General features: G+C 73.9%; 53 protein-coding genes and 1 pseudogene (2 of these 54 running past the window's edge). 30 read left to right on the top strand and 24 right to left on the bottom strand.

Features of this window, described 5'->3' with window-relative positions; genetic code table 11:
- The 7 genes from ACIQI7_RS02175 to ACIQI7_RS02145 form a co-directional block, all read right to left on the bottom strand.
- Positions 1-812 carry the 5' portion of a methyltransferase gene (locus ACIQI7_RS02175; protein WP_401103987.1) on the bottom strand. Its footprint begins 346 nt before the window's first position, so only the first 812 of its 1,158 coding nucleotides appear in the window; the start codon lies at positions 810-812; its stop codon lies beyond the left edge, outside the window.
- A 285-nt stretch (positions 813-1,097) separates the two neighbouring features.
- Complete coding sequence (locus ACIQI7_RS02170; RefSeq protein WP_401103985.1) at positions 1,098-1,997, bottom strand: STM4011 family radical SAM protein; 900 nt, start codon at positions 1,995-1,997, stop codon at positions 1,098-1,100.
- 11 nt (positions 1,998-2,008) lie between these two features.
- Positions 2,009-3,343: an STM4012 family radical SAM protein gene (locus ACIQI7_RS02165; RefSeq protein WP_401103984.1), complete on the bottom strand. Its 1,335-nt coding sequence runs from the start codon at positions 3,341-3,343 to the stop codon at positions 2,009-2,011.
- Complete coding sequence (locus ACIQI7_RS02160) at positions 3,340-4,185, bottom strand: STM4013/SEN3800 family hydrolase (protein WP_401104543.1); 846 nt, start codon at positions 4,183-4,185, stop codon at positions 3,340-3,342. The genes ACIQI7_RS02165 and ACIQI7_RS02160 overlap by 4 nt, the downstream gene beginning before the upstream one ends.
- Positions 4,186-4,214: 29 nt before the next feature.
- Positions 4,215-5,339, bottom strand: coding sequence for an STM4014 family protein (locus tag ACIQI7_RS02155; protein WP_401103982.1), 1,125 nt, complete (start codon positions 5,337-5,339; stop codon positions 4,215-4,217).
- 16 nt (positions 5,340-5,355) lie between these two features.
- Positions 5,356-6,285 carry an STM4015 family protein gene (locus ACIQI7_RS02150; RefSeq protein ID WP_401103980.1) on the bottom strand — a complete coding sequence of 310 codons (930 nt, stop codon included), beginning with the start codon at positions 6,283-6,285 and terminating at the stop codon, positions 5,356-5,358.
- Positions 6,286-6,359: 74 nt separating this feature from the next.
- Complete coding sequence (locus ACIQI7_RS02145; protein ID WP_401103978.1) at positions 6,360-7,337, bottom strand: STM4015 family protein; 978 nt, start codon at positions 7,335-7,337, stop codon at positions 6,360-6,362.
- 202 nt (positions 7,338-7,539) lie between these two features.
- On the opposite strand from ACIQI7_RS02145, the gene ACIQI7_RS02140 reads away from it, so the two are divergent.
- From ACIQI7_RS02140 to ACIQI7_RS02125, 4 genes are all read left to right on the top strand, one after another.
- Positions 7,540-7,866 carry a hypothetical protein gene (locus tag ACIQI7_RS02140; protein WP_387753247.1) on the top strand — a complete coding sequence of 109 codons (327 nt, stop codon included), beginning with the start codon at positions 7,540-7,542 and terminating at the stop codon, positions 7,864-7,866.
- A gap of 128 nt (positions 7,867-7,994) precedes the next feature.
- Positions 7,995-9,113, top strand: a complete 1,119-nt coding sequence (locus tag ACIQI7_RS02135; RefSeq protein WP_401103976.1) for a DUF6745 domain-containing protein — start codon at positions 7,995-7,997, stop codon at positions 9,111-9,113.
- Between the two features lie 114 nt (positions 9,114-9,227).
- Positions 9,228-10,040, top strand: coding sequence for a MerR family transcriptional regulator (locus ACIQI7_RS02130; protein ID WP_401103974.1), 813 nt, complete (start codon positions 9,228-9,230; stop codon positions 10,038-10,040).
- Positions 10,037-11,254 carry a glycosyltransferase gene (locus ACIQI7_RS02125; protein ID WP_401103972.1) on the top strand — a complete coding sequence of 406 codons (1,218 nt, stop codon included), beginning with the start codon at positions 10,037-10,039 and terminating at the stop codon, positions 11,252-11,254. The genes ACIQI7_RS02130 and ACIQI7_RS02125 overlap by 4 nt, the downstream gene beginning before the upstream one ends.
- A gap of 219 nt (positions 11,255-11,473) precedes the next feature.
- On the opposite strand, the gene ACIQI7_RS02120 is transcribed toward ACIQI7_RS02125, so the two are convergent.
- The 3 genes from ACIQI7_RS02120 to ACIQI7_RS02110 all read right to left on the bottom strand — a co-directional run bounded on the left by ACIQI7_RS02120 (position 11,474) and on the right by ACIQI7_RS02110 (position 13,664).
- Entirely contained in the window at positions 11,474-12,112 is a 639-nt protein-coding gene (locus ACIQI7_RS02120) for a VC0807 family protein (RefSeq protein WP_401103970.1), read from the bottom strand.
- Positions 12,109-12,765 (bottom strand): TetR/AcrR family transcriptional regulator, encoded by a 657-nt coding sequence (locus tag ACIQI7_RS02115; RefSeq protein ID WP_401103968.1) that lies wholly within the window; start codon positions 12,763-12,765, stop codon positions 12,109-12,111. The genes ACIQI7_RS02120 and ACIQI7_RS02115 overlap by 4 nt, the downstream gene beginning before the upstream one ends.
- Before the next feature lie 125 nt (positions 12,766-12,890).
- Entirely contained in the window at positions 12,891-13,664 is a 774-nt protein-coding gene (locus tag ACIQI7_RS02110) for a class I SAM-dependent methyltransferase (RefSeq protein WP_401103966.1), read from the bottom strand.
- 475 nt (positions 13,665-14,139) lie between these two features.
- Between ACIQI7_RS02110 and ACIQI7_RS02105 the strand changes: the two genes are divergently transcribed.
- On the top strand, positions 14,140-14,733 hold the full coding sequence (locus tag ACIQI7_RS02105) for a DinB family protein (RefSeq protein WP_401103964.1): 594 nt from the start codon (positions 14,140-14,142) through the stop codon (positions 14,731-14,733).
- A gap of 387 nt (positions 14,734-15,120) precedes the next feature.
- The gene (locus tag ACIQI7_RS02100) at positions 15,121-16,914 is read left to right on the top strand and encodes a S8 family peptidase (protein ID WP_401104540.1); all 1,794 of its coding nucleotides are present in this window, start codon (positions 15,121-15,123) and stop codon (positions 16,912-16,914) included.
- 305 nt (positions 16,915-17,219) lie between these two features.
- Here the strand turns inward: ACIQI7_RS02100 and ACIQI7_RS02095 are convergent, their stop codons facing one another.
- The gene (locus ACIQI7_RS02095) at positions 17,220-18,821 is read right to left on the bottom strand and encodes an ABC-F family ATP-binding cassette domain-containing protein (RefSeq protein WP_401103962.1); all 1,602 of its coding nucleotides are present in this window, start codon (positions 18,819-18,821) and stop codon (positions 17,220-17,222) included.
- 249 nt (positions 18,822-19,070) lie between these two features.
- Between ACIQI7_RS02095 and ACIQI7_RS02090 the strand changes: the two genes are divergently transcribed.
- Positions 19,071-19,991, top strand: a complete 921-nt coding sequence (locus ACIQI7_RS02090) for a RimK family alpha-L-glutamate ligase (RefSeq protein WP_401103960.1) — start codon at positions 19,071-19,073, stop codon at positions 19,989-19,991.
- 85 nt (positions 19,992-20,076) lie between these two features.
- Here the strand turns inward: ACIQI7_RS02090 and ACIQI7_RS02085 are convergent, their stop codons facing one another.
- On the bottom strand, positions 20,077-21,411 hold the full coding sequence (locus tag ACIQI7_RS02085; RefSeq protein ID WP_401103958.1) for an NAD(P)/FAD-dependent oxidoreductase: 1,335 nt from the start codon (positions 21,409-21,411) through the stop codon (positions 20,077-20,079).
- A 503-nt stretch (positions 21,412-21,914) separates the two neighbouring features.
- Here ACIQI7_RS02085 and ACIQI7_RS02080 point away from each other — a divergent pair.
- Together ACIQI7_RS02080 and ACIQI7_RS02075 are read left to right on the top strand one after the other, a co-directional pair.
- Positions 21,915-23,078: a magnesium and cobalt transport protein CorA gene (locus ACIQI7_RS02080; protein WP_401103956.1), complete on the top strand. Its 1,164-nt coding sequence runs from the start codon at positions 21,915-21,917 to the stop codon at positions 23,076-23,078.
- 179 nt (positions 23,079-23,257) lie between these two features.
- Entirely contained in the window at positions 23,258-23,419 is a 162-nt protein-coding gene (locus ACIQI7_RS02075; protein ID WP_401103955.1) for a hypothetical protein, read from the top strand.
- 57 nt (positions 23,420-23,476) lie between these two features.
- On the opposite strand, the gene ACIQI7_RS02070 is transcribed toward ACIQI7_RS02075, so the two are convergent.
- Positions 23,477-23,833, bottom strand: coding sequence for a hypothetical protein (locus ACIQI7_RS02070; protein WP_401103954.1), 357 nt, complete (start codon positions 23,831-23,833; stop codon positions 23,477-23,479).
- A 117-nt stretch (positions 23,834-23,950) separates the two neighbouring features.
- Here ACIQI7_RS02070 and ACIQI7_RS02065 point away from each other — a divergent pair, with 117 nt between their 5' ends.
- The 3 genes from ACIQI7_RS02065 to ACIQI7_RS02055 all read left to right on the top strand — a co-directional run bounded on the left by ACIQI7_RS02065 (position 23,951) and on the right by ACIQI7_RS02055 (position 26,130).
- Positions 23,951-24,547 carry a helix-turn-helix domain-containing protein gene (locus tag ACIQI7_RS02065; RefSeq protein WP_387757090.1) on the top strand — a complete coding sequence of 199 codons (597 nt, stop codon included), beginning with the start codon at positions 23,951-23,953 and terminating at the stop codon, positions 24,545-24,547.
- 62 nt (positions 24,548-24,609) lie between these two features.
- Complete coding sequence (lepB, locus tag ACIQI7_RS02060) at positions 24,610-25,635, top strand: signal peptidase I (RefSeq protein ID WP_401103951.1); 1,026 nt, start codon at positions 24,610-24,612, stop codon at positions 25,633-25,635.
- Between the two features lie 231 nt (positions 25,636-25,866).
- Positions 25,867-26,130 (top strand): hypothetical protein, encoded by a 264-nt coding sequence (locus tag ACIQI7_RS02055; protein WP_401103950.1) that lies wholly within the window; start codon positions 25,867-25,869, stop codon positions 26,128-26,130.
- Between the two features lie 116 nt (positions 26,131-26,246).
- Here the strand turns inward: ACIQI7_RS02055 and ACIQI7_RS02050 are convergent, their stop codons facing one another.
- Positions 26,247-26,570: a hypothetical protein gene (locus ACIQI7_RS02050; RefSeq protein ID WP_401103948.1), complete on the bottom strand. Its 324-nt coding sequence runs from the start codon at positions 26,568-26,570 to the stop codon at positions 26,247-26,249.
- A gap of 1,253 nt (positions 26,571-27,823) precedes the next feature.
- Here ACIQI7_RS02050 and ACIQI7_RS02045 point away from each other — a divergent pair.
- The 5 genes and pseudogenes from ACIQI7_RS02045 to ACIQI7_RS02025 form a co-directional block, all read left to right on the top strand.
- The gene (locus tag ACIQI7_RS02045; protein ID WP_401103946.1) at positions 27,824-28,216 is read left to right on the top strand and encodes a hypothetical protein; all 393 of its coding nucleotides are present in this window, start codon (positions 27,824-27,826) and stop codon (positions 28,214-28,216) included.
- Positions 28,216-29,949, top strand: a complete 1,734-nt coding sequence (locus ACIQI7_RS02040; protein WP_401103944.1) for an alpha/beta hydrolase — start codon at positions 28,216-28,218, stop codon at positions 29,947-29,949. The genes ACIQI7_RS02045 and ACIQI7_RS02040 overlap by 1 nt, the downstream gene beginning before the upstream one ends.
- On the top strand, positions 29,946-30,560 hold the full coding sequence (locus tag ACIQI7_RS02035) for a hypothetical protein (protein ID WP_401103942.1): 615 nt from the start codon (positions 29,946-29,948) through the stop codon (positions 30,558-30,560). Before ACIQI7_RS02040 ends, ACIQI7_RS02035 begins: the two co-directional genes overlap by 4 nt.
- Positions 30,561-30,669: 109 nt before the next feature.
- Positions 30,670-31,149, top strand: coding sequence for a hypothetical protein (locus tag ACIQI7_RS02030; protein ID WP_401103940.1), 480 nt, complete (start codon positions 30,670-30,672; stop codon positions 31,147-31,149).
- A gap of 89 nt (positions 31,150-31,238) precedes the next feature.
- A pseudogene (locus ACIQI7_RS02025) lies at positions 31,239-31,567 on the top strand (ATP-binding protein); the annotation flags it as partial.
- 376 nt (positions 31,568-31,943) lie between these two features.
- On the opposite strand, the gene ACIQI7_RS02020 reads toward ACIQI7_RS02025, so the two are convergent.
- Complete coding sequence (locus tag ACIQI7_RS02020) at positions 31,944-32,387, bottom strand: hypothetical protein (RefSeq protein ID WP_401103938.1); 444 nt, start codon at positions 32,385-32,387, stop codon at positions 31,944-31,946.
- 455 nt (positions 32,388-32,842) lie between these two features.
- Here ACIQI7_RS02020 and ACIQI7_RS02015 point away from each other — a divergent pair, with 455 nt between their 5' ends.
- Complete coding sequence (locus ACIQI7_RS02015) at positions 32,843-33,235, top strand: hypothetical protein (protein WP_401103936.1); 393 nt, start codon at positions 32,843-32,845, stop codon at positions 33,233-33,235.
- 163 nt (positions 33,236-33,398) lie between these two features.
- Positions 33,399-34,628 (top strand): trans-sulfuration enzyme family protein, encoded by a 1,230-nt coding sequence (locus ACIQI7_RS02010; protein WP_401103934.1) that lies wholly within the window; start codon positions 33,399-33,401, stop codon positions 34,626-34,628.
- A gap of 43 nt (positions 34,629-34,671) precedes the next feature.
- Here the strand turns inward: ACIQI7_RS02010 and ACIQI7_RS02005 are convergent, their stop codons facing one another.
- The gene (locus tag ACIQI7_RS02005) at positions 34,672-36,495 is read right to left on the bottom strand and encodes a SpoIIE family protein phosphatase (protein WP_401103932.1); all 1,824 of its coding nucleotides are present in this window, start codon (positions 36,493-36,495) and stop codon (positions 34,672-34,674) included.
- Between the two features lie 399 nt (positions 36,496-36,894).
- Here ACIQI7_RS02005 and ACIQI7_RS02000 point away from each other — a divergent pair, with 399 nt between their 5' ends.
- Both ACIQI7_RS02000 and ACIQI7_RS01995 read left to right on the top strand, forming a co-directional pair.
- Entirely contained in the window at positions 36,895-38,118 is a 1,224-nt protein-coding gene (locus ACIQI7_RS02000) for an ROK family protein (protein ID WP_401103930.1), read from the top strand.
- Between the two features lie 154 nt (positions 38,119-38,272).
- Positions 38,273-38,815, top strand: coding sequence for a hypothetical protein (locus tag ACIQI7_RS01995; protein WP_401103928.1), 543 nt, complete (start codon positions 38,273-38,275; stop codon positions 38,813-38,815).
- A 32-nt stretch (positions 38,816-38,847) separates the two neighbouring features.
- Here the strand turns inward: ACIQI7_RS01995 and ACIQI7_RS01990 are convergent, their stop codons facing one another.
- From ACIQI7_RS01990 to ACIQI7_RS01980, 3 genes are all read right to left on the bottom strand, one after another.
- Positions 38,848-39,021: a hypothetical protein gene (locus ACIQI7_RS01990; RefSeq protein WP_401103926.1), complete on the bottom strand. Its 174-nt coding sequence runs from the start codon at positions 39,019-39,021 to the stop codon at positions 38,848-38,850.
- Between the two features lie 17 nt (positions 39,022-39,038).
- A complete protein-coding gene (locus tag ACIQI7_RS01985; RefSeq protein ID WP_401103925.1) occupies positions 39,039-39,917 on the bottom strand; it encodes a nuclease in 879 nt (292 codons plus the stop codon).
- 185 nt (positions 39,918-40,102) lie between these two features.
- Entirely contained in the window at positions 40,103-41,338 is a 1,236-nt protein-coding gene (locus ACIQI7_RS01980) for a PucR family transcriptional regulator (RefSeq protein WP_401103923.1), read from the bottom strand.
- A 411-nt stretch (positions 41,339-41,749) separates the two neighbouring features.
- On the opposite strand from ACIQI7_RS01980, the gene ACIQI7_RS01975 reads away from it, so the two are divergent.
- From ACIQI7_RS01975 to ACIQI7_RS01960, 4 genes are read left to right on the top strand one after another with little or no spacing between them, the layout of a single operon-like run.
- On the top strand, positions 41,750-43,285 hold the full coding sequence (locus ACIQI7_RS01975; RefSeq protein ID WP_401103921.1) for a flavin-containing monooxygenase: 1,536 nt from the start codon (positions 41,750-41,752) through the stop codon (positions 43,283-43,285).
- Entirely contained in the window at positions 43,278-44,213 is a 936-nt protein-coding gene (locus tag ACIQI7_RS01970; protein WP_401103919.1) for an alpha/beta fold hydrolase, read from the top strand. The genes ACIQI7_RS01975 and ACIQI7_RS01970 overlap by 8 nt, the downstream gene beginning before the upstream one ends.
- Positions 44,197-45,591: a flavin monoamine oxidase family protein gene (locus ACIQI7_RS01965; protein WP_401103917.1), complete on the top strand. Its 1,395-nt coding sequence runs from the start codon at positions 44,197-44,199 to the stop codon at positions 45,589-45,591. The genes ACIQI7_RS01970 and ACIQI7_RS01965 overlap by 17 nt, the downstream gene beginning before the upstream one ends.
- Positions 45,588-46,292, top strand: a complete 705-nt coding sequence (locus tag ACIQI7_RS01960; RefSeq protein ID WP_401103916.1) for a transporter — start codon at positions 45,588-45,590, stop codon at positions 46,290-46,292. The genes ACIQI7_RS01965 and ACIQI7_RS01960 overlap by 4 nt, the downstream gene beginning before the upstream one ends.
- 439 nt (positions 46,293-46,731) lie before the next feature.
- On the opposite strand, the gene ACIQI7_RS01955 is transcribed toward ACIQI7_RS01960, so the two are convergent.
- The 4 genes from ACIQI7_RS01955 to ACIQI7_RS01940 form a co-directional block, all read right to left on the bottom strand.
- On the bottom strand, positions 46,732-47,127 hold the full coding sequence (locus tag ACIQI7_RS01955) for a hypothetical protein (RefSeq protein WP_401103915.1): 396 nt from the start codon (positions 47,125-47,127) through the stop codon (positions 46,732-46,734).
- A gap of 179 nt (positions 47,128-47,306) precedes the next feature.
- A complete protein-coding gene (locus ACIQI7_RS01950) occupies positions 47,307-48,212 on the bottom strand; it encodes a ketopantoate reductase family protein (RefSeq protein WP_401103913.1) in 906 nt (301 codons plus the stop codon).
- Between the two features lie 52 nt (positions 48,213-48,264).
- Positions 48,265-48,501 (bottom strand): hypothetical protein, encoded by a 237-nt coding sequence (locus ACIQI7_RS01945; RefSeq protein WP_401103911.1) that lies wholly within the window; start codon positions 48,499-48,501, stop codon positions 48,265-48,267.
- Complete coding sequence (locus ACIQI7_RS01940; protein ID WP_401103910.1) at positions 48,498-49,025, bottom strand: hypothetical protein; 528 nt, start codon at positions 49,023-49,025, stop codon at positions 48,498-48,500. Before ACIQI7_RS01940 ends, ACIQI7_RS01945 begins: the two co-directional genes overlap by 4 nt.
- A gap of 219 nt (positions 49,026-49,244) precedes the next feature.
- Between ACIQI7_RS01940 and ACIQI7_RS01935 the strand changes: the two genes are divergently transcribed.
- The 3 genes from ACIQI7_RS01935 (at position 49,245) to ACIQI7_RS01925 (ending at position 52,845) form a co-directional block, all read left to right on the top strand.
- On the top strand, positions 49,245-50,009 hold the full coding sequence (locus ACIQI7_RS01935; protein ID WP_401104537.1) for an ABC transporter ATP-binding protein: 765 nt from the start codon (positions 49,245-49,247) through the stop codon (positions 50,007-50,009).
- 5 nt (positions 50,010-50,014) lie between these two features.
- Positions 50,015-51,406, top strand: a complete 1,392-nt coding sequence (locus ACIQI7_RS01930; protein ID WP_401103908.1) for an FtsX-like permease family protein — start codon at positions 50,015-50,017, stop codon at positions 51,404-51,406.
- 167 nt (positions 51,407-51,573) lie between these two features.
- A complete protein-coding gene (locus ACIQI7_RS01925; RefSeq protein WP_401103906.1) occupies positions 51,574-52,845 on the top strand; it encodes a sensor histidine kinase in 1,272 nt (423 codons plus the stop codon).
- Positions 52,846-52,960: 115 nt separating this feature from the next.
- On the opposite strand, the gene ACIQI7_RS01920 is transcribed toward ACIQI7_RS01925, so the two are convergent.
- Positions 52,961-53,629, bottom strand: coding sequence for a response regulator (locus ACIQI7_RS01920; protein ID WP_401103904.1), 669 nt, complete (start codon positions 53,627-53,629; stop codon positions 52,961-52,963).
- Positions 53,630-53,789: 160 nt separating this feature from the next.
- On the opposite strand from ACIQI7_RS01920, the gene ACIQI7_RS01915 reads away from it, so the two are divergent.
- Together ACIQI7_RS01915 and ACIQI7_RS01910 are read left to right on the top strand one after the other, a co-directional pair.
- Complete coding sequence (locus ACIQI7_RS01915) at positions 53,790-54,233, top strand: MarR family winged helix-turn-helix transcriptional regulator (protein ID WP_401104534.1); 444 nt, start codon at positions 53,790-53,792, stop codon at positions 54,231-54,233.
- Positions 54,233-54,574, top strand: the start of a protein-coding gene (locus ACIQI7_RS01910) for an MFS transporter (protein WP_401103902.1). It continues 1,125 nt past the right edge of the window; only the first 342 of its 1,467 coding nucleotides appear in the window; the start codon lies at positions 54,233-54,235; its stop codon lies off the right edge, out of view. Before ACIQI7_RS01915 ends, ACIQI7_RS01910 begins: the two co-directional genes overlap by 1 nt.

The following is a 54,574-nucleotide window of genomic DNA, read 5'->3' as shown; positions in this document are numbered from 1 at the left end:
ACCAGGGCGGCCCGGTCGTGGCCGGGCGGGTAGAGCCCGGTGCCGGCGGTCTCGATGCGGCGGGCGAGGCCGAGACGGCGGGCGTTGTCGTGGGCGCAGGCGAGGGCGCGCGGGTTGGCGTCGGTGACCAGGACCTTGCGCAGGCCGCGCCGGGCGAGGAGCGCGGCGAGCACGCCCGTGCCGGTGCCGAGGTCGTAGGCGGTGGAGCGGGCCCGGGCGGCCGGCGGCAACGGCGCCCGGGCGACGAGGTCGACGTACTCGCCGCGGACGGGTGAGAAGACCCCGTAGTGCGGGTGGATGCGGGCGCCGAGGGCCGGGACCTCGACGCCCCTGAGGCGCCACTGGTGGGCGCCGATCACCCCGAGGAGTTCGCGCAGGGACACGATTCTGTTGTCAAGGAGCGGTCCGTAGGCCGCCAGGCAGGCCTCTCGGACGTCGGGCGCCCGGTGGAGCCGGACGCGGTGATCCGCACCGAGCGGAACCAGCAGCATGCCCAGGACGCGCGCGAGGCGGGCGCGCTCCCGTCGGTGCCGGCGGAAGGCCTCGGCGGGTGAGGCGGGTGCGGATCGGGGTCGGCGCCGCTCGGCGCGGCGGCGCATGGCGTGTAGGAGGTGGAGCGCGCCGGGGTAGTCGCCCTGCCAGAGCAGGGCGGTGCCCTCGCAGGCCAACCGGTAGGCGGCCTCGGCGCGAAGGGTGTCGTCGGCGGCGATCAGGCGACGCGGCGGAGGCGTGCCGTTCTCGCTGTGCCAGGGTGCGGGCAGGGCGGAGAGGGTGGGCAGGGTGACGGTACTGGGCCGGTGGGTGTCGGACACCGGGGCTCCTCGTGGTCGAACGTGCAAGGGGGCACGAAGAGCACTTCGACGAGGAGTGAGCAGCAGGCGCGTCGGACTACGGCGCCGCAAGGACGGCGGGCGCGGGCGTCAGGCCGGGTGCGGCTCACGCGTCGAAGCGCGAGCCGGGGTGTCACCGAGTACGAGGCCCGGCACGACCGCGAGCCGTATGCCACTGATCATCTGCGGGCCTCCCTTCCGAACGAGCTGGTCCTGCGAGGTTGTTCGTACGCTTTCACACAGCGTGGCCGGTTGGCAACCGATTTATCACCGCCCCGCTGGCCAGCCGTGCGGCACGCGCTCCAGCACTCCCGCCCCGAACAGCTCGTACAGCGGCAGGGTCTCCAGGTGGACGTAGCCGATGTGGCAGTCGCAGACCGGCAACGGGCAGGCGCGCCGCTCGAGTCGGGTGCGGTAGCTGCCGTCGTAGAGGTTGCCGAGGACGTCGCGGACGAAGTGGCAGCGGCGTACGGTGCCGTCGCCGTCCACCGACAGCACGGACTCCCCGGTGCGGCACGGCAGCCCGGCGCTGGGATGGGCGTGCCGGCTGTAGCCGAAGTGCGGGTCGAGGGCCGTCCATTGGGCGGCTTCGGCGTCGGTGTAGTCGAGGCCCTCGGCGGCGTTGACCCACAGGTAGACGTCCCCCGCGAGTTCGGCGCGCAGCCGGCGGGCCTCCGCGAGGTGCTCGGGTTGGCCGACCACGCCGACGCTGTAGCGCACGCCGAGTGCGTCCAGCTCGCGGCACTTGGCGAGGAACCGGTCGCGGGAGACCTGGCCGGGGTGGAAGGTGACCCAGAGGGCGAGGGCGTCGAGGTCCGCGTCGGCGAGCCAGCCCGTGCGGCAGCTGAGGTTGGTCTGGATCGCGACGCGGCGGACGTGCGGCAGGAGGCTCAGCTCGACCAGCGCACGGCGGTACCAGGACCGCACCAGACCCTCGCCCCACGGGGTGAACAGCAGCGCCAGGGAGTCGCCGGTGCCCGCGCGCCCGGCGGCCCAGCCGGTGAAGCGCTCCAAGGCGGCCCGGTCGGCCCGCAACTGCTCGGGGCTGTCGCGGCGCTTGGCGAACGGGCAGTAGGGGCAGTCGTAGTCGCAGGACGCGAGCGGGCCGCGGTAGAGCAGGGTGAGGTCCCGCGCGCCGTCCTCCGGCAGCGGAGGGCCGGAGGGCATGCCGAGGAAGGTCATTTCGCCTCGTACGCCGCCATCAGGGCCCCGACCTCGGGCGAGAAGAGCATCGGCCCGACCGCGTCGGAGTGCGCCAGCCCCTCCGGGCTGAGCCGCAGGAACTCCGCGTCGCCCCCGTCGAGCCAGCCGCGCTCGGCGAACTCGGCCAGCTCCGCCGGGAAGTCCTCGGCCGGTGAAGCGCCGAACCGGGCACGGTAGTCCGCCAGCGGCAGGCCCTCGGCCTGGAGCAGCGACTGCAGCAGGTGGCGCCGGCGCGGCTCCGCGCCGCCCATCCAGTGGCCCACGTCGGCCCGGTGGAAGTCCTCGGTGGCGACGTAGTCGTCGATGATGCCGCGCACCTCGGTGGCGCTCACCGCGTAGTCGAAGGAGTAGTGCAGCCGCGAGGTGTAGGAGCGGGCGCCGCAGCCCAGGCCGACCATGCCGTCGGTCTGGCAGGCGTACTCGCCCGCCCCGGCCTGCGGGGAGGCCGCGCGGCGGAACATCCGCATCGACACCTGCTGGTAGCCGTGGGCGAGCAGGTGGTCGCGGCCGGCCCGGTAGAGCGCGAGCCGGCGCGCGTCCCAGGCGGGCCGGCTCTCCTGCTCGCCGCGCCGGGCCAGACCGGTCAGCGGACGGACGTACAGCGGGTAGAGGTACAGCTCCTCGGGCTGCCAGGCGAGCGCGGTGTCCAGCGAGCGGAGCCAGCTGGGCTCCGTCTGGCCGTCGATGCCGTAGATGAGGTCGATGTTGAGCACCGGGAACCCGGCCGCGCGGATCCGGCCGAGGGCGGCCTCCACTTCGGCCCGCTTCTGCGGGCGCACGGCGGAACGCGCCTCGGCGTCGTCGAAGGACTGCACGCCCAGGCTCAGCCGGGTGGTGCCCCGGGCGGCCAGCACCTCCAGCCGGTCGGCGGTCGCGGTGGCGGGCGAGGCCTCCACCGAGAGCGGTACCGCCTGCAGGTCGGCGCCCATCCGCTGCTCGGCGATGTCGCACAGCCGCTCCAGCTCACCGGCCGTCAGATAGGTGGGCGTGCCGCCGCCGAACGCGGCCAGCGCGAACCGCGCCCCCTCGTCCAGCGCCGAGCGCACCGCCGTGGCCTGCCGGTCCAGGGCGTCCAGGTAGGCCGTGGTCAGGCCCTCGGGGCTGCCGATCCGGGTGAACAGGTTGCAGAAGCCGCAGCGGACCTCGCAGAACGGGACGTGCAGGTAGAGCGAGAGGGCGTGCTGCGCCTCGCCGGCCCACAGGTCGCGCAGCGGTGGGCGCTCGGGCAGCGGGCGGTAGGCCGTCTTGTGCGGGTACGCGTAGACGTACGACTGGTACGGCGAGTCCGGGCGCGGGGGTGCGGTGGTCATGCGCGCTCCTCCTCGGAGGTCGTGGGGGCGTCCGCCGCTCGGGCGGGGAGGGTGAAGTGCGCGTACGGGACCGTCCAGACCACCTCGTGGCCGATCCGGTGCCCGGTGTAGCCGTCCTCGCCGTAGGCGGTGCCGTGGTCGGAGCAGACGACCGCGAAGCACGGACGGCGGGCGCTCATCGCCGCGAACAGCCGGCCGATGTGCGCGTCCACGTACTCCAGGGCGGCGGCGTGGCTGGCCCGGGAGTCCCCGTGCTCGCGGGTGGCGCCCGGCAGGTGGAACCAGTTCGGCTGGTGCAGCGCCGAGACGTTCAGGAAGAGGAACAGCGGCTGGTCGGCGGACTGTTCGGCGGCGACCCGCTCGGCCCGGGCGACCTGCTCCTCGAAGGACGTCGGCGAGGCCACGCCCAGCTCGGGCGCCCAGTGGCTCTCCTGGAAGAGGCCGGGCAGCACCGAGCCCAGCGGGCCCTGCTTGTTGAAGAAGCCGACGCCGCCGACGCACACCGTGCGGTACCCGGCCGCGGCCAGCGCCGTCGGCAGGTCGGGGGCGTCGAACACCCAGGTGCGCGGGGCGGTGCTCTCGGAGCCGGCGAAGCGGGCCGCGAACAGGCGCGGATGCGGACCGTCCGGGGTGGCCGGCGTCGGCAGGAAACCGGCCAGGATCGCCTGGTGGGAGGCGTAGGTGAAGCTGCCGGGTGCGTGGCGGCGCTCCCAGCGGCCGCCAGGGAGGACGGCGGCGAGGTTCGGGATGCGGCCGGCGGCGGCCAGTTCCTCGGCGACGTCGAAGCGGAGGGTGTCGAGGGTGACGAGGAGTAGGTCGTGGGTGCCGACGACGGCGTTCATGTCGGGGGCCGGGAGGGTGGTCCGGTGGTTCATCGAGCGGGTTCCGTGATCTGGTGGTCCGTCGCCGCGGGCGACGACGGGGAATGAGTGGTGAGCGCGGCGAGCTGGGCGCCGTAGGTGTCGAGGCCCTCGGCGGGGCCGCCGGGCAGGCCGGTGAGGTTGGGGAGCAGGTCACCGAAGGCGTTGACCTCGCCGACCAGGGCGCGCCGCCAGCCGGCCGTGGGCAGTACGTCGACCCCGACCATCGGCGAGCCGGGGAAGCAGGCCGCCGCGCGCTCGGCCGTCTCCAGCAGGGCCGGCCAGGCCGGCCCTGCGGCCTGACGGACCTGGTCGACGCTGCCCCGGGCGCCGCCGAGGTGCAGGTTGGTCATCGGCTGGGCGCTGGTGCGCACCACGGCGTGGGTGGCCCGGCCGGCGACCACCACGACCCGCAGGTCCGCGGAGCGTCCGGACTGCGAGGCCTTCGGGATCCACTGCTCGACGTGCAGCCCGTCCGGTGCCAGGCCGTCGACGATCGCGGCGACCTCCTGCTCGCTGCGGTAGCGGCGCACCCGCAGCGAGTTGTGCAGCCGGCCGTCGGCCAGTTCCACCGAGGTGGTGGCCTGCAGCCGGCCGTGCGGCCCGAACTCCAGGGCCATCACCCCGGAGGCGGAGGAGCCGTGCGCGGGCTTGACGAAGACCCGGTGCAGGCCGGCCTCGGCGAGGCGCTCGCGCAGGTGCTCCCAGCCGGTGACCTCGCCGCCGAGCGCCCTGGGCACCGGCACCCCGGCCCCGGCGAGCAGCGCGTGCGCCCGGCGCTTGTCGAACATCACGGCGATCTCCTCCGGATCGCCGAGCAGCCGTACCCCGGGCCGGGCGGCCAGCGCGCGCAGCGCGGCCATGACCCCCGCGTACCAGACGGCCGTGCCCTCGACCCTGGTCGGCGCGTAGCCGGGGCCGAGCGCCGGGCCGCGTAGCAGGCGGTCGACCTCCGGCTCCTCGCCGGGCGACTCGATGCGCAGCAGTCCGCCCTCGGGCAGCCGGTACCGCCCGCGCAGCACGTCCAGCCAGGGCAGCACGGCGGGCTCGGGCAGCCCGGCGGCCCGGGCGGCGGCGGCGAACAGTGTCACCCGCCGGTGCCCGGGGTTGCCGAGGACGGTCAGCCGCAAAGTCATCGCCTCCGCCGCCCGCCTACTCGGCGACCGAGACGTAGCGGTCGTCCTCGTCGTCCATGGCACCCTCGGCCTCGTCGAGGTCGACCTCGACGCCCGGCAGGGCAGCGCTCAGCCGCTCCATCATCGCGTCGCTCAGGTAGTGGTGGTGCAGGTCGAGGGAGCGCAGGTGGGTGAGCGGCTGGCCCTCCAACAGGGCGGTGGCACCCTCGTCGGAGAGCATGCCCATGGAGAGGTCGAGCGACTCCAGCCGGGCCACCACCGGGGCGTGGGCGACGGCGGCGGCGATCTCGTCCTGGAGTTCGCTGTTGGCCAGCCCGAGGTGGCGAAGCTTCGGCAGGCGGGAGCCGTCCAGGAACGGCGCGAGGTCGTCCAGCGACGCGTCACCGCCGTACTCGTCCACACCGAGCCAGAGGCTCAGGCGCTCCAGCGCGGGCAGTTCGGATCCGGCCACCGCGCGCACCACGGTGGCCGGAAGGCCGCCGGACTCGAAGCGCAGGCTCGTCAACCGGTCGTGCCGCACCGGCTCCAGGGCGAGGTCCATGCCGCCGCGCACGGCCAGTGACCTCAGCCCGGGGAAGGCGGTCAGCAACGGCGTGACGTCGTCCATCTCCAGCCAGGAGATCTCGCACTCGTCGAAGGTCACCTCGCCGAGGAACAGTGCCTCCAGCGCGGGCAGGCGCCGCGCTTCGGCGGTGATGGCCTCGACCGCTGGGCGCACGGACGTGTAGCCGTCCTGCCACCAGGCGCCGACCACCACGGCGCGCACCCCGGCCGGGTCGACCTCCTCCAGGAACGACTGCCAGAGCTGGACGAAGTCCTGCTCGGAGCCGTACTCGAGGGACAGCCGCCAGGCGACGGCGCCCGCGGCGGGGCGCGGCCGGTCGTCGGGCGTGAACTCGTGGATCGGCAGCTCGTGGAAGCGTTCCAGGTGGCGGGAGACGGCCATGTCGGATCCTGGTGGGTCGAGTGGTCGGACGGGTGGACGGTGCGGGTCGGTCTACTTGGTGCGGGAGGTGACGGTCACTCGGCCACGGCCACGTAGCGCCACTGGTCGTCGGGCTTGCCGGGCTCGGAGAGGTCGACCTCCACCCCGGCCAGGGCCTGGCGCAGGCGCTGCTGCACCTCCTCGGTGATGTAGTGGTGATGCAGGTCGAGGGAGCGCAGGTGGGTGAGCGGCTGGCCCTCCAACAGGGCGGTGGCGCCCTGGTCGGTCAGCACGCCCATGGAGAGGTTGAGCGACTCCAGCCGGGCGACGACGGGTGCGTGCGCCACGGCGGCCGCGATGTCGTCCTGGAACTCGCTGTTCTGCAGGCCGAGGTGGCGCAGCGCGGGGAAGCGGGTGCCGTCCAGGAAGGGCGCCAAGTCGGCCATCGTCACGTCGCCGCCGTAGTTCTCCACGCCGAGCCAGAGCTCCAGCCGTTCCAGGGCCGGGAAGTCGCAGCGCGCCACCGAGCGCACGACCGAGCCCGGCAGCCCGCCGGCCTCGAAGCGCAGCGCCTTGAGCTCCTCGTGCCGCAGCGGTTCCAGCGCCAGACCGCCGTTGCCGTCCCAGTCCTGGGACGCGCCGCGCACCACCAGCTCGGCCAGCCGCGGGAAGGCCGTCAGCAGCGGTGTGATGTCGCACTGCTGGATCCAGGAGATCTCGCACTCCTCGTAGGTGATGTCGCCGACGAACAGGGCGCGCAGAGCGGGCAGCCGGCCGGCGGCGGCGATGATCGCCTCCATCGGCTCCTGGAAGCCGTCCGGCTCCTCCGGCGCCCACTGGCCGATCACCAGGGCGGTGACCCGCTCGGTGTCGACGGCGTCGAGGAACTGCTCCCAGCGCTCGACGAACGTCGCCTCGGACTCGTAGTCGAGCTTGATCCGCCAGGCGGCCGACGCGGCGTCGGGCAGCCGGACGGCGCCGGATCCACCCTTCTCGTCGGCCTCCTCCAAGGCCTCCACGAAGTCGAAGACGGGAAGACCGTGGAACCGCTCGACGTGGGCGTTGACACTCATGCGCTGCTCCCTCTGGGGTCTGGACCGAACAACTGTCTACCAGCAGGGACTGACAATCCGGTGGCCGGGTCGCCGCCCGGGCGCGTTGTCAGACCCTTGCCCTATGTTCGGGTCCTGGCTCCGGAGAGTGACCGCGGCAGGTGCGGCGGAGCCGCGGGTTCCGGCGTCCGTCGGGGTCCGGCCGTACGGCGAGGGAGGACTGATGTACCGCCAGGGCGATGTACTGATCGTGCCGGTCGAGGAGGACGCGGTCCCGCCGCGGGTGGCCGAGCTGGCCGTGCAGCCCCGGGACGCGCGGGGTCGGATGGTGCTCGCGCTCGGCGAGGTCACCGGGCACGCCCACGCCGTGGTCGGCCCCGGCGAGCTGCGCCGCGAGACCGGGCCGTTCGGCGCGGGCTGGCTGCACCTGCCCGAGGGCGGCCGGGTGGTGCACGAGGAGCACGCCGCGATACCGCTGCCCCGGGGCTGGTACCGGGTGGTCCGCCAGCGCGAGTACGTGCCGGGCGCGGTGCGGGTGGTGGCGGACTGACGACGGCTCCGCCCGCCGCACGGGGGTCGGCGGGCGGGTGCGGACACGACGGCAGGGCGCGGCCGGGGCCGCGGCACGGAACGGGAACGGACGGCCGGGTGGGGAGCCCGGCCGGGAACGGAGCAGGGATGGAGACGGTGTTCCACCACGAGGTCCACGGCGGCCGGACGGAGGCACGGGCGCTGCCCGGGCCGGCCGAGGTCACGGCCCGCTGGCGGGCGGCCGCGGCCGCCACCGGGGCCGGCGACCGGGCGGCGGCCGAGCGCGCCGTCCGGGCCGCGTACCGGGCGGCCGGGCTGCCCGGGCCCGCGGCCGTCCGCTGGTTCGACTCGCCGCTCGCCGCGACCGAGGCGGCGCTGGCACTGCGGGCCGCCGGTGCCGAGAGCGTGCGCGAGGCCGTGCGCACCGGGCCCTGGGAGGAGGCCAGGCGACGGGCCGTCGAACAGGTCGGCACCGTGGGGTGGGCGGGCCACTGGGCGCTGACCGGCGGTGAGCTCGGCCCGGTCACCACCCCGCTCGCCGACCGGCTGCGCAACGCGGTGCTCGACCGGCTCGCCCCCGAGGCCGACCGGGAGGAGGACGCGGCCGTGGCCGAGGACGCCCGGGGCCGGCGCACCACCGTCCGGCTCGCCCTGCTGGACGCCGTGCGCGGTCAGCACGACGCGCCGTGGTTCGCCGCCTTCGAGGCCGCCGGGCCGAGCGCCGGCGCCGTCGCACCGCTCGCCGAGCTGGCCCGGGAGGTCGGCTGGTGGTGGCCGTACCGGGACGTCGCGCTGCTCAGCGAGCGGCCGACCGCCCTGCACCGCGACGAGGCCGGACGGCTCGACCGGGCGGACGGCCCGGCACTGGAGTACGCCGACGGCTTCGCGCTGCACGCCTGGCGCGGCATGCCCGTGCCGGCGGAGTTCCTGGCCGGCCTCGCCGGGGTGACGGTCGAGCGGATCCGCACCGAGGAGAACGCCGAACTGCGCCGCGTCCTGCTGGAGCACTACGGCTACGAGCGCTACTTGACCGACTCCGGCGCCGAGCCCGTCCACCGCGACGAGACCGGGGTGCTGTGGCGGATCGTCCTGCCCGACGACGAGCCGGTGGTGATGGTCGAGGTGGTCAATTCCACCCCCGAGCCGGACGGCACCCACCGCACCTACTGGCTGCGCGTCCCGCCGAGCACCCGCACCGCGCGAGCCGGGGTCGCCTGGACCTTCGGCATACCCGAGAGCGCCTACCACCCGCAGCGCGAGACCTGACCGGGGGTGCCTCCCGGCATCCGGAGCAGGCCCCCGGGCTGCGCGTGTTGACCCTTACCCCACGTCAGGCCGCACGGTGGGGCGCAGTGAACGCACGGATGATCGGAGGGACGCATGAGCTGGTCGGTGGGCCAGGTCTCCGGCTTCGCCGGGGTCACGATCCGGACCCTGCACTACTACGACCGGTCCGGGCTGCTCTCGCCCAGTGAGCGCAGCCCGGCCGGCTACCGGCTCTACAACGGCGCGGACCTCGCCAGGCTCCAGCAGATCCTCTTCTACCGGGAACTCGGCTTCCCGCTCGACGAGATCGCCGACATCCTGGCGGACCCGCAGGCCAACGCGCTCGACCACCTGCTGGCGAGACGACAGGCCCTCACCGAGCAGATCGGCCGCCTGCAGAAGCTGGTCGACGTCGCCGAGCGGGCCATCGAGGTGCAGCGCACCGGGGTCGAGCTGACCCCGGAGGAGCGCTTCGAGGTCTTCGGGGACGTGGTCTTCGACCTCAGCTACGCGGCCGACGCCCACCTCAAGTGGGGCGGTCGGGACAGCCACCAGGAGGCCCTGGCCCGCGCCGCCACCCACTCCAAGGAGGACTGGCAGCAGCTGATGGCGGAGGCGGCGGAGTGGCGGGTCCGGCTGCTGGCGGCCTTCGACGAGGGGCTGCCGGTCGACCACCGGACGGTGCTCGACCTCGCCGAGCAGCACCGGCAGCACATCACCCGGTGGTTCACGCCCTGCCCGCCGGAGATGCACTGCCGGATCGCCGACGACTACGAGGCGGACGCCCGCGCCTTCGCCCTCGTCGTCCCGCCGGCCGAGCAACGCCCCGGCCTGGCCGGCTACCTCCGCGCGGTTATCGGCGCCAACGCCGAGCGGTACGACGCCGAGCGGCACGACCAGAGCGACGTCGACGGGGTGGCCCGATGAGGATCCTCGTCACGGCCGCCGGATCGCACGGCGACGTCGCCCCGTACACGGGCCTCGGGGCGCGGCTGCGCGACGCGGGGCACGAGGTCGCGCTCGGGGCGCCCGAGGCCTTCCGCGGGCTGGTGGCCGACAGCGGCCTCGACTTCCGCCCGCTCCCGGTCGACCCGCGCGGGGCGGGCGCCGGGTCGGCTGGTGGGCGCTCCGAACTGCTCGCACGGGCCGCGGCGTTCATCGGGCAGCTCGGCGACGCGCTCGCGGACGCCGCCGCACCCGGAGCCGATCTGCTCCTGCTCGGCACCACCACCGCGCCGCTGGGCTGGCACCTCGCGGAGGCGATGGAGGTCCCCAGTGCGGGGGTCTACCTCCAACCCACGCTGCCGACGCGGGAGTTCCCGCCGGTCGTCGGGGGCGGCCGCTCGCTGGGGAGCTGGGGCAACCGGGCGGCGGGGGCGCTCGGTCTGCGGGTCGTCGACCGTCTGCACGCGGAGGCCGCACGCCGGTTGCGGTCGCGGCTGGGCCTTCCGGCGCTCTCCCAGACCGCGCGACGGCGGGCCGTGGAGCGGGCGAACTGGCCGGTGCTGCACGGCTTCAGTCCGACCGTCGTGCCGCGCCCGGCCGACTGGCGGGAGGGGCTGCGGGTGGTCGGCAACTGGTGGCCGCACGTGGCGGAGGAGTACTGCCTCCCGGCCGAGGTCGAGGATTTCCTGCGGGCCGGGCCGCCGCCGGTGTTCATCGGCTTCGGCAGCATGGCGGCGGGACAGGGCCGGCGGCTGAGCGCCCTGGCGGTGGAGGCCCTGCGGCGGGCGGGCGTCCGGGGCGTGGTGCAGGCCGGCTGGGCCGGGATCGCCGGCGAGGGCGACGACGTGCTGACGGTCGGCGAACTGCCGCACGCCCGGCTGTTCCCGCACATGGCGGCCGTCGTCCACCACGCGGGCGCGGGCACGGCGGCTGCGGCGCTGCGCGCGGGCGTGCCGAGCGTCCCGGTGCCGGTGACGGCGGACCAGCCGTTCTGGGCCGGGCGACTCACCCGACTCGGTGCCGCCACCGCTCCGATCCCTTTCGCCGGCCTGACCGCCGACCGGCTGGCGGAGGCCGTCCGTCAGGCCGCCGAGGGGCGGCGGCTGCGGGAACGGGCGCAGGAGGCGGCCCGCGCGATGGCGAAGGAGGACGGCGCGGGCCTGGTCGCGGAGGCGGTGATGGCAATGGGCCGGTAGGGGAGGAGGAGAGCGGCCCGCTGAGGCCTTCAGTCAGGGTCCGCTCCAGCCAGTCGGGGCACCGTGGTGCTGCGGAGCTGCCGCGCCATGGGGCGCGGTGGTCGCCGGCGCCTCTGGGCGACGGTGAGGACGGTGTGCTGTTCGAGGGCAGTGGAGAAGGTGGTTTCGGCGGGCTCGGCTGTCCCAGCGGCCCGGTGATCGCGGGTCGGTCCGCTCCGGTCAGGCCCGCAGGTCGCGGCGCTTGGTGTACACGAGGTGGAAGAGGAGCAGCGGCGCGGCGATCACCGGCCAGCTCAGGTTCATGGCGGCCGGGGCGGCGTCGACCGGAAGGAGGTAGGCGAAGGCGAGTTGGGCGACGGCGTTGAGCAGGCTGGCGGCGCCCCAGGCGAGGGTGAGCACCCGGAGGCCGCGGCGGAACGCGGCGTCCTGCTCCCAGCGGGCTTCCCAGGCGCGCAGCCCGTCCTCGCCCGCCTTGGCCCGCACGAAGGAACGGAAGACCACCATCAGGGCCGGGCGGCCGTAGCCGACGGAGGCCAGCAGCCAGATGCCGACGAGTCCGCCGAGCATGCCCGTCCAGGCCTCGCGGATCAGCAGGGTGCGCGGGTCGCCGGTGAGCACGGAGAGCACCAGACCGAGGAGGATCATGCTCAGGACCAGCAGGGCCAGGAAGTCGACCCGACGGGTGCGGACCAGCCGTACGAGCACGGTGACGGCGGGTACGGCGGCGGACCAGAGCAGGCACCACCACTGGTTCAGGCCCGCCGCGCGCAGCCCGTAGTAGACGGCGAGCGGCAGGCCGAGGTCGATCAGCAGGGGTAACAGCACGGCGGTTCGGCGTGGGGTGACGTGGATGGTCACTTCGCCTCCTCGTTCCTGGTCGCGAGCGCGAAGAGGGTGACCAGCTCGCGCCCGTAGGAACGGGCGTCGAAGTCGTCCCCGGTGGACAGCCGGCTGGCGGCCGCGTCGATCGAGGCGCGGATCGCCGTGGCCATCGCCCCGGCGTCGAACGGTCGGAAGTCACCGCTGAGCTGCCCGGCCCGTAGATGCTGCACCAGCAGCGCCACGGGGGTGTCGAAGCCCGCCGTGCTGACCAGCGGGGCGCCGTCCTCCCGGCGCGCGTTGGCGAGGACGTCAACCAGCGCGCGCACCTCGACCGGGTGCTCCGCCAGGAACTCCAGGTTCGCCTCGATGTAGGCGGCCAGTTGTGCGGCCGGTCCGGTACGCGCGTGGATGCGCGGCTGCATGAAGGTCCGGGCCGCCTCCTGGACGGTGTCGACGAGGGCCTGGAAGAGGTCCTCCTTGTCCTGGAAGTGGTACGAGATCAGCCGCACGCTGGAGAGCCTCGCCCGCTTGGCGATCTGGGCGAACGAGGCCCGGCCGTAGCCGAGTTCGGCGACGGTCTCGATCGCGGCGGCGACGATCTGGGTGCGCCGCGCATCGGTGGTGACGCTCCGGCCGGAGCCGTGGCCGGCCGGGGGAGGGGCAGGGGCCGGGTCAGGTTTTACTCGCATGAGTAAAAATTAACATGTGTCGGCAAAACTGCGGGTGTGAAGAGCTGCGCCTGCGGCCGCCAAGACGTCAAGGCGTCAGGACGTCGGGACGCTCGGAGAGGTGAGGGGGAGTAGGGAGCGGGACGTCAGGGAGCCCGGGCGATCAGGACGGGCTGGAAGAAGCCGGTGTCGGCGGGCCGCTCCCAGTGGACACCGGCCAGGCCGGCCTCGGTGGCGAAGGCGTTCAACTGCTCCCGGGTGAGCGCCCAGTAGGTGGAGCGTCGGACGGAGACCTGCCACTGACCGCTCGTGTCCGGCAGGAGCTGGAAGAGTTCCAGGTCGTACCGCTCGCCGTCCTCGTGCCACTGCCAGAGCTGGAAGGCGACCGACCGTCGGCCGCCGTGCTCGGCGGTCTGCGGCGCGGTGGAGGCGGGCCGGGTGCGGCGCAGCTCGTCGTACGGGCGGGTGGTGGCCAGCAGTAGTCCGCCCGGGCGTAGGACCCGCCGCATCTCACCGAGCGCGGCGCGGACGTCCTCGGCCGTGAGCAGGTGGGGCAGCGCGTTGTCGGCGCAGACCACGACGTCGAACCGGCCGTCCGGGAAGGAGAGTTCCCGCATGTCGGCCGCCGCGGCGGGCAGCTGGAGGCCGCGTTCGGCGGCCTCGGCGGCGGCGCGGGCGACGGCGACCGGGCTGAGGTCGGTGCCGGTGACGCGGTGGCCGCGCGCGGCCAGGCCGATCGCCTGGGTGCCGATGCCGCAGGCGCAGTCCAGCAGCTCGGCGGGGCGGTCGCCGAGGCCCGCGCGGATCAGGGCGTCCAGCGCGGCGCCCTGCCGGGCGAGCGCGGCGTTCCAGTCGCCGTAGAGGAGGTGGTAGTCGTCGGCGAAATCGTCGTAGAAGCGACCGAGGGAGGACTGGGTCATGGCGGCGGGGCCTCCACGGGACGTCGGCGGAGCGGGAAGAGGGCGTCAGGGGGACGGCGGACGGCGGACAGCGGAAGTGCCAAGGCTGCGGCACGGCACCGAGTGAAGCGCGATGACCGGGTCCGTCCGCCACGTCGCAATCCTCGCCCGGGCGCACCGGCGCGGAGTACCGGTTTTCGCGGCCACCGAGGAGGCGGGCGCATGCGACGGGTATCGGGCGAGGACCGAAAGGACGCCCCGCCGCCCCGCCTCGCCATCACTCCGACCGACCGAATCCGACCGGCCGACACGGACGGCCGAGCCGGTGGCCGGAGTGATCGAGCTGAGCGGGCTGATCGCCCTCCGTGTGCCTGCCGCACCAGGGCTCCTGGACGGTCGGTCGGCGGTGCCGAGGGCCCCGCGCCGGCCGATGCGTCCTGGCCGGCCCGGTAAACTCACGCGACCGCTGCCGACCGGTGATGGGAGACTCGCTCCCATGAAGCCCAATGATCCCAAGGACGACCTGCACCGCTACCTGAAGGCAGCCCGCGAAGCCATCGTCTGGAAGCTGGAAGGGTTGTCCGAGTACGACATCCGCCGCCCCCTGACGCCGACCGGCACCAACCTCCTCGGTCTCGTCAAGCACCTCGCCAGCGTCGAGTTCGGGTACTTCGGCCCGACCTTCGGGCGCCCGCACAACGAGTCCCTCCCCTGGCACGAGGAGGGCGCCGAGCCCAACTCGGACATGTGGGCAACCGCCGACGAGTCGCGCGAGGACGTTCTCGGCCTCTACCGCCGTGCCTGGGCGCACGCGGACGCGACGATCGAGGCGCTACCGCTCGACGCGATGGGCCACGTCGAGTGGTGGGGTGACAGCGGAGACGTGACGCTCCAGCGGATCATGCTGCACATGACGGCCGAGACGAACCGGCACGCCGGCCACGCCGACATCGTCCGGGAGCTGATCGACGGCAAGGTCGGCATGAAGCAGGAGAACAGCAACATGGACGGCGGCGACGAGGCGTGGTACCAGGCTTACTGGAACCGGCTGGAGGCGTCCGCCAAGGAGGCCCAGGCCAAGCAGGGCTGAGGCCGTTCGGGGAGGCGATCGTCTGGGCGGCCCGGGTTGTCGCCTGCCTCCCCACACCCTCGGACAGGGCCGGCGCCGGTTCCGGACGTTGATGACGCCCGGAACCGAGTCATGACGGCGCCCCCGGCCGGTGTCGAGCGCTGGTGGGTCGACGCCGTGAACAACCGTTGTGGAGCACCTCATCCGGGGTGCAGTCGTGGGCCCCGTGACATCAAAACGTAACGCCTCCGTGAGAAGTCGTCAGGTGTAAAGTCTTCCCCAAGTCCGGTTCAATCTGGCATGTTTCCTTCAATTCCCGTGCGATCCCCCTCACGCATGGGACGAATCGGAGGACACGTGTCACCCCTGATATCCCGGCGGCTCGGCCGCCCGGCCGCAGCCCTCGCCGTGCTCTCGGCCATGGCGCTCGCCACCCCCACCGCGTTCGCGACCGCCGCCACCTCTACCACCACCCCCACCGTCCCCGGCGGTGTCTCCGCGCCCGCCGTCCAGGCCCCCGCCGCCTCCGCCGCCCCCGCCGTCGCGGGCACCGCGGCCGGCTGGGCCGCCGGCACCCGGGCCTACCTGGTGATCAGCGCCCCCGCCGACATCGCCGCTGCCAAGGCCGCCGTCGCCGCGAAGGGCGGTACGGTCTTCGCGAGCTACGACGCGATCGGCGTCATCGTCGCCCACTCCACCAGTACCGGCTTCGCCGCCGCGCTGCGCTCCGTCACCGGCATCCAGCAGGTCGGCGCGACCCGTACCTCCGACGTGCCGGCCGACGCCTACAGCCCGGCCCTGCCCGCCAACCCGGCCCAGTCGGCCACCACGCTCACCGAGTCCAACCGCTGGGACATGACCCAGATCAAGGCGGACCAGGCCTGGAGCGTCAGCACCGGCTCGCCGACCGTCAAGGTCGGCGTGCTCGACACCGGTGTGGACGACCAGCACCAGGACATCGCGCCGAACTTCGACGCCGCCGACTCGGTCTCCTGCGCCTACGGCAAGCCCGACACCCGCAGCGGCGCCTGGCGGGACGTGGACACCCACGGCACCCACGTCGCCGGCACCATCGCGGCCGCGAAGAACGGCAAGGGCGTCATCGGCGTCGCGCCGGGCGTGAAGGTCGCCTCGGTCCGGATCGCCGAGCCGACCAGCACGCTGTTCTTCGCCGAGAACACCGTCTGCGGCTTCGTCTGGGCCGGTGACCACGGCTTCAAGGTCACCAACAACAGCTACTACACCGACCCGTGGCAGTTCAACTGCCCGGACGACCTCGACCAGGCGGCCCTCATCGAGGGCGTCAAGCGCGCCCAGGAGTACGCCGAGGGCAAGGGCTCGCTGCAGGTCGCGGCGGCCGGCAACTCCGACTACGACCTGGCGAACAAGACCACCGACACCGAGAGCCCGAACGACTCGACCCCCACCACCCGGACCATCAGCAACGCCTGCCTCGACATCCCCACCGAACTCCCGGGTGTGGTGACCGTCGCTGCCACGGGCAGCGGCAGCGGCAAGGCCTCCTACTCCAACTTCGGACGGGGCGTCATCGACGTCGCGGCGCCCGGCGGCGACGGTTCCACCGGCGTCTACTCGACCCTGCCCGGCGGCAAGTACGGCACCAAGAGCGGCACCTCGATGGCCTCCCCGCACGTCACCGGCGTCGCCGCGCTGATCGCCAGTGCCGACCCCTCGCTCACCCCGGCCGACATCCGGTCCCGGCTGGCGAGCCAGGCCAACGACCTGGCCTGCCCCGCCTCCGACAGCCGCTGCACCGGCACCACCGCCAACAACGCCTTCTTCGGCGAGGGCCAGGTCGACGCGCTGAAGGCCGTCGGCGGCGGCACCCCGCCCACCGGCAAGTACTTCGAGAACACCGCCGACGTGGCGATCGCCGACAACACCACGGTGGAGAGCCCGCTCACCGTCACCGGCGTCACCGGCAACGCGCCCGCGACGCTCAAGGTCGGCGTGGACATCAAGCACACCTACCGCGGTGACCTGGTCCTCTCGCTCGTCGCCCCGAACGGCACGGTCTACCTCCTGGAGGACTTCCCGAACAGCGACGGCACCGACAACGTGGCCAAGGCCTACACCGTCAACGCCTCGGCGAGTGCGGCGAACGGCACCTGGAAGCTCCGGGTGAAGGACGGCGCCTCCGGCGACACCGGCACGATCGACGCCTGGAACCTAACCTTCTGATCCTGCCGTTCCGCCTGACGCCTGACGCCTGACGCCTGACGCCTGACGCCTGACGCCCGACGCCTGACGCCCGACGCCTGACGCCTGACGCCCGACGCCAGACCCCTGATGCCTGATGCCTGACGCCCGACCGCGTCGGGTGTCAGGCATCAGGCGTCAGACGGCCGGTGCCGCGGGCAGGACGCCGCCCACCGCCAGGGTGGCGGCGCGCCCGGCGTTCTCGCCGCCGGGAGGAAGCCCGCAGGAAGGAATCCCGCCACGAGGAGGCCCGCCCGGCCGCAGCCCCGGCGGGCCGGCGCCGGGCCTCAGGACTGCGCGACCAGGTCCAGGTACGCGTCGTGCCAGAGGTCCTCGTCGCCGTCCGGCAGCAACAGCACGCGGTCCGGCCGGAGCGCCTCGATGGCACCCGGGTCGTGGGTGACCATCACGATCGCGCCGGGGTAGGCGCCGACCGCCGCCAGGACCTCCGTACGGGAGGCCGGATCGAGGTTGTTGGTCGGCTCGTCCAGCAGCAGGACGTTGGCGCCGGAGTGCACCAGGGCGGCCAGGGCGAGCCGGGTCTTCTCGCCGCCGGAGAGCACCGCGGCCGGCTTGTCGGCGTCGTCGCCCCGGAAGAGGAACGCGCCGAGCACGTGCCGCAGTTCGCCGTCGGTCAGACCGGGCGCGGCCGCGGCGAGGTTGTCGCGCACGCTGAGCGCCGGGTCGAGGGTGTCGTGCTCCTGGGCGAAGTAGCCGAGCCGCAGGCCGGTGCCGGGGACGACCCGGCCGGAGTCCGGCGTCTCCCGGCCGGCCAGGATGCGCAGCAGGGTGGTCTTGCCGGCCCCGTTCAGCCCGAGCACGACCAGTCGGCTCCCGCGGTCCACGGCCAGGTCCAGGCCGGTCAGCACGGGCCGCCCGGCGTAGGACTTGGCGAGGCTGACCGCGCCGAGCGGCATCCGGCCGCACGGGGCGGGCTCGGGCAGCCGGATCCGGGCGGTGCGCTCGGCCTGCCGGACGGGTTCCAGCTCGGCGAGCATCCGGTCGGCCCGGCGGGCCATGCTGCGGGCGGTGGTCGCGGTGGCGACGTTGGCCCGCATCCGGTCGGCCTGCGCGTGCAGGGAGGCGGCCTTGCGCTCGGCGTTGGCCCGCTCGCGGGTACGGCGGCGCTCGTCGGCGGCGCGCTGGGTCAGGTAGGCCTGCCAGCCCGTGTTGTGGACGTCGATCACGGCGCGCTGCGGGTCCAGGTGGAAGACCCGGTTGACGGTCTCCGCCAGCAGGCCGAGGTCGTGGCTGATCAGCACCAGCCCGCCCTGGTGGGCGGCGAGGAAGCCGCGCAGCCAGGCGACGGCGTCGGCGTCCAGGTGGATGGTGGGCTCGTCCAGCAGCAGGGTGCCGTGGTCGGCGAAGAGGATGCGGGCCAGTTCGACCCGGCGGCGCTGGCCGCCGGAGAGCGTTCCGACGGGGGAGTCCATCACCCGGGTGGGCAGGCCGAGCCCGGCCGCGACCCGGGCGGCCTCGGCCTCGGCGGCGTAGCCCCCGCGGGACTGAAACCCGGCCTCGGCCCTGACGTACGCGTCCATCGCCCGGCGCTCCTCGGCCGGCGATCCGGCCCGGGCCATCGCCGCCTCGGCGGCGCGCAGGGCCTGGACGGCGGTGTCCAGGCCGCGGGCGGACAGGATGCGGTCGGTGACGGTGGCCGACGGATCGGCGGCGCGGGAGTCCTGCGGGAGGTAGCCGACGGCGCCGGTCCGGGTGACCGTGCCGGCGGCGGGTGCCAGCTGTCCGGCCAGGGTGGCGAGCAGGGTGGTCTTGCCGGCGCCGTTGCGGCCGACCAGGCCGATCCGGTCGCCGGGGGCGATGTGCAGGGTGACGTCGGACAGCAGCAGGCGGGCGCCGACGCGCACGTCGACACCACGGGTGGTGATCATGGGGTAACGCTCCGAAACGGCTAGCGAACAGACGGGTGGCGTGGAAGCGGGCCGTCGGCTAGGAGATTCGGGGCGTAGACATGAGGGTCACGGTAGCGCGTGGAGGGGAATCGGCGCATCCGAATTGACGGACGGACCCGAACCGATGGGTGCACCCGGATCCGGTGGGGCGGTTTCGGCCACGCCGCGCGGCGGATGGCGCACGGAGCCGTCTTGTCGTGGCCACGTCGTCATCGCTTGCATGGCCGCATGGCCCGACGCGATCTCGTACTCCTGACCGACCACAGCTCGACCGAAGGCAGCCGGAAGGTGCTCGCCGCCGCCGCGCGGACGCTGGTCGGCCGGGAACCAGTGCAGCTGGACGCCCGGCACTTCATGACCGGCGGCAACGGCGTGATCGAGGCCGACGACGCGGGCGGGATCCGGCTGACGGGTGGCGGCCGGACGGTGACCGCCGAGACGGTGATCGTCTACGAGATCCCGCCGCACCGGCGCCGGGCGTTCGAGGACTGCCAACGGCGGCTGCGCGGATTCGGCGCCCGCTCGCTCGGCACCGACGCCGCGGCATGGCGGGCGGCCACCGAGAAGGACCTCACCGTCGCCCGTTTCGTCCGGGACGGCGTACCGCACATGCCCAGCATCGCGCTCTCCGGGCCGAGCCCGGAGGACGCCGCCGAGGCGTTCGCGGCCCTCGGCGGCGACGTCTGGGCCCGGCCGTGCGTCGGGATGGGCGGCGACGACGTCTTCCACGTCACCACCGGTGCTCAGCTCGACGCCGCGGCACGGTACTACGCGCAGACCAAGACGGACTGGCTGCTCGCCCGTGACGCCCGGAACTTCCTCCCCGACGGGCGGCGCCACCAGTACCGGGTGGTGGTGCTGAACGGGCGGGTGGTCCGGGCGGTCGAGCACGTCCAGGCGGACCCGGACGCGCCCTGCAACGAGGGCCGGGGAGCCGTCTCCACGCTGCTCGACTACACCGAACTCCCGGACGGGCTCGCGGAATCGGCCGTCGCGGCGGCCGCCTCCCTGGGTCTCGAACTCGCCGGGGTGGACCTCGCCGCCGAGAGCGGCGGCGTGGTCTTCGAGGTCAACGTCCACCCCGCCTTCGGCCTGCGCGGCCTGGAGCAGGTGGCGCTGCCGTACGTCGCCGCGCACCTCGGGGAGTAGCGTCGGCGGCGCTCCGTCCCGACGCGGCCGGCCCCACCGCCCGCCGGCAGTGCCCCCGGCGGCCGCCCTCGGCCCCGCGTCCCCTTCAGCCCCGCAGGACCGACGCGAGCACCGAGGGCCGGAACAGCAGCGACGGCGGCTCCACCAGCGACATCACCTCGTGGAACGCCTTGGTGACCGCCGGGTCCCGGGTGCTGCCCGCCAGCACCTTGTCGAAGAAGCGGTGCTGGAGCTCGATCAGGGCGCCGGAGGGTGCGCCGGTGGTGGTGCGGAAGCGGGCGTCCTCGGCGCAGGAGATCATCCACGGGACCTTGGACGCCGTGGCGACGGCGCGCCGCGCGGCCCGGGCCGTGGTGTGCCCGATGCCGCCGTGCCGCTTGGCGGTGCGGCGCAGCTCCCGGGCGCAGAACAGGGCGACGGTGACGCCCTGCCCGTACACCGGGTTGAAGGTGCTCGCGGCGTCGCCGACCACCACCAGCCCGTCCGGGCAGCTTCGCTCGTAGTGCCGGCGCACGCCCGGGCCGGGGTGGAACCCCCGTACCTCGCCCGCCGGTTCGGCGTCCCGCAGCACCTCGTGCAGCAGGGGGTCGCGCAGCAGGCCCAGGTGCTCGGTGAAGCCCTCCTCGCCGGCCGCCGGCTCGGCGCCGCGCATCCCGGCGAGGCTGACGATCCAGCGGTCGCCCTCGACCGGCAGCAGCACGCCCAGCCGCGGCGCGTCGGGGGCCTTGGTCTGGATGTAGAGCGCCCGGTCGCCGAGGTCGGCCCCGGCCGGGCGGTGGAAGATCCGGGAGGCGTAGGAGACGCCGGCGTCCACCCGCTCCTCGGGCACCGGCGGGCATCCCAGTTCGGTGAGCCACTTCGGCACCGAGGTCGAGCGGCCGGTCGCGTCCACCACCAACTCCGCCGGTATCTCGCGGACTTCGCCGCGCTCCGGGCCGCGCTCGCGGATCTTCACCCCGGTCACGGCGGTCGCCGAGCCGAGCAGTCCGACCGCGTCCGTCCCCTCCAGGAGCTCGATCGCGGGGTGGGCGCGGAGCCGGTCCAGCACGAACGAGTCCAGCAGCGGCCGGGTGCAGGAGAGGAAGCTCATCTGCGCCGGGTACTCGGCCAGCCATCCGGCGGAGCAGAGCCACTTGACGTCCGAGACGGACACCCGGCGCGCGCCGGCGGCCGCCAGCTCCTGCCTGATGCCGGGCATCATCTCCTCGAGCAGCCGGTGCCCGGCCTCCAGCACCAGGTGGGCGTGCCGGCCCTGCGGCACCCCGGCCCGGAACTGCGGCCCTGCCGGGTACCGGTCCCGCTCCACCACGACGATCCGCTCCGCGAACCCGCGCAGCGCCCACGCGGCCGCCATCCCGGCCAGCCCGCCGCCGATCACCACCGCCGTACCCCGCCCCGGGGCCCTCTCCGAAGAAGTCATGACACGTAGCGTAGTGGCGCGGTCGCCTCCGCGTGATCGCTTCGCTCCGGACGAACGTCCCCGCCGGGCAGGGAGGTTGACGCCTGGCCGGCCCGTCCTGGCCACGCCGGACCGGACCGGGCCGACTCGGGCCGGGCGGGGGCGGACGCGGGCGCCGCGAGCGCCGGGCGCGGCCTGCGGCGGGGCCCCGGTCCGAGCCCGGGGCGTGCGGGTACTAGACTCGACGGGGTTGTGCTGGCGCCTTTCCGGTGCGTGAGCGCTCGGCGCCCAGGAGGTGAGAGCTGTGGAGTGCAGTAGTACGGGTCGAAGTCGGCCCCGATCCCGGTTGTCCCGCACCACTCGCGGCCCCCGGCACACCTCCTCCCGTACGGCTCCCGCGCGGCACTGACCTCGTCCTCCCGGCGAGGCGCCGCCGGTCGCGCCGTGCGCGTGGCGGCCGGCCGGGCGCCTCCGGTCCGCCGTGTTCCGTACGGCGGCCGGGCAACTCCCGTGGAGGTCCCGCCATGTCCGACTGGCGTGTGCGCGCCGTGCGCGCGAGCAAGCGTCCGTTCTCCCGTTCCGTCGTCCGGCCTGCGGACACCCAGCCGGCGCCCGAGCACTCGATGGACCCGCGCCCGGACCAGCCGGTCGAGCCGGTGACGCTGGAACGTTCCGTCGTGGACGCGGCCGTCTACCGGGACGGCCACCGGATCGAGGCGCCCACCGACCTCGCGGACATCTACCGCAAGCTGCCCGACCGGCCCGGCACGATGGCCTGGATCGGCCTGTTCCGCCCCGCCGAGACGCAGCTGCTGGAGGCCGCCGACCGGTTCAACCTGCACGAGCTGGCCGTCGAGGACGCCATCGTCGCCCACCAGCGGCCGAAGCTGGAGCGCTACGGCGACACCCTGTTCGTGGTGCTGCGCGCCGCCCGCTACCTGGACGAGGCGGAGGAGGTCGACTTCGGCGAGATCCACCTCTTCGTCGGCCCCGACTTCGTGATCACCGTCCGCCACTCCCAGGCCCCGGACCTGTCCGCGGTGCGCCGCCGCCTGGAGGACGACCCGGAGCTGCTGGCGCTCGGCCCGGAGGCGGTGCTGTACGCGGTGCTGGACGCCGTGGTGGACGGCTACGCGCCGGTGATCGCCGGCCTCCAGCACGACATCGACGAGATCGAGACCGAGGTGTTCGGCGGCGACCCGCAGGTCTCCCGCCGCATCTACGAACTGTCCCGCGAGGTGATCGAGTTCCAGCGCGCCACCCGCCCGCTGCTGGAGATCATGAAGAGCCTGGAGGCGGGCTTCGGCAAGTACGGCACCGACGAGGAGCTCCAGCGCTACCTGCGCGACGTGACCGACCACGCCACCTACGCCGCCGAGCGGGTGGACGGCTTCCGGCAGATGCTCCAGAACATCCTGACCGTCAACGCGACGCTGGTCTCGCAGCGGCAGAACGAGGAGATGAAGCAGCTCGCCGAGGCGGGGCACGCGCAGAACGACGAGATCAAGAAGATCTCCTCCTGGGCGGCCATCCTCTTCGCGCCGACCCTGATCGGCACGGTGTACGGGATGAACTTCGAGGAGATGCCGGAGCTCAAGTGGGCCTTCGGCTACCCGTTCGCGATCGGGTTGATGGCGCTGGTGTGCACCGGGCTGTACCTGGTGTTCAAGAAGCGGGACTGGCTGTAGGGCCCGCGTCCTGGCACGTGCCGGGCGGCGCGCCGTAGGACCCGCGAGTGCCGGCGAGCGGGGCCGCCCGCAGGCCGCCGTTCCTCACCGGACGGTGACAACTCGGCCTCGGTCCAAGGACGTCCGGTACCCGCGCGGGCGCGTCGGGGGACTCTTTCCGGGGACGGGGAGGAGGCCCGATGCGGGCGGTGGCGGGGATGGTGGTGACGGCCGTGGCGATCGGCCTGCTGTTGGGCGGGGCGGCGGCACTGCTGCTGTTCGTCTTCGCGGACTGGTTCGATCCGATCGCGCGGTGGGTGCACGAGTACGGGTTCCTCCCCTGGGGCCGTGAGGCGCCCTGACGCCCGGACCCGCCCCGGGCACCCCGGCGTACCCCCACGCGCCCTGACGCCCCGGGCCTACCCGTGCCGCAGCCGCTCGTACTCGGCCTCCGGGTCCAGCTGCCGCCGGTACTCGACGTGCAGCCGGACGGTGCCGTCCGCTCCGGCCAGGCGGTCGAGCGGGCCCCGGCCGGCCGGGAGCGGGCGGGGTAGCGGCCACTGCTGGGCGAGGACGGCCAGCGGGGAGCCGTCGGCGGCGCGCACCACCCAGGTGGCGCGGCCGCCGCCGATCAGCGGGAGGCGGGGGAGGGGGAGCCCGAGGGCGGTGAGCGCCGCCGGGGCGTCCAGACCGTCGGGGAGGACGACGGTCTCGGCGTGCGGGGCGTCGGCGTCGTCGCCGGCCGCGACGCTGTCCCGGGTGAGGAGGATGCGCATGACGGGAGGATAGGCCGGGCCGGCGGACGCGCTGCGGTGACCCCCAGGGGTGGCGGCCGGGGCCTCACCCGTGTGCCGGATTGACAAGGGGCCTTGCTGTATCGGCAAATTGCAGGCATGGCCGACGAAGAGTTCGAGAACGTCCTCACCACAGTGGGTCCGCGGCTGCGGGCGCTGCGCCGCGAGCGCGGCACCACGCTCGCCAAGCTCGCCGCCGCGACCGGCATCTCGCTCAGCACGCTGTCCCGGCTGGAGTCCGGGCAGCGCAAGCCCACGCTGGAGCTGCTGCTGCCGCTGGCCCGGGAGTACCGGGTGCCGCTGGACGAACTGGTCGGCGCCCCGGCGACCGGCGACCCGCGGATCCACCCGCGCCCCGTGACCAGGAACGGCCAGACCATCGTCCCGCTCACCCGGCACCTGGGCGGGCTGCACGCCTACAAGCACATCGTGCCGCCGGGCCGGAACGCCGGGCCCGAGCTGGAGTTGAAGGTCCACGAGGGGTACGAGTGGCTGTACGTGCTGTCCGGACGGCTGCGGTTGGTGCTCGGCACCCATGACCTGGAGCTGACGGCCGGTGAGGCCGCCGAGTTCGACACCCGCACCCCGCACGCCTTCGGCAACGCGGGCCCGCAGCCGGTGGAGTTCCTCAGCCTGTTCGGCCCGCAGGGCGAGCGCATCCACGTCAGGGCGCGCCCGGGAACCTCTGTTCGGTAGGTTCGTTCCTGACAGGGGGTCTTCGTACCGGCTCCCACCAGGCCGTCGGAGGGGCCGAGGAGATGAGTGTGCAGCAGAGCGCGGAGTCCGGGGAGAGCGGCGGAGCCGGGGAACGCGGGGAGGCCGGGAACGGCCGGCCGGAGGCGGGTCCGGGCACCGCGGAGGCGCAGGACGCGGGCTCGGGCGCGGGCTCGGCCGCCGGTGCTCCCGAGGAGGCCGACGCTCCCGCGAAGACCGGCAAGGAGGCCGAGCGCGCCCGGAAGAAGCGCCCGTTCTGGCAGGAGCTGCCGATCCTGCTGGTGATCGCGCTGCTGCTCTCGCTCGGCATCAAGACCTTCTTCGTGCAGGCCTTCTCCATCCCCTCCGGCTCGATGGAGCAGACCCTCGCGATCGGCGACCGGGTGCTGGTGGACAAGTTCACCCCGTGGTTCGGCGCCGAGCCCGAGCGCGGCGAGGTGGTGGTGTTCCGCGATCCGGGCGGCTGGCTGGAGGGCACGCCGACGACCTCCGGCGACTCCGTGATGGGCACCGTCCAGAAGGCGCTCAGCACCGTCGGCCTGATGCCCTCGGCGGACGAGAAGGACCTGATCAAGCGGGTGATCGCGGTCGGCGGGGACACCCTCGACTGCGAGGTGGGCGCGCCGCTGAAGGTGAACGGCGTCGCGCTGGACGAGCCGTACCTGTTCCCCGGCTCGACGCCCTGCGACAACGACCCGGTCGGCACCATCACCGTGCCCAAGGGCAAGCTCTGGGTGATGGGCGACCACCGCAACAACTCGCGGGACTCCCGCTGGCACCACAACCAGAGCGGCGACGGCTTCGTGCCCGTGGACAACGTGGTCGGCCGGGCCTTCGTGGTCGCCTGGCCGGTGTCCGACTGGTCCACCCTGCCGGTCCCGGACACCTTCGACGAGGTGCCGGCCGGGGCGGCGGGCGCGGCCGGCGTCCCGGCCGGGACGACGCCGTTCGAGGCGCCGCCGGCACCGGAGGCCGCCGCACTGGCCGGGATCGTGCCGCTCGCCCTGTGGCAGCGGCGGCGGTCGGCGCGCCGGGCGTCGGCGCCCACGGAGCCGTCGCGCGGAGCGTAGTCGCACGGACGTACGCGCGAGACGAAGCGGCTGGGGCCTCGGCGCGGCAGGACGGCTGAGGCCGCCTCGCCCGCCGCAGCTCCGGCGGACCAACCCGGATCGATCGTCTTCGACGGAACTCCCCCATCGACATCTACACGCCTGTAGAGTCCGGAGCGTGAGCTGTACCCCGGCTGACGGCCGCTCCGAGGGCGCGTCCGGCGGCCGGGTCCGGGCCGGGGAGGCGGAGCCGTGATGGAGAGTCAGCGCAGTCCCGAGGTCGCCGGAGACCGGGCGGACCCGCAACCGGCGGACCGGGACGTCCGGTGGGTCTACCAGCCGGTCGAGGTGCACCTCGGCGGCGGCACCTGGGCGGTCGGCCGGATCAGCGCGTGGTGGCAGGACGCGGCCGGGCGGCGCTGGTGCCGGCTGCGGGTCGGCCGCAGCGGACAGCCCGCGCTCTGGCAGCCGTTCGACCCGTCGCGGGTACAGCTGCTGCCGGTGTCCGGCCTCTGAGCGGACCGGCCGGGACGTCCCGGCGGCAACGGTCGGAGATCCCCGTCGGCCTTGCGAGCGGCCGAAGTTCATGAGAGCCGCTGGAGCGGCGGCCGCAGCGACGGGGATGTGTGCGGTCAGTCATCAAGCCCGAGAGGGAGGACGGTAGCCCAGTCGCTGGTGAACAACAGCAGGCTGCGCGACCATATGGCGCCCATGCCCATGCCCATGCCCATGCGCGGGCCGTCGACGTCACCGGAGCTTCGGACGGGCCCCGGATGGGCTTCGATGAGGTCGGCGATATCATCGGCGAGTTCGCCTGCCTGCCGGATCTCGGCGGGCGTCCGCGGGTTGGCGTCCTGCCACCTCCGAACGGGCTGCATGATGCCGTCGGTTACCTCTAGGCGGAGAATGTCCCGCCAGGCTCGTGGTGACTCGAACGGCACGACCGACTTTCCCACCTGGTGTCCACTGGTCCCCGCGTCGTACACCGCTTGAGCCAGACCCCTCGTCCAGTCATGACCGGGTGTCGACGCAGCCACTGGGACTGCAGGGACAGCTCTATGGATGACACGAATGGATTGCGGTCATCGAGCAGTTCCTCGAGCAGTTCGGCTGCGGCTGTCACTGCGGCCGGCGCGTCGAGTGGGTTCAGCATGGGCGTCCGGGTCCTCTGTGCGGTTCTTCACATCGGCCTCAGTGTGCAGCTGAGTACGATCATGCTGCGAGGTTTGCGGGGCGTTCGACGAGCTGACCGCGTTCGGGCGGGCCCGATGCCGACCAGCGGGACGAGGTGGGCGCCGGTGATCGCGCGCCATCGGGCCCGGGCGGTCTCGACGTGCTTGGACCATGAACCGCGTCGTCGCACTGGGCGACAACGACGTCGCAGGACGCCAGGCAGTGAAGGCGCTGTCGGGCGCTCCACGTGACCTCCCATCCGGCCGCCGTCAGCATCCTCCTCGCCCAGGCCAACGCCTCCGCGATATCGGCCGGGGCCGCGCCCGAGAGCGCCCGACGCGCGTTGACCGCGGCTGTTCCGGGTTCATGGGGCGGGGAATCGTTCAGGTACTCGTCCACGGACGCGCGAGGGGGCGGGTGTAGAGGGTGGCCTCGATACCGGCCCTCGGCCACCGGGGTCGAGCAACCTCCGGGCCAACCGCAACGCGTCGTGGACCGTCTGCGTCCGCGCGTCCAGTCCCTGCGCGACGGTGACGGGACCGGCGGCCGGGAACAGCTCCGCCCGCCAGGCGTCGGCAACCTTCACCCCGCCGACGGACAACGGCGCCGACCACCAGCAGCCCGGCCGTGACCCGGCTCGCGAACATCCTCGGGTCCGACCGCGCACCCTGTCGCCTCGTCAAGGCACCGATGCTGCCCGGTGCCTACGCCCCGTCGCATGAGTACCCGTAGTCGCCCCGTCCTCCGGGATCGGGAACCGCAACGGCGGTGAACCGGCCGGACGGCGGAGCCGGCGCACCGGCCACCCGATCAGGGACCGGCTCGCCCGGGCTCGCCGGCGCGGCTGACCCGCTGACACCGCAGCCCGGACGAACGGCTGAAGTCGCCTGGGAGGCCGTGGGGGTGCGGCGCATCTGCTACGGTCACCCTGCGCGAATAAACGGTCACACGTACGAGTCGTGCGAACCGCATCGCACTCGCAGTCGAAGCGGTGTGCGGCATCACGCGGCTCGCACGACAGGGGGGACGAACATCCATGAACGCGTACGCGAACTCGGACGGGCCGGGTGGGCCCTACGCCGTTCCGTCCGCCGCACCGACGGCCGGGCCGACGTTCGGGGTGAACCCGGCGGACCTGGACGCGGCGGCGAAGGCCGCGAAGGAGACCGGTGAGGCGATGCCGAACGAGCTCAAGGCCATCCACGAGCCCTCGGACAAGGCCGTCTCCGCTCTGTCGGGTTGGCGTGTCGGGGCGTCGCTGCAGAACTGCACGGCCGCCTGGGAGGAGTGCCTGAAGAGTCTCGCCACGGAGGTCGACCAGGTCAGCCTGAAACTGAGCCAGACAGCGGCCGGCTACCGCAACGCCGACAGCAACGGCGCCGCCGGCCTCAGCCCGTCCGGCGCCGGAGCCTCGCAGGGGGGAAGCTGATGGTCACCCTCGCCCAACTGCGAGACACCAACCTGGCCGGCCTGGGGCCCGCGGCCACCGCCTACGACACCCTCGCCGTCAACTTCGGCAAACACGTCCAGACGATGCAGCACGAGGTCACCAAGCACGTCTTCAACGCGAACTGGGTCGGCAACGCCGCCGGCGCGGCCAACGCCTCGCTGCAGCGCACCAGCACACGTCTGGACGCGGCACACACCGAGATGTCGGCGGTCTCCGGGCTGCTGCGCGAAGCCCTCGACAGCCTCCTGCTGGCCCAGGCCAAGCTCAAGGAGGCGCTGCAGGACGCGAAGAACCTGGGCCTGACCGTCTCGGACGACGGGGCGGTGAGCTGGCCCGCACCGTCCAAGACCGAGCAGAACGACCCGGGTTACAACATCCCCGAGCGGGCGAAGGCGCTGGCGGCCCGGATGTCAGCAGCCGTCGCCGAAGCCGACAACGCGGACCAGAAGATCGCCGCCCTGCTCGACGCCCTGACGGCCCGGGCACGCAACGGCACCGGGCTGGAGATCGAAAAGGCCGCCGCCGACCTGAAGGCCGTCACCCAGCAGGGTGTCGATCTGATGACGGCCGGATTCCCACCCGCCGGGACCCCGGCCACCGACGTGAACTCCTGGTGGAACAGCCTGCCCCCGGACGAGCAGCAGCACCTCATCCAGGCCTACCCGGACCTCCTGGGCATGCGTGACGGCATCCCGGCAGTGGCCCGTGACCAGGCCAACCGCATCCAGCTGTCCCACCTGATCGACGCCTACGAGCACAAGCCCGGCCTGACGGACGACGAGAAGCAGAAACTGGACGGCTTCCGCGCGATCAGGGACAAGCTGAAGGTGCACGGGGAGCAGCCGCCGCCGATGTTCCTGATCGGGGTCAGTGAGGAGGGCCAGGGCCGCGGCATCCTGTCGTACGGCAATCCGGACACCGCGAAGAACGTCAGCGCGTACGTCCCGGGTCTGGGCACCACCCTCGCCGACGTCGCCAACAAGGACGGCGACCGCGCGTACAACGTGTGGAAGGCGACGCAGAACGCCGATCCCACCGCCTCGGCCGCCTCGATGGTCTGGCTCGGCTACGACCCGCCGCCGGGTCTGGGCAACCTCTCCGAGGGCGATACCCGGCCTCTCGAGGTGACGGACACCGACCGCGCCGCCAAGGGCGGTGCCGCCTACGACAAGTTCATGTCGGGCCTTCGCGCCACTCACGAGGGCCAGGCCGCTCACCTGGTCGCCCTCGCCCACAGCTACGGCTCGACCACGGCCGGCATGGGTGCGCAGATGCCCGGGGGGACCGGCGCCGACGACATCATCCTCATCGGTTCACCTGGGACCGGCGCGCAGAACGCCTCGCAGCTGAACATCGATCCCGGCCACGTCTGGGTCGGAGCCGCGGACAGCGACCCCGTGAGCCACCTGCCGTCCCCGGCCCGCGTTGCGTTCGGCAGCCTGTACCCCGCCATGGGGCCTTACGCCGACGACCTGTACACCGCGGCCGGCGGCCCTCCCAACCAACTGTGGTTCGGCCAGGACCCGGCCGGCAAGGAGTTCGGCGCCAACCGGTTCGCCGTCCCGATCGGACTGCCGCAGGATTCCCACTCCACCTACATGGAGAAGCCGAACCCGAACGCCGGCCCGTTCGACAACGCGGTCTCGAGCAACAACATCGGCCAGATCGTGGCCGGCAGGTATGCGAACGTCACCAGGCAGGACCCGCGATGAGCACATCCCCGAACAAGCCGTTGCCGCGACGCCTGGCCGCGTCCGCCGTACCCGGGGCGCTCGTGTTCGTCCTGACGGCCTGCGGTGCCGTCACCGACGTGGCACAGCCCAAGGCGTCCGCCTCCCTGGTGCCGCCTGAGCAGGCCGTGCGGCGCCTCGACGCCCTCCTCGAGGACTCCCTGTCGCAGGTCCAGCCACGTCCGCGGTACTGGGACGCCTGGCCCCGCTCCACCGAGCAGGCGGGTGGGATCAAGGACCGTTCACTGGGCTACGCCACCGCCACACGTGACCGCCACATCATGACGAAGATCGCCCCGGCCAAGTACGCGGCCCTGCTTGACATGGTCGGGCAGGGCTGGAAGGCCAAGGGCTACACCGTCGCCACCCCGGCCGGCTCCGCCCTGCCGACCCTGGCCGCCCGGACGCCGGACGGCAGCAGCATCACCGTCACCGTCTTCGAGTTCGGCAACATCGACATCAGCGCGGCCGTCCCCCACATCCCCGTCATCCGCGACCGCGACCCGTTCGGCACCCCCACGCCCGACCCCGTCGCGGCCAACGGCAACCTCGACGTCCTTCCCCGGTACGACGACCCGTTCTGGTCGCACTGAACCACGGGAAGCGTGGTGCCGACCCGCGTCCTCGGGGCCGCCACGCGCGTGGGCGCGACCGCGCCCTGTCCTGTCCGAGGCCCGCTCCCTCATCGTCAGAAGGCTTCACATGACTCCCGAACAGGCAGTCCAGGCACTCGATGCGCTCCTCGACGAGACGGTGTCGGCACTCCGTCCCCGTCTTCGCTGCTGGGACGGCTGGCCGCGCTCCGTCGAACTGGCCGCCGGTCCCGACGACGGAGCCCCGAGCTACGCCGTCGCCACTCGCGACCGCTATGTCATGACCAGGGTCTCCCCGGCCAAGTACGGCGCTCTGCTGGGCATCACCGAACGCACCTGGCAGGCCCGCGGGTACACGATCACCTCCGTCAACCCCCATCAGCCCGCCATGTTCGCCGCCACCGGCGCCGGGTACGGCCTGTGCGTGCTCTTCGGCGCCGCCGGGAACATCACCTTCCAGGCCACCGTGGGCCCCATCCCGGTCATCCGCGACCGTGACCCCTTCGGCACCTACGTGCCCGAGCCGACCCTGCCCAACGGCAACCTCGACGTCATTCCCCGGTACGACGACCCGTTCTGGTCGTCCTGAGCGCCTGCCGTGCCAGAGCGTCCGCGGACCTCCACCGGCCTACCCGTGTGTGCACGGCCCACTCGCCGTCGCCGTTCCCCGGGACAAACCCCCTCCGGCTCCTCGGCCCGGGCGCTGCTGCCCTCGGAGGCAAGTCCCGCCTGCTGATCGCGCTCGGCACCGAGGTCGCGTGGCCGGTTTCCGGGTCAGGTACATGGTGGCCACCAAGCTCGTCAACGAGCTGGCCGTGGCCGCCGACCAGAAGCAACTGGTCACGTCCATCGCCCGTTACGGCCGCGTCGACCTGCTCCGCATCGATGAGCTGGGCGACGTGGAACTCGACCCCAGGGTCGCCGAGTTGCTCTTCCAGGTGCTGGCCGAACGGGAGGAGAAGAACGGCGTGGCCATCGTCTCAAGCGAGTCGTTCGCCAACTGGACTGCGGCGACCGGTCCTGGGACTGCTCGCGGGCCTGCCGCGGAAGGACTGCTGAACCATCGCCGCATGGGACGGAGAGAAGGTCCCGATGCCGTGCATCACCTGCTGAGCCATGTCGAGCGGGACGCCGAAGCCGTCCGCGACGAACCTGTGCGACTACGTGGTCGAGTACCGACACGAGGACCACGCGGTGCTCACAGCCGACGGGACCTGCGACGTGAACAAGCGCATCCACACCGTCGGCATCCAGCACCCATTCCAGGTACTGCGAACCCCCGGCCAGCACGCGTCCGGGGCCGGGAGGACGTCTGCGACGGCAGCTCTACCGGCCGCGGTCTCGGAGCCCGTCTGACGGGAGCTCGATAGCCGGCCAGCCGCCTCAGAACGGAGGGTCGTCGTGGAAGGGGCCGGTCACCGGTTGAGGCGGCCGGGGACTGTGCTGTCGCAGGAGGGCCACGGCCTCGTCGATCCGGCCGAGGTCGATGAGGTAGCCGGCCAGGACGCCGAGATTGACGGGGGCGTGCTGCTCAAGGACGGCGACGGCCTCCTCGGTGCGTCCGGCGTCGGCCAGGAACTGCGCGATGTGCTCGGCCGCGTACCAGGTGTCCCCCTCGGGGTGAGCCCGGGCCCGTGCGACTGCCGCGTCGACGCCCGCACTGGCGGCTGTCAGCGGCAGCCGCATCCAGAACAGCTCCCACTCCTCCTTGCCGCCGCGGCCGGCCTTGGGCTCGTCCAGGTGGGCCAGGCCGTCCTCGGGGCGGCCGTGGACGGGGCACAGCTCGGACAGGGCGTGGAGAACCCAGCACCGAGCAGCCGCGCCCACTCACGCGCGCAGAACCACTCCCCGCACCCCGCCCACCGGTCCAGCACGTCGGCGCAGCCTCGTTCGAGAAACCGGGAGACCAGATCCGGCGGAATGCAGCCGGACTGCGTCCGGGCCCGATAGTCGAGATCAGCGGCGTCCATGACGGCGAACCGTATCCGCCGTCCCTGACATCGGATCACCACCACCGGCAACCTCGAACCACCGCGCCAGGCCGGTGTGGCGAATTCGGGGCTCCGGGGAACCCGGGCGGCCGGACTCGACGTCATCCTCCGCGGTTGCCATGCGTGCCCGTCGGAGCGGCGGGGGCGGGTGGCCCGCGGCCGGAGGCGATCCGGGCAGGGCCGGCGCTTCGGATTCTTACACTGCTGTAGAAGAGCAGTGGAGCATACTGGGCGCGGATGGGAAGACCAGCTGGTCAGACCATGACTGCCTGGACTCGTATGAGGAGCACGATGACTGATCGGATCGCACGTTCGATAGCCGGCGCCCTGGTGGCCCTGCTGGCCGCCGTCGGCCTCACCGCCGCGGCTTCGGGCGCGGCGGCGGTGGCCGCACCCCGCACCGTCGCGGCCGCCGTCGCGAACCCGGGCGCGGCAGGCACGCAGGGCGCGGGTGCCGAGGCGGTGGACTCCGGCCGGGAGGTCCGCACCGAGGCGCGCGCCGCGGCCGCCGTCGACGCCGCTCACCTCGCGTCCAAGGACGAGAAAAAGAAGAAGAAGAAGGGTTTCTTCGCCAAGCTGGGCAAGTTCCTGCTGGTCGTGGTCATCCTGCTCATCGTGCTCGTCGTGCTGCTGATCATCGGGATCGTCTACGCCGCCAAGCGGATCTTCAGTCGACGCAAGTAGCCGGGGCGGGGCCGCAGGCGAGAGGTCCGCGGCCCGTACGCGGCCGCGACGGTGCGTTCGTCGCCGCCCGCAGGGCGGTGGAGCCGGAACGACCACCCGACCAGGGCCACTTGACGGCGATTGGCCCTGGTCGGGGCGCCGGGGCCGTCCGAGGATGAGCGCCATGAACGACTTCCACCCCGACGGGGCCCCGCACGCCACCTCCGGTACGAACGACGGGCTGCGCCCCGAGAGCCGGGTCGTCCACCCGCCGCTCGCCGAGGTGACCGGCAGCCGTCCGCTCGGCGTCCCGCTGCACCAGGGCCACCTGTTCGCCTTCGACACCAGCGACGCGCTCACCGAGGCCCACGGCGGACCGGACGGCGCGTTCTTCTACAACCGCTTCGGCAACCCCACCGTCCGCTCGCTGGAGCAGGCCGTCGCCGGACTGGAGGGCGGCACCGGCGCCCTGGCCACCGCCTCCGGCATGGGCGCGATCAACACCGCGCTGCTCGCCCTGCTGCGCGCCGGCGACCACGTGATCGCCCAGCGCAGCCTGTACGGTGGCACCGTCAGCGCGCTGACCGACCTCACCGAGCGCTGGGGCGTCGAGGTCACCTACGTGAGCGGCGACGACCCCGCCGGGGTGGATGTCGCGCTGCGGCCCACGACCCGGGTGCTGCTCCTGGAGACCGTCTCCAACCCCACCACCCGGGTCACCGACCTGCCCGGGCTGATCGCCGTCGCCCGGCGGGCCGGGGTGGTGAGCGTGGTGGACAACACCTTCGCGACCCCACTGCTGTGCCGCCCGATCGAGCACGGGGCGGACATCGTGATCCACTCCGTGACCAAGTACCTCGGCGGGCACTCGGACGTCCTCGGCGGGATCGCCGTCTTCGCCGACCCGGAGCTGTACCGCCAGGTCTGGCGGCGTTCGCTCGAACTCGGCGCCTCCGCCGACCCGTTCGCCGCCTGGCTGACCCTGCGCGGCATGCAGACCCTCGCCCTGCGGGTCCGCCGCCACTGCGAGACCGCGCTCGACCTGGCCGGCCGGCTCGCCGCCCACCCCGCGGTCGCCGCGGTCCACTACCCGGGCCTGCCCACCCACCCCGACCACGAGCGCGCCCGCCGCCTGCTGCCCGACGGCCACGGCGGGGTCCTGGCCTTCGACCTGGCCGGCGGGCGCGAGGCGGCCGCGACGTTCACCGAGTCCGTCCGGCTCGCCTCGCTCGCCCCCTCCCTGGGCGACGTGCACACCCTGGTGCTGCACCCGGCCAGCACCTCCCACCGGCAGCTGTCGGACGGGGAGTTGGCGGCGGTGGGCATCGGCCCGGGGACGGTGCGGGTGTCGGTCGGCATCGAGCACCCGGAGGACATCTGGGCGGACCTCCGGCAGTCGCTGGCGCAGGTGTGAGCCCGGAGGGGGAGCCGGCAGGGCCCGGCCGCCCGGTGGTCCGTCAGCGCTGCCGGGGCCGGGCCACCAGGAGCGCGATGTCGTCCTCGACGGCGTGGGCCGGGGTCAGGGCTTGATCCTGAGCCTGAGCCGGGGCGAGCGAGGCGAGGACGGCGTCGAGCAGGTCGTCGAGGTCCCCGGTGGCGGGCAGGCGCAGGGCCGCGAGGCGCCCCAGGGAGACGTCGATGTCCTCGCCCCGGCGCTCGACCAGGCCGTCGGTGTAGAGCAGCAGGGTCTGCTCCGGCAGGAGCGGGTGGGCGGTCTGCTGGTAGCCGCCGAGCCCGGTGCCGAGCGGTGGGCCGGTGGGGACGCGCAGCAGCTCGGTCGGGCGGTCGGGGGCGATCAGGGCGGGCGGCAGGTGGCCCGCGCTGGAGAAGGTCCAACGGCCACGGCCCGGGTCGGCGAGGGCCAGCAGGCAGGTCGCGGGGCGGGCGGAGTCGTCGGCCGAGACGACGTTGTCGAGCTGACGCAGGATCCGGTGCGGGGGCAGGTCCATCCCGGCGAGGTCGCGCAGCGCGGAGCGGTAGTGGCTCATGTCGACGGCGGCCTCCACGCCGTGCCCCATGACGTCGCCCATGGCAAGCAGGGTGCGGCCGAACGGCAGCCGTACCGTCTCGAACCAGTCGCCGCCGACCACCGAGGCGCTTCCGGAGGGCAGGTAGCGGGAGGCGAGGGAGAGGTTCTGGTGCGGGTTGCCGGGCTCGCTGAGCAGCGCCCGCTGGAGTTCCAGGGCGATGCCCTGGGAGCGGGCGAAGCGGCGGGCGTTGTCGAGGGCGGTGGCGGCCCGGGCGGCGAGGTCGCCGAGCAGGGCGGCGTCCTCCGGGGTGAAGGCCGGGGTGGCGGCGGTGCGGCCGAGGGTGAGCAGCCCGATCAGGCGGCCCCGGGCGGCCAGCGGCAGGACCAGCACCGAGGCCGTCCCGGTCGGGCAGATGTCCTCGGGCCCGGGCTCGGTGAGCACGGCGACGCCGCCGGCCAGGCTTCGGGCGGCGGCCGAGCCCTCCCGGTGGCGGATCGATTCGCCGGGCCGGGGCAGCCCGGCGAGGGCGGCGGTCAGCGCGGGTGCGGACCGGGCGCCGACGCGGTGCAGCCGCCGGGGCACGCCGTGGCCCGCCCGGGCGGGTTCGGCCTCCGGCGGCAGGACGTCCACGGTGGCGAGGTCGGCGAGCCGGGGCACGGCGAAGGCGGCGAGCTCGGCGCCGGTGGTGCCGAGTTCGAGGGTGGTGCCGATCCGCTCGGTGGCGGCGTCCAGCAGGGCGAGCCTGGCCCGGGCCCGTTCCAGCTCGCGCAGCCGCTCGCGGGCCGGGTCCGGGTCGTCCAGCACGACGACGACCACTCCGGTGGTCCGCCCGGAGTGCCCCAGCGCCCGGTAGCGCACCCGTAGACCGGGCGGTACGGGCGCGCCCGCGCCGTCCGGGCCGCCGGTGGCGTGCTCGCGGTCGCGCCCGTCGGCGAGCACCCGGCGCAGGATGCCGAGGGCACCGGCGAAGGCGGTGGTTCCGGCGGCCCGGCCGAGCAGGTCCGCGCGGCGCAGCCCGGTGGCGGTGGTGAAGGCCGCGTTCAGGTACCGCCAGCGCAGCCGCTCGTCGAGCAGCGCGACGCCGACCGGGGCGGCGGCGAGGACCTCGCGCAGCCGGTCCGGATCGTCGTCACCGCCGCGACCGCCGCCGCTGTCACCGCCGCTGTCGTCACCGCCGCGATCACCGCTGCTGTCACCACCGGTGATCGCGCCGAGTCGCGCGGCGAGGGCCGCCGCGGCCGCCGCCAGGGACCGGGGATCCGGTTTCGCGGGCCGCGGACCCTCCGCTCGGGTGCCGTGCCGGAAGTGCATACGTCCATGATCACGCGCCCGGGCGCGGCACGCCCACAGGTGGGCGGAACGTTGACCGGCCGGAGACGGTGCTGTAACGGAGCGCGCCGCCGGTTCCGAGCGGTCGGCTCCGCGGCGACCCGCGCCGCGCGGGCGGCCCGCTCCGGTCGCCCGCGCGGTCGTGTGGATACGGCAGGCGAACAGCGGATGATCACCGGTCATACTTGGGCGGCGGCGCCCGGCCCCGGACGCCGCCGGCCGGGCCGGGCCCACCCGCCGTACCGTACCGACCGGGCCAAGCCGTACCGACCCGGCCGTACCGTGCGGACCCGACCGACCCGACCGACCTGATCGACCGACCAAACCGACCAGACCGACCAGACCCGACCCGCGCCCGCAGACCCAGACCGGAGGAACCCGATGAGCCCCCACCAGCCGACCAGTCGACCGGCGGCCGGGGCCCCCGGAGTGCCGTGGAACCGGCAGCGGCTGCGCAGCAACAACGAGTGGCTGCTGCTGGAGCTGCTGCGCACAGGTGGCGGTTCCTCGCGCGCCCAGCTGGCCCGGGACACCGGCCTGTCCAAGCCGACCGTCTCGGCCGCGCTGGCCGAGCTGGAACGGGCCGGTCTGGTCCGCGAGGCCGGGCGGCTGGCTCCCGAGCGCGGCCGCACCGCCGTGCTGTACGAGGTGGACCCGACCGCCGGGCACGTGCTCGGCGTGGACATCGGCCGGGCCCGGCTGAGGGTCGCGGTGGCGGACCTGGCCGGGACGGTGGTCGCCCGCCGGGACGTGGCCAACCGGGGCCGCTCGGCGAACGCCGTCGCGGACGCCGTGGTCGCCGCCGCGCACGAGGCGATCGCCGAGGCGGGCCCGTCCGCCGGGGACATCGTGCACGCGGTGATCGGCACCCCGGGGGTGTGGGACGAGCAGCGTCGCGGCGTGCGCTACGCCAGCAGTCTGCCCGGGTGGGGAAGGCCGGGGCTGTTCGACCGGATAGCGCAGGGCCTGGGGACGGCCGTCTCGGTGGCCAACGACGCCAACCTGGCCGCGCTCGGCGAGTACACCCTGGGCGCCGGGCAGGGCAGCCGGATGTTCGCCTACCTGCTGGTCGGCACCGGGCTCGGGCTGGGCGTGGTGAAGGACGGCGAGCTGCTGCTCGGCGCGCACGGCGCGCTGGGCGAGATCGGCCTGGTCCCGCTGCCCGGGCGGGCCGGAGAACCGACCGTGACCGTCGAACAGGACGCCGCCGCCGACGCCGTGGTGCGCGCCGCCCGGGACTTCGGACTGGACGGGGACTCCCCGGCGCGGCAGCTGACGGCGAAACAGGTGTTCGAGCGGGCTCGGGCGGGGGAGGCCGCAGCGGTCCGGGCGGTGGAACGGGAGGCCGAGCGGCTCGCCTACGCGGTGGCCGTGCTGTCGGCCGTCCTCGACCCGGACCTGGTGGTGCTCGGCGGCGGGATCGGCAACAGCGCGGACCTTCTCCTGGAGCCGCTGGAGCAGGCCCTGCACCGGCTCGCCCCGATGCGCCCGATGCTCGCGCCGAGCCTCCTGGGGGAGGAGGCGGTGCTCCTCGGTGCGGTCTCCACGGCCCTGGAGACCGCCCGCCCCGAGGTGTTCGAACGCCGGACGGCGGGGCTTCGCTGACGGACGGTCAGCGGGCTCGGGCGGCGCCCCGTGGCGACGCCCGGGGGCCGGAAGGTCTCGATCTGCGAACGAGTGGGAGTTCCGTGGACGGTGCGTGTGCGATTGCTGTTTCAATCGCACGACTCGTCCAAACGGAACGGAGCGTTCTCCTCCCATGACTTCACGGATACCCGGTCGCCGTCGGGTCGGCCTGGCCGGATTCGCCGGACTCGTCCTCACCGTCGGTCTGGCGCTGACCGGTTGCGACCCGTCGGCCGCCGACGGCGGTGCCAAGGCCTCGGCCACGCCGACCGTCGCCGCCACCACCGCCCCGGCCGCGCCGACCACCCCGCCGGTGACGTCCGCCGCGCCGCTCCCGGCCCCGGCCGGCACCCCGCCGGTCCAGCCGGCGCCCCCGGCGCCGGTGGTCACGCCGCCCCCGCCCGCAGAGCCCCCGGCCCAGCCCAGCGCCAAGCCGCAGCCGCCCGCCACCAAGGCGCCGCAGCCGAAGGTGACCACCGCCCAGCCGCCCACCGACCCCGAGCCCCCCGCGGCGGCCGGAGCCGGAACCGGGTGCGAGATCCGCTCGAACGCGGGCAACTGCTACGAGGCGGGGCAGTTCTGCCGCACCGCGGACCTGGGCAGGAGCACCCACGACGCCGGCGGCCGGATGATCTACTGCCGGATGGTCAGCGGCAAGCCGCACTGGCAGGCCTGAGCCGCCCGTGCCCCGGCCCCCGCTTCGCTCGCTCAGGGGTGCTGGGGCCCCTGGCCGTACCCGCCGGGCCGGGGCGGCCGGGGTGCGGCGGAGCCGGGGTGGGCGGGCGAGGAGGCGTCGCCGGGAGGCGTCGGGGAGCCGGGCGTCGAGCGGGGGGTGCCGGTGAGGTGCTCGGAGAGGCCGCGGACGTCGTCGGCGGGTGGCACGGCGGGTGTCCTCCGGCTCACTTCTCGACGAAGACGATGTCCTCGATCCGGGGGCGCAGCTTGATCGTGTCGCCGATGACGTCGATGATGCGGTGCAGGCCCTTGGTCGAGTTCCTCTGCTCGGAGAGGAAGTACTCGTCGTCCCCGCCGGCCAGGAAGGCGGGGAGGTGTTCGAGGGACGGCCCGAAGAGCCGCAGGTAGTCGGCCACGCGTCGGAACAGCTTCGGCATGATGACCAGTTGGTCGGTGAGGGAGCTCAGGTCCCCGATCGTGGCGCCGCTGTGGGTGACGTCGTTGGCCCAGACGCTCTCGGGTGCCTTCTCGGCCCGCGCCCGCTGGGCGGTGGCGGCCATGTCGAGGCGCAGTTCCTTCGGCAGGTTCTTGTAGAACGTCGGGTAGACCAGGCCGCGGGAGAGCAGTTCGTGGTTGGCGGTCTGGTGCAGCATCGGCACGTCGACCCGCAGGGCGGTGCCGCTCGCGACGTCCGGGATCGGCGCACCCTTGCCGACCATGGCGACGCAGCGCCCGTAGGTGTCGGCGCCGCTGGTGAGGATGAACCCGGAGACGGCCTCCGGGGTGGCGGAGGTGACCTTCTCGTCCGCGCCCTGCTCGACGTCGGTGAAGCCCAGCCAGGTCAGCAGGGCGTCCCGGGCGGCGTGCGCGCCCAGGTCGAGCGGCTGGTGCACGAAGTCGGGACCGACGCCCTGGAAGTGGGTCTCCAGCGCGTCGATCCCGTCCAGCCTCAGGTTGGCGCCGCCGTGGTCGTCCGGCTTGACCTTGTGCTCGCCGGGTAGTTGGGACCAGATGGTGATGTCGTCGGGAAGGAAGTGGACGGTGTCGCCGTCCGGTTCGAAGTCCTTGATCTGGTAGGTGCCCTTGATGAGGGTCATGGTCATGGATTGCCTCCCGTGGTCGAGTCGCCACCCATTGTGATGCGCTTCGTGGGCAAACGGCGGCACCGCCCCGTCGGCGCGTTGGCCGGTCCGGCGCCGTGCGGTGGCCCACCGGGGCGGGTCCGGCCGCGCCGGTGGCCGGCAGCTCCAGGAAGCCCGGAGTACCACGACGGCCCCGCGCCGCGGGTTCAGCTCGGACCGGTCGCGACGATGTCAGGAGCGATGTCCAGCACGAGGAGCGCCGCCGCGACGTGGGTCGGGTTGTCCTCCACCTTGACCGCCGAGAGCTGGTTGGCGCGGGACACCCGCCGTTCGACGGTGTTCCGATGAGCGTAGAGGTCGGCGGCTGCACGGGTGGTGCTGAAGCCGCACTGCAGGTAGGTGAGGAGTGCCTGCCGAAGTGCGGTGTCGGCTTCGGCCAGCGGCCCCAGGGTGCTGGTCACGAACCGGCGGGCGCCGGCACGGTCCTTCGTGAGCGCGTCGATCAGCTCGACGTCGGCGTAGGCGGTGACCCGCCGGTCGGAGCCGAGCCGGACGACCAGCGCCTGCGCGGCGAGAGCGTCCTGGTGGCTGGACCTGAAGCCTTCGAGGCCACGTCCGGGCCTACCGACGGCCGCGCGGACCTCGCCAGCCGTCGTCACGGCGTTCTCCACGTGGTGGAGGTCCGGGACGGCCGACCCCGAGAGCCAGACCCAACGCGACGTGGCGCTGGCACGCGCGACCAGGGCGCTCCGGCCCGCGGCGGCGGCGCGCACGGCCGCGATCGCCCCGTCCAGCGCGTCGACCCGCAGCGGGTCGTCGATCCACAGCACGAGACCCACGTGCCACCGCGCCATCCGGTAGTGGAGGCGCTCCTCGGCGAGGTCCTCCGCCATCGGCGCCCCGCCGGCGATCAGTTGGATCAGTGCGACCGCACCGGCGTCCGCGTTTCCCATCGCGGCGGCGAGGCCGGCTTCGCGCAGGGCCTGGACCGAGTCGAGGGCGTACTGCACCAGCGACTTCGCCGACACGTCCAGGACGCCCACGAGAAGGTCGCGGTCGGCGCAGTGCGCCGCGCATTCCTCCAGCCACCGCCGCCATCCGATCCCCAGTGCCACGCGCCAGGCGCCGGCGAAGTCGGGCGCGATGCCACGGGAGACGAGGTCGTTGATGTACGCCGTGGTCCTCGGGCCGACGTAGGGCTCCACCCGCCGCCCCGGTCGCTGGATGTTCGCCGTCAGCCATTGGACCAGGTCGGACCGGTTGAGCAGGCGATCCTCCTCGACCAGGGACGCGTCCGCGAGGAGGGCGGGATCGTTCTGGGCCACGAGGGCGGGCCCGGCGAAGGCGTCGGCCAAGGACTCCGTCTCCGTCAGCAGGCGCTGACACAGTGACCTGATCGCATCGGCGACCTCGGGGGAGGGCGGGGCCCACAGTTCGTCCATGTCTGAAGTCTGTTCCTGATCCCGAGGAGCCGGCGCTCCCGGCATGTGCCGCTTCCTGAGCCAGTCGGAGCGTGGCCTCGCCGGCGTTTCCGTCCCGATGCTCCTGTTGAGTCCGCGATGTGCTGCTCCTGGTCGACGCCGCAAACCTCTATCACGGCGGTGGGGCCACCACAAGGGATGCGGCGGGGCCGACCGCTTCGGAGCGGCCCCGGGGCCCGGCTTCCCGAAGGACCGGCGAGACCTCGGACGGGGCGGCGCTCGCCTGTCGCGGACCGCCCGGGGCAAGCGCTGCCGGGCCGCTGGTGCATCGTGCACCGGCCCCGGTGCGAAGCAGGTGCGCGCTGTCGTTCCCGCCGGGGGCCGTGGCTGGTGACAGTGAGGTCACCACCGCGGGAACAGCGAGGAAACGCCATGACAACTGAGGTGCCCGACGCCGCCGAGGAGTTCGACGTCGTCGTCATCGGAGCAGGGATCTCCGGAATCGGTGCGGCCAGCTACTTCAGCCGGGAACTCCCCGGCAAGTCCCTGCTCGTGCTCGAGGGCCGCGACGACATCGGCGGCACATGGGATCTCTTCCGCTACCCGGGCATCCGCTCGGACTCGGACCTCCACACGTTCGGCTACGAATTCAAGCCGTGGCGCCACGAGGCCGCGATCGCCGATGCGCCGCTGATCCGCGACTACCTCCGGGAGACGGTCGAGGAGAACCACCTGGGGCCTCTCATCAGGCTGCGCCACCGGGTCGTCCGGGCCGCGTGGTCCTCGCCCGACTCGCGGTGGACCCTCACCGTCGAGGCGGCCGACCCCGCCGGCGGAGGGACGGTGACCACGACGATCCGTGCCGGATGGGTCTTCGCCGCCACCGGCTACTACCGGTACGACGAAGGGTTCTGCCCGGAGTTCCCGGGACGCGACGACTTCGAGGGCACGATCGTCCATCCGCAGCACTGGCCCGAGACGCTCGACCACAGCGGCAAGAACGTCGTGGTCATCGGCAGCGGCGCGACCGCGATCACGCTGGTGCCGGCGATGGCCACCGGGCCCGGTGCCGCCCGGCACGTGACGATGCTGCAGCGCACCCCGACGTACGTCCTGGCGCTGCCTCGGGTGGACAAGGTCGCCCTGGCGCTCACGAAGGCGCTGGGGGAGGAGCGCGGGTACGCCGTGACGCGGTTCAAGAACATCTGGCTCGACCGTGCCGTCGTCAAGGGACTGCGCACGTTCCCCAAGGCCGGGCGCCGGCTGATCCGGCGCGAGAACCTCAAGCGGCTGCCCAAGGGGTTCGACGTCGACAAGCACTTCAACCCGCCGTACGACCCGTGGGACCAGCGGCTCTGTCTGGCGCCGGACGGCGACTTCTTCGACGCGATCAAGGAGGGTCACGCCACCGTCGTCACCGACACGGTCGCCCGGTTCAGCGGCCGCGGCGTCGTACTGAGCTCGGGCGAGGAGCTGGAAGCCGACATCATCGTCACCGCCACGGGCCTGAACCTGCGGCTCTTCGACGGCATGCCCATCGTGGTCGACGGCCGCGAGACCGACGTCGCGGACTCGGTCTGCTACCGCGGGATGCTGCTGAGCGGGATCCCCAACTGGGCGATGGCGATCGGCTACACCACCTCGTCCTGGACGCTCAAGGTAGGCCTGATGTGCCGTTACTTCATCGACCTCGTCCGGCACATGGACGCTCACGGATACGACCGGGTGGTTCCGGTCGCGCAGCCCGGGACGGAACGCAGGCCCGTGATGGACCTGCAGGCCGGCTACGCCCGGCGCGGCGAGAAGGTCCTGCCCAAGCAGGGCGTCGAGAAGCCCTGGCGGATGGCGATGTCCTACCCCGAGGACGCCAGGGCGCTGCGCGGACCGGTGGCCGACGACAACCTCGAGTTCGGCGCCGCCCGGTCGGTCGCGCACCTGCGCGGCGGGAGGCGGGCGACCCGTGGCTGAGGCGAGCGGCGCGGAGGGCGCCGACCAGTACGCGGCCCTGCCGTCCGGGATGACGATCTGCTTCCGCGACCACGGCGACAGGACCGGCCCCGCCGTTCTGCTCGTCGCCGGGATGGGCGAGGACCTCACCTTCTGGACCGACTCGTTCTTCGGCTCGCTCGTCGCCCGGGGCTTGCGGGTCGTCGCGATCGACAACCGCGACGTCGGCCGGTCGACGTTCGTCGCCGCACCCCCTCCCGCGCTCTGGCGACAGATCGCCGCGCGCCCGCGCGCCGACGCCTACGCACTGTCCGACATGGCCCGGGACGCCGTCGGCGTGCTCGACCACCTCGGGATCCCGCGGGTGCACCTGGTCGGACGGTCGATGGGCGGGATGATCGCCCAGACGATCGCGGCCACGGCGCCCGAGCGCGTGCTGTCGCTCACGTCCATCTACTCGACCACCGGGGCGAGGAAGGTGGGCCGGCCGGCCCTGTCGACGATCCGGCTGCTCGCCGCCCCGCCGGCGAGGACCAGGACCGAGGCGGTCCGGGCCCACCTGCGGATCACCGGGCACATCGCGGGAACGGGGTACCCCATCGACGACGCGGCCGAAGCGGCCATCGCGGCGCGCGGCTGGGACCGCAGCGCCGGTGACCAGGCGGCCGGAGTGGCGCGCCAGATCCAGGCGATCCAGCGCGCCGGAGACCGGACGGCCCAGTTGCGCAGGATCACGGCGCCGACGCTGGTCATCAACGGCGACCGGGACCTGCTGGTCGACCCGAGCGGCGGCGCCGCGACCGTGCGGGCGATCCGCGCGGCCCGGCACGTGGTCCTGCCCGGCATGGGCCACCACATCCCCGAGGCCCTCGTCGGCCCCGTCACCCAGTACATCTCGCAGCACGCCGCCCGCGTGGGCGAAGGAGGAAACCATGTCCGCAACTCCTGAGCGCGGCTCCACGGGTACCGCGGTCGACGTGGTGGTCGTCGGTGCCGGCTTCGCCGGCCTGAGCGCCGCCGAGCGGCTGGCGGGCGAGGGGCGGTCCGTCCTGGTCGTGGAAGGTCGCGACCGGGTCGGCGGCCGATCGCTCTCCGGCGAGGTGGCAGGCGTGCGGGTCGACCTCGGAGCGACGTGGGTGGCACGGCGCCACACGGCCGTCCGCGACCTCGCGAGCCGGGTCGGCTGCAGCACGACCGGCCAGTTCGACCAGGGGCGCAACGTGCTGTGGATGGCGGGTCGGCGCCGCACCTACAGCGGCACCGTTCCCAAGGTCTCCCCCGCGGCCCTGGTGGACATGGCCCGCGTGCAGACGGCACTGAACAAGCTGGTCGCGTCCGTCGACGTGGACGCGGCGTGGGAGTCGCCCGGGGCCGGGCGGCTCGACGCCGTCTCGTTCGGCGAGTGGCTCGACCGGAAGAACGCGCTGCCCAGCACCCGGGCGCTGATGACCGTCGTCAGCAAGGTGCAGTGGGGCTGCACACCGGGGGACGTCTCCCTGCTGCACGCCCTGCGCTACATCCGTGCGGCGGGCGGGATCGATCACATGCTGGACGTCGAGGGCGGGCAGCAGCAGGACCGGTTCGTCGAAACCACCCAGGAGATCGCCAAGCGGTTGGCGGACCGGCTCGGCGACAGCGTCCGCCTGGCCACACCGGTGCGCCGGATCGCACAGGACGGCCACGGCGTCACCGTCGGTACCGACTTCGGCGAGGTCCACGCCAGGTACGCGATCGTCACGGCCCCGCCGGCGCACCGCGCCGACATCGAGTTCGACCCCGCTCTGCCCGAGCAGGCCGAAGGGCTCTCGAGGACCTGGCGCATGGGCGTGCTGAGCAAGGCCTTCGCCGCCTACGAGGAGCCGTTCTGGCGGGCAGGCGGACTCTCCGGTGAGGCGCTGACCGACACCGGCACCGTGTTCATCACCTTCGACGTGTCACCGTCCCCCGGCGGGCCGGGTGTTCTGATGGCCTTCTGCGATCCGCGCGTCTTCGACGGCTTCGACCCCGAGGCCCGGCGCGGCCGCGTCATCCGGCAGCTCGTCGACCTCTACGGTCCGCGGGCCGGCACCCCGATCGACTACACGGACCACTGCTGGGGATCGGAGCCGTTCGCCCCGGGCGGACCCAATCCGGCCGTCGCCCCCTTTGCGACCGTGAGCTACGGCAAGGCGCTGACCGAACCCCACGGGCGGATCCACTGGGCCGGTACCGAGACCGCCGGCGAATGGGCCGGCACCATGAACGGCGCGGTCCTGACGGGCCAGCGCGCCGCCGAGCGCGTCGCCGCCCTCCTGTCCCGCGACGTCCGGGAGGGGGCGCCGAGATGAGGGAAGCGCTGTTCCTGCTGGCCGACCTGTGGATGATCTTCGCCGGCTACTTCTACGGGTGGAGGTTCATCCGCCGGTACGGCAACCACCTCCTCGGTCTCGAGTGGATGGTCGTCGCCACCTCGGGCAGCAACTTCCTGCTCTGGTCGCTGCTCGGGGCCGACGGCGGCAGCGTCCTGTACGACGTGGCGTACTTCTTCGACGCGTTCTCCAGATCGGTCGGAATCACGCTCATCCTGGTGATGGGCCTGAGGAGGGTCACCCATCGCTACCGGCCGGGCCTCGCCGTCGACGTCGGCGTGTTCGCGGTCGCCGTGGTGGCCGGCCTGTTCCTCCGGCGGTTCCACGGCGCGGACCTCCGCACCGACCACGCCGCGTTCGCGGTCGCCGTGTTCTACGTCGTCGTCAACCTCCTGACGGCCGTCTTCCTCGGGTACTTCGTCAAGCGGCTCTGGGACGCGGGCGCGAGGGGGGCGGCGATCCGGACGGCACTGGTCACGGCGGCCGGGACCACCATCGCGATCACCTACGACTTCCTCCCCCTGCCGTTCGACGACGCCAACCGCACGATCTTCTACACCGCCGCGCTGGCCACCTGGGGCACTCAGGGATTCGTCTACTTCCGTGCCTACCGAGCGCTGCACGACCACGTCGCGGCACCGGTCGCGCGGCAGACCGAGAAAGCGGTCGCACGGCCATGAGAATCGACGACATCGACCACAGCACCTTCACCGGCTGGATCGACCCGCCCACGGACGTCCTCCCGAGCCTCGACGGCGACCTCACGTGCGACGTCGCCGTCATCGGCGGCGGCCTGGGCGGCATGGCGACGGCCCTGCGTCGCGCCGTGCTCGCGTCATCGGCGCAGGTGTTCGAACGGCTGATCAGTCGTCGTTCGTGTGCTGGTCAGCCGTCGCGAACCGGTAGGGCCGATCGAGCTGGTCGGCCGGTCGGGCCGTGTGAACCGCTATCTCCCCGACCTCGCGGTTCGCGTCCGTCGATATGTGACCCCCCACCTGCCCCGGGCCAGGCCGTGTGTTCCCCGGCCTGGCCCGGTCCACCTTCCCGGAAGCCCGTACCGGGCGCGCGTCGGTCCGGCCGGGAGCCGGTGGAACGGGCGGCGGGGGCGCGCCGGGTGCGTCAGGCGTCGGCGCAGGCCTTCCCGATGTCGCCGGCGGCGTCGGTGATCGGCTTGAAGTCGGGTTGCCTGCCCTTGGCGACGCGGTCGATGGCGTCGTTGACGGCCTTGGAGAGCCGGTCGGTGGCCGCGTCGACGTCGCCGTCGCCGTCCTGGCGGAACTTCTTGGCGTCCTCGGCGACCTTCCGCAGGGCCTCGACGGTGTGGGTGCGGCGGCTCTCGTCGGCGAGCTGTCCGACGTTGATCGCCGAATCGGCGAGGTCCTGGACGTCGCCGGTGAGGCTGATCGCCCGCTTCCCGCAGTCGAGGGCCTGGTCGGCGTCGCAGGCGGTGAACAACGGGGCCGCGAGCAGCAGTGCGAGCGTGGCGGCGGCCAGACGGTACGGCTTCCTTGTCATGTCTTAATCCCTCCCGCCGTGTCAACGCCCTTCCGCCGTGCGGAGGTTCCGGAGGATCGCGTGAACCGCAGGGAAATTCTCCGCTCGTCGTAGGAATGTGATGTTCCGTCAATTGGCGGCGGATGTCACGGCGTTCACCCCACCGGTGTCGGCCGGTGGGGTGAACGCCCGGTCGGGCCCTACTGGTCGGCGGGCGCGGACAGGTCGCGGACCAGGCGGCTGACGGTCGGGACGGCCACCCCGTGCGCGTCGGCCGCCCGCAGGACGGCGCCGCCGATGGCGTCCAGCTCGGTCGGCCGGCCGGCTTCCACGTCGCGCTGCATCGAGGACTTCATCGTCCCGGGGATGCGGTCGAAGGAGGCGAGCAGGGTCTGCGTGTCCGCCGGTGCGCCGACCGCCCGGGTGACGGCGCCGATCTCGTCCAGCACGGCGAGGAGTTCGGCCCGGTGCTCGGTGCGCACGGTGCCGATCCCGCTCGCGTGGCGGGTTGTGAGCAGCGCGAACGGCGCGAGGAAGGCGAGCTTGCTCCACAGCATCGCCGTCTCGTCCTCGCGCAGCGTGACGTCCAGCCCGGCGTGCCGCAGCCGCTCGGCGAACCCGGCGACGGGGGAGGAGGGTTCGGCGGTCGCGCCGAGCTCGACGGTGGCGAACGGACTGGTGTGCTCGATCCGCCCGGGCGCCGTCCGGGTGGCCTCGACCCGGATCGTGCCGGCCACCACCCGACCGGCCGGGTAGCGCTCACGCAGCACGGCCATGTGGTCCAGGCCGTTGAGCAGCGGCACCACGATCCCTGCGCCGAGTGCCTCCGGGGGCATCCGGTCGAGCGCGGCGGCCAGCGCCGTCTCCTTGACCGTGACGAAGGCCGCGTCGACCGGCTCGCGCAGCTCGGTCGCGGCCTCGACCCGGGCGGTGAACTCGCCGAACCGGGCGCTGCGGACGTGCAGTCCGTCCCGCGCGACGGCGGCGGCGGTCTCCTCGCCGGCCAGGCAGACGACCCGGTGGCCGTCGCGGGCGAGCAGCCCGCCGATCAATCCGCCGACGCCGCCCGGTCCGAGGACGGCGACGGTGAGGGGCGTGGTGGTCATGGTGACTCCCGTGGGTGGATGAGGGAACGGGTGGAGCGGAGGGCGGGCGCGGTTACCGGGCCTCCCGGTGGAGGCGGCCCTCCAGGCCGTCCGGGCCGAGGAAGCCGTTGCCGTAGCCGTAGTCGAAGTCGAAGTCGAAGTCGAGGACGTACGGATCGCCCTGGTAAGGGGCGTCCGCGAGGGCGAGGAGGTACCGCCGGGGCGCTGGGACCCGGGCCCGGCCGCCCGGGTGGGACGGGTCTCCGTCGAGGTGGTCGTGCGCGTGGTAGCCGTCCGGGAGCGGGATCACGCGGTGGCCTCGGCGGACGTGGTGGGGGCGGACAGGGAGACGAAGTCGAAGGTGAACGGCTCGGGGTGGCGCGGCTTGCGGCCCGGGGCGGTCGGCCGGCGCCGGGCGCCCGGCGCGCGGTGGAGGTGGAGCGCGTCGTGGCGCAGGGTGCCGCCTACGGGGTCGGGCACCGGCAGGCCCTCCGCGCGCAGCGCCTCGACCAGCTCGTGCGCCGGCCAGCCCAGCAGGTCGATGCCGTGGTAGCCGACCGGGCAGGCCGGCCGGTCGTCGCTCGGGTTCCGGCCGACCACGACGCTGCCGAGGCGGTCGCGCTCGTCCGCGCAGAGCGTCACGCCGACGCCGGGCAGCTCCAGGAACAGTGCCCAGCGGCAGCCGCAGACGAAGGTGTCCCGCACCCCGCGGGGCAGCAGTTCGCCGTGCGGGGCCAGTAGCGCACGCACCTCCGCCTCGGCGAGCCCGAAGCGGAGCTCGGGCAGCGGGGCGGGCAGCCGGACGCCGCGGCCGGGCAGCAGGTCGATGGTCACCGAAACATGATCGCCCGTCGGGCGGGCGGACCGGGAGCCGGGGGTGGGCCCGGCCGGAACGGGGCGGCCGGGGGAGCGCGCGCCGGGCCCGACGGTTCCGCGACCGGTCCGAGGGGGTGTGGCACCACCTGCGGGGTTCGGTTTTCCGAACCCCGGATTCGGGTGCCAGCACAATCGATCTCCCGGCCCCGGACGCCCACGATGGAGGGCATGAACGGGATGACGACAGCCGCCGCCACGGCGGCGCACGACGGGGGGACGGGCGCGGCCCTGAGCGCGACCGGGCTGCACCGGGAGTACGGGCGGGGTACGGCGGCCGTACGGGCGCTGCGCGGCGTCTCGGTGGGCTTCGCGCCGGGGACGTTCACGGCGGTGATGGGGCCGTCGGGCTCCGGCAAGACCACCCTGCTGCACTGCCTGGCCGGGATGGACCGCCCGACCAGGGGCAGCGTGCGGTGGGGCGGCACGGAGGTGTCCGGGCTGCCCGAACGGCGGCTGGCGGAGCTGCGCCGCACCCGGGTGGGGTTCGTGTTCCAGGCCTTCAACCTGATGCCGGCGATGACGGTCGCACAGAACGTCGAACTGCCCGGACGGCTGGCCGGGCGGCCACCGGAGCGGGCCCGGGTGCGCGAGGCGCTGGGCCGGGTCGGGCTGGCCGGGCGCGAGCGGCACCGGCCCGGGCAGCTGTCCGGCGGCCAGCAGCAGCGGGTGGCGATAGCCCGGGCGCTGGTCTCCCGGCCGGAGGTGCTGTTCGCCGACGAGCCGACCGGAGCGCTGGACCGGGCCACCGGGCAGGAGATCCTCGAACTGCTGCGGGCGGGCGTCGACGCCGACGGGCGGACGTGCGTGATGGTCACCCACGACCCGGTCGCCGCCGGGTACGCGGACCGGGTGCTGCTGCTGGCCGACGGCCTGCTGGTGGACGAGCTGGCCAGGCCGACGGCCGCGCAGGTCGGCGAGCGGCTGAGCCGGTTGGGCGGGTGAGCGCGATGAGCAGTCCTGTCCTGAGCCTCTCGGTGGGGCAGATCCGCCGCCGGCCGGCCTCCTTCGCCGGGCTGGGAACGGCGCTGTTCCTGGCGGTGGCGGCGGTCACGCTGTTCGGCTCGCTGGTCGCCGCACAGGTCACGGCGCCCGCCGCGGTGACGCGGGCGGCGGTGTCCGGGCCGGGCCTGGTGCTGATCGCCGGGGCGTTCGGCGAGATCGCCGTCCTGGTCGCGCTGTTCGTCGTGGTCAACGCGCTCGGCTTCACCCTGCGCCAGCAGCACCGCGACCTGGCCCTGCTGCGCACCGTCGCGGCGACGCCCCGGCAGATCCGTCGGGTGGTGCGCGCGCAGGTGGCGGCGACCACCCTGCTGGTGGCCGTGCCGGGCGGCCTGGCGGGCTTCCTCGGCGCCCGGGCCTTCCTCGCCGCGCTCCAGCGGCGCGGCATGGCGGCACCCGGACTGCACATACCCGGGGCGCCGGCGGCGGCGCTGGTCGGGTTCGCGGTGGCGCTGCTGGTCGGCCTGGCGGCGACCGCCGTCGCGGCCCGCCGGATCACCCGGCCCGCCCCGGCCGTCGCCCTGACCGAGGGCGCGGGCGGGCCGGGGCGGGCGGGCGTGCCGAGGGTGCTCGCCGGGCTGGCGGTGCTCGCGGGCGGTGGGCTGCTGCTGCGGCTGGCGGCGAGCCGGCCGGCCGGGGAGCTGGACAAGGCGGGGCAGGCCTCGCTGCTCGGCTCGCTGGTGCTGCTGGTCGCGGTCGGACTGCTGGGGCCGGTGGCGGCGCGGGTGCTGGCAACCGTACTCGGCGCCCCGGCCCGGGCGCTCGGGCCCCGGGCCGGCTGGCTGGCGGACGCCAACCTGCGCGGCTACGCGGCCCGGCTCTCCTCGGCGGTGGTGCCGGTCGCGCTGCTGGTGGGCCTCTCCGGCACCATGCTGGCCCTGACCGGCACCGCCGAGCACGTCGCCCGGGCGACGGGTGCCGCGACCAGCGTCACCAAGGCGAGCGACATCTGGCTGCGCGAGATGGAGCTCGGGCTGCTGGTCTGCTTCGCGGCGGTCTCCACGGTCAACACCCTGGTGGCGCTCACCGCCGACCGCCGCCGCGAGTTCGCGCTGCTGCGCCTGGTCGGGGCGACGCGGCGGCAGCTGCTGCGGATGCTCTCCGTGGAGGCGGCCCTGACCACGGCGATCGGGGTGCTGCTGGGCGCGGCGGTGGCGGCCGCGGCCTCGGGGGCGTTCAGCCTGGCGGTCACGGGCTCGGTGGTGCCGGTGGTGCCGGTCGCGGCGTGCGCCTGGGTGGCGCTCGGGGCGGCGGTGCTCACCGTGCCGGGGATCGTGGGCACGGGGCTGTGGGCGGTCGGCGGTTCGGCGGTGGAGTCGACGGGCGGGGAACGGGGGTGAGGCCGGGGAGGCAGGGCTGGACGGGCGGGCGGGACACGGGGCTGGGTGTGGTGGTCGTCCGTCCGATCCGTCCGATCCGTCTGGACGGAAGCGCAGGTGGGTGCGGTGGTTCTGGGGGCCCTGGTGGATCCTGGGAGCCGGTCGGCGAGTGAGTGGTGAGGTGGACGGTGGCTGAGCGGCGGCGGTACTGGTCGGTGCGCGGTGGTGAACTGGCCTTCGCGGTGCTCGGGTTGCCGCTCGGGGTGCTCGGCGGGGCGTACGCCGTCGCGGTGCTCTACGCCGGGGCTCTGCTTTCGCTCACCGTACTGGGCCTGCCGTTCGTGGTGGCCGCGCTGCTCGCGACGAGGCGGCTCGGCGGGCTGCACCGGTGGCTGGTCGGGCGGCTGCTCGGGGAGGAGGTGCCCGCACCGTCGCCGCTGCCGCGCCCGTCCGGGGCGGTCGCCCGCGGCCGGACGGTGCTGACCGACCCGGTGGCCTGGCGGACTCTGCTCTACCTCCTCCTGCGGCTGCCGTTGGGCCTGCTCGGGTTCCTGGCCGTGGTCGGACTGCCGCTCGCCGGCGTCTGGCTGGTGGGCTTCCCGCTCTGGGTACGGCTGATGGAGCCGGGCCCGCGGCCGCTCGGGCTGCTGGACGTGGGCGCGATCCCGGTCGGCCTGGCGGTGTTCGCCGTCGTCCCCGCCGCGGTGCGGGCGCTCGGCGGAGCGAACCGTACGCTGGCCCGGGCCCTGCTCGGACCGGTGCGCTCGCAGCAGCGGGTCCGTCAGCTGGAGAACGCCCGGGCCACCCTGCTGGCCGAGAGCACCGATCGGCTGCGGCGCCTGGAACGCGACCTGCACGACGGCACCCAGGCGCAGCTGGTCGCGCTCGCGATCACGCTGTCGCTGGCCGACGACGTGCTGGCGGAGAGCCTTCCCGCCGAGGGCGCAGCGGCCCGCCCGGGCGGGCCGGTCGGCTCCGGCGGGCCGGACCTCGGTCGGCTGCGCACCCTGGTCGACCGGGCCCGCGGGCAGACCGACGACACCATCACCGGTCTGCGCCGGCTGACCCGGGGCATCCACCCGGTGGCGCTGGACGGCGGGTTGGCCGAGGCGCTGCCGGGGCTGAGCGCCACCTCACCGGTGCCGGTGGACGTCCGGCTGGACCTTCGGGAGCGTCCGGAGGAGGTGATCGAGCGGGCCGTCTACTTCTGCGCGGCCGAGCTGCTGACCAACGTGGCCAAGCACAGCGGCGCGCGGTCGGTGGAGCTGGGCGTCAGCGCGGCCGACGGGAGGGTCCGGCTGACCGTGCGCGACGACGGGCGCGGCGGCGCCGCGATCGGCGCGGGCACCGGGCTGGCCGGCCTGGCCGAGCGGCTCGCGGCGGTGGACGGGACGCTCCGGGTGGACAGCCCGCCCGGCGGGCCGACGGTGATCAGTGCCGAGCTGCCCGGACGGCTCTGACGGGAGGTCACGACCCGGGGCGCCACGGGGCCGCCCGCCGCAGGATTCGGGCGGCTCAGGAGCTGCGGCCTCAGGAGGTGCAGCCTTAGGAGGTGCGGCCTCAGGAGGTGCGGCCTCAGGAAGTGCCGCTCTCCGCGAGGTAGGCGAGCACCGCCTTGACCCGGCGGTTGTCGGCGTCGGTCGCGGGCAGGTCGAACTTGCCGAACACGGCGGCCACGTGCTTCTCCACCGCCCGCTCCGAGACCACCAGCCGGGCGGCGATCGAGCGGTTGGAGTGCCCCTGGGCCATCAGCTCCAGCACCTCCCGCTCTCGCGGGGTGAGCGCGTCCACCCGGCTGCGCCGCCCGCCGTGCATCAGGCCGTTGACGATCTCCGGATCCAGGGCCGTACCGCCCGCGGCGACCCGGTGCAGGGCGTCCACGAACTCGGAGGTACGGGCCACCCGTTCCTTGAGCAGGTAGCCGATGCCGGCGGCGCCGTCGGCCAGCAACCGGGCCGCCCAGGCCGTCTCGACGTGCTGGGAGAAGACCAGGATGCCGACCCCGGGCCGGGCGGCCCGGATCTCCACCGCCGCCCGGATGCCCTCGTCGGTGTGGGTGGGCGGCATCCGGATGTCCACCACGGCCACGTCGGGCCGGTGTTCGGCGACGGCGGCGATCAGCTCGGGCGCCGTCCCGGCGGTGGCGACCACCGCGCACCCACGGGCGGTGAGGAGCTCGACCATGCCGTCCCGGAGGATCACCGAGTCCTCGGCGAGGACGACGCGAAGCTGCTTGTCGATCATGCCGTCATTATCCGGGCCCGACCCGCCGCTCCGGGAAGGTATTCAGTCCAGACTGGACAGTTCAGGCTGAAGAAATTACCGTGAGGTCGTGACCGAGAAGCGAACCGCCCGTGCCGCCGCCACCGCGGCCCGTACAGCCCCGGCCGAATCCGGAGAAGCCGTGGCGCCCGACACCGTGGCGCCCGACACCGCGGCGCCGGCCGCCCGGGAGCTGCGCGCCGTCTTCAGCCGGCTGCGCCGCACCCTCCGGGAGGCGAGCGGCACCAGCGACCTGACCCCCTCCCAGACCGCCGTGCTCAGTCGGCTGATCAACGACGGCCCGGCGTCCGCCAGCGCGCTGGCCGCCGCCGAACGGGTCCGCCCGCAGTCGATGGCCGCCACCCTCGCCGCGCTGGAACGGCACGGGCTGGTCGGCCGCCGTCCCGACCCCGAGGACGGCCGCCGACAGGTGGTCAGCCTCACCGAGGCCGGCCTGGCCCACGTCGCGGACGGCCGCCAGGCCCGCCAGGAGTGGCTGACCCGGGCCATGGCGGAGCACTACACCGAGGCCGAGCGCGCCACCGTGCTGGAGGCGTTGGCCCTGATCGACCGGCTGAACCGGTGATGACCGGGCCGGTCGGCCGGCCGGCCCGCCTCGCGGCGCGCCGTCGGCAGCCCGCTCCGGGCAGCGGGTTCAACCGTCGGCTGATCGCACCGATGGTGCTCGGCTCGGTGCTCAACCCGATCAACTCGTCGATGATCGCGGTGGCCCTGGTGCCGGTGGGCGCCGCCTTCGGCGCGCCGCCCGCCGAGACCGCCTGGCTGGTCACCGCGCTCTACCTGGCCACCGCCGTCGGCCAGCCCGTGATCGGGCGGCTGGTGGACACCCACGGCCCGCGCCGGCTCTACCTGGCCGGAACGGCCCTGGTCGGCCTCGCCGGACTGCTCGGCGCGCTCGCCCCCTCG

The organism is Kitasatospora sp. NPDC092039 (assembly GCF_044756065.1).
Lineage (GTDB): Bacteria > Actinomycetota > Actinomycetes > Streptomycetales > Streptomycetaceae > Kitasatospora.
This window is presented reverse-complemented; position numbering and strand designations above follow the sequence as displayed.

Excerpts from the sequence above, each read along its gene's own strand:
- ACIQI7_RS02170 (WP_401103985.1), bottom strand. The coding sequence starts at position 1,997 with ATGCCCTCCGGCCCTCCGCTGCCGGAGGACGGCGCGCGGGACCTCACC.
- ACIQI7_RS02165 (WP_401103984.1), bottom strand. The coding sequence starts at position 3,343 with ATGACCACCGCACCCCCGCGCCCGGACTCGCCGTACCAGTCGTACGTC.
- ACIQI7_RS02160 (WP_401104543.1), bottom strand. The coding sequence starts at position 4,185 with ATGAACGCCGTCGTCGGCACCCACGACCTACTCCTCGTCACCCTCGAC.
- ACIQI7_RS02155 (WP_401103982.1), bottom strand. The coding sequence starts at position 5,339 with ATGACTTTGCGGCTGACCGTCCTCGGCAACCCCGGGCACCGGCGGGTG.
- ACIQI7_RS02150 (WP_401103980.1), bottom strand. The coding sequence starts at position 6,285 with ATGGCCGTCTCCCGCCACCTGGAACGCTTCCACGAGCTGCCGATCCAC.
- ACIQI7_RS02145 (WP_401103978.1), bottom strand. The coding sequence starts at position 7,337 with ATGAGTGTCAACGCCCACGTCGAGCGGTTCCACGGTCTTCCCGTCTTC.
- ACIQI7_RS02140 (WP_387753247.1), top strand. The coding sequence starts at position 7,540 with ATGTACCGCCAGGGCGATGTACTGATCGTGCCGGTCGAGGAGGACGCG.
- ACIQI7_RS02135 (WP_401103976.1), top strand. The coding sequence starts at position 7,995 with ATGGAGACGGTGTTCCACCACGAGGTCCACGGCGGCCGGACGGAGGCA.
- ACIQI7_RS02130 (WP_401103974.1), top strand. The coding sequence starts at position 9,228 with ATGAGCTGGTCGGTGGGCCAGGTCTCCGGCTTCGCCGGGGTCACGATC.
- ACIQI7_RS02125 (WP_401103972.1), top strand. The coding sequence starts at position 10,037 with ATGAGGATCCTCGTCACGGCCGCCGGATCGCACGGCGACGTCGCCCCG.
- ACIQI7_RS02115 (WP_401103968.1), bottom strand. The coding sequence starts at position 12,765 with ATGCGAGTAAAACCTGACCCGGCCCCTGCCCCTCCCCCGGCCGGCCAC.
- ACIQI7_RS02110 (WP_401103966.1), bottom strand. The coding sequence starts at position 13,664 with ATGACCCAGTCCTCCCTCGGTCGCTTCTACGACGATTTCGCCGACGAC.
- ACIQI7_RS02105 (WP_401103964.1), top strand. The coding sequence starts at position 14,140 with ATGAAGCCCAATGATCCCAAGGACGACCTGCACCGCTACCTGAAGGCA.
- ACIQI7_RS02095 (WP_401103962.1), bottom strand. The coding sequence starts at position 18,821 with ATGATCACCACCCGTGGTGTCGACGTGCGCGTCGGCGCCCGCCTGCTG.
- ACIQI7_RS02090 (WP_401103960.1), top strand. The coding sequence starts at position 19,071 with ATGGCCCGACGCGATCTCGTACTCCTGACCGACCACAGCTCGACCGAA.
- ACIQI7_RS02085 (WP_401103958.1), bottom strand. The coding sequence starts at position 21,411 with ATGACTTCTTCGGAGAGGGCCCCGGGGCGGGGTACGGCGGTGGTGATC.
- ACIQI7_RS02080 (WP_401103956.1), top strand. The coding sequence starts at position 21,915 with ATGTCCGACTGGCGTGTGCGCGCCGTGCGCGCGAGCAAGCGTCCGTTC.
- ACIQI7_RS02075 (WP_401103955.1), top strand. The coding sequence starts at position 23,258 with ATGCGGGCGGTGGCGGGGATGGTGGTGACGGCCGTGGCGATCGGCCTG.
- ACIQI7_RS02070 (WP_401103954.1), bottom strand. The coding sequence starts at position 23,833 with ATGCGCATCCTCCTCACCCGGGACAGCGTCGCGGCCGGCGACGACGCC.
- ACIQI7_RS02065 (WP_387757090.1), top strand. The coding sequence starts at position 23,951 with ATGGCCGACGAAGAGTTCGAGAACGTCCTCACCACAGTGGGTCCGCGG.
- lepB (WP_401103951.1), top strand. The coding sequence starts at position 24,610 with ATGAGTGTGCAGCAGAGCGCGGAGTCCGGGGAGAGCGGCGGAGCCGGG.
- ACIQI7_RS02045 (WP_401103946.1), top strand. The coding sequence starts at position 27,824 with ATGAACGCGTACGCGAACTCGGACGGGCCGGGTGGGCCCTACGCCGTT.
- ACIQI7_RS02040 (WP_401103944.1), top strand. The coding sequence starts at position 28,216 with ATGGTCACCCTCGCCCAACTGCGAGACACCAACCTGGCCGGCCTGGGG.
- ACIQI7_RS02035 (WP_401103942.1), top strand. The coding sequence starts at position 29,946 with ATGAGCACATCCCCGAACAAGCCGTTGCCGCGACGCCTGGCCGCGTCC.
- ACIQI7_RS02030 (WP_401103940.1), top strand. The coding sequence starts at position 30,670 with ATGACTCCCGAACAGGCAGTCCAGGCACTCGATGCGCTCCTCGACGAG.
- ACIQI7_RS02015 (WP_401103936.1), top strand. The coding sequence starts at position 32,843 with ATGACTGATCGGATCGCACGTTCGATAGCCGGCGCCCTGGTGGCCCTG.
- ACIQI7_RS02010 (WP_401103934.1), top strand. The coding sequence starts at position 33,399 with ATGAACGACTTCCACCCCGACGGGGCCCCGCACGCCACCTCCGGTACG.
- ACIQI7_RS02005 (WP_401103932.1), bottom strand. The coding sequence starts at position 36,495 with ATGCACTTCCGGCACGGCACCCGAGCGGAGGGTCCGCGGCCCGCGAAA.
- ACIQI7_RS02000 (WP_401103930.1), top strand. The coding sequence starts at position 36,895 with ATGAGCCCCCACCAGCCGACCAGTCGACCGGCGGCCGGGGCCCCCGGA.
- ACIQI7_RS01995 (WP_401103928.1), top strand. The coding sequence starts at position 38,273 with ATGACTTCACGGATACCCGGTCGCCGTCGGGTCGGCCTGGCCGGATTC.
- ACIQI7_RS01985 (WP_401103925.1), bottom strand. The coding sequence starts at position 39,917 with ATGACCATGACCCTCATCAAGGGCACCTACCAGATCAAGGACTTCGAA.
- ACIQI7_RS01980 (WP_401103923.1), bottom strand. The coding sequence starts at position 41,338 with ATGGACGAACTGTGGGCCCCGCCCTCCCCCGAGGTCGCCGATGCGATC.
- ACIQI7_RS01975 (WP_401103921.1), top strand. The coding sequence starts at position 41,750 with ATGACAACTGAGGTGCCCGACGCCGCCGAGGAGTTCGACGTCGTCGTC.
- ACIQI7_RS01965 (WP_401103917.1), top strand. The coding sequence starts at position 44,197 with ATGTCCGCAACTCCTGAGCGCGGCTCCACGGGTACCGCGGTCGACGTG.
- ACIQI7_RS01960 (WP_401103916.1), top strand. The coding sequence starts at position 45,588 with ATGAGGGAAGCGCTGTTCCTGCTGGCCGACCTGTGGATGATCTTCGCC.
- ACIQI7_RS01955 (WP_401103915.1), bottom strand. The coding sequence starts at position 47,127 with ATGACAAGGAAGCCGTACCGTCTGGCCGCCGCCACGCTCGCACTGCTG.
- ACIQI7_RS01950 (WP_401103913.1), bottom strand. The coding sequence starts at position 48,212 with ATGACCACCACGCCCCTCACCGTCGCCGTCCTCGGACCGGGCGGCGTC.
- ACIQI7_RS01935 (WP_401104537.1), top strand. The coding sequence starts at position 49,245 with ATGACGACAGCCGCCGCCACGGCGGCGCACGACGGGGGGACGGGCGCG.
- ACIQI7_RS01930 (WP_401103908.1), top strand. The coding sequence starts at position 50,015 with ATGAGCAGTCCTGTCCTGAGCCTCTCGGTGGGGCAGATCCGCCGCCGG.
- ACIQI7_RS01920 (WP_401103904.1), bottom strand. The coding sequence starts at position 53,629 with ATGATCGACAAGCAGCTTCGCGTCGTCCTCGCCGAGGACTCGGTGATC.